Origin of the sequence: Massilia sp. Root335, assembly GCF_001425685.1 — a bacterium.
GTDB classification, from domain to species: domain Bacteria; phylum Pseudomonadota; class Gammaproteobacteria; order Burkholderiales; family Burkholderiaceae_D; genus Telluria; species Telluria luteola.
In genome coordinates this window covers 189-56,151 of the sequence record NZ_LMCY01000019.1, presented here as the reverse complement: position 1 = coordinate 56,151, position 55,963 = coordinate 189, and the positions used below count along the sequence as shown (strand labels likewise).

54 protein-coding genes (1 of these 54 running past the window's edge) are annotated in these 55,963 nt (G+C 67.3%); 29 read left to right on the top strand and 25 right to left on the bottom strand.

From position 1 onward, the window contains the following. From ASC93_RS11950 to ASC93_RS11935, 4 genes are all read right to left on the bottom strand, one after another. On the bottom strand, nt 1-1,042 hold the 5' portion of the coding sequence (locus ASC93_RS11950) for a hypothetical protein (RefSeq protein ID WP_056441724.1). 470 nt of this gene lie to the left of the window's left edge; the window shows 1,042 of its 1,512 coding nt (coding positions 1-1,042); its start codon is at nt 1,040-1,042; the stop codon falls past the left edge of the window. An 8-nt stretch (nt 1,043-1,050) separates the two neighbouring features. Then, nucleotides 1,051-1,659 (bottom strand): toll/interleukin-1 receptor domain-containing protein, encoded by a 609-nt coding sequence (locus tag ASC93_RS11945; RefSeq protein WP_056441720.1) that lies wholly within the window; start codon nt 1,657-1,659, stop codon nt 1,051-1,053. 329 nt (nt 1,660-1,988) lie between these two features. After that, nucleotides 1,989-4,019, bottom strand: a complete 2,031-nt coding sequence (locus tag ASC93_RS11940) for an ATP-dependent DNA helicase (RefSeq protein WP_056442279.1) — start codon at nt 4,017-4,019, stop codon at nt 1,989-1,991. 53 nt (nt 4,020-4,072) lie between these two features. Then, on the bottom strand, nt 4,073-4,273 hold the full coding sequence (locus ASC93_RS11935) for a YdcH family protein (protein ID WP_056442276.1): 201 nt from the start codon (nt 4,271-4,273) through the stop codon (nt 4,073-4,075). A 176-nt stretch (nt 4,274-4,449) separates the two neighbouring features. On the opposite strand from ASC93_RS11935, the gene ASC93_RS11930 reads away from it, so the two are divergent. Next, nucleotides 4,450-5,220, top strand: coding sequence for a PP2C family serine/threonine-protein phosphatase (locus ASC93_RS11930; RefSeq protein ID WP_056441716.1), 771 nt, complete (start codon nt 4,450-4,452; stop codon nt 5,218-5,220). A gap of 192 nt (nt 5,221-5,412) precedes the next feature. On the opposite strand, the gene ASC93_RS11925 is transcribed toward ASC93_RS11930, so the two are convergent. The 6 genes from ASC93_RS11925 to ASC93_RS11900 all read right to left on the bottom strand — a co-directional run bounded on the left by ASC93_RS11925 (nt 5,413) and on the right by ASC93_RS11900 (nt 13,560). Beyond that, a complete protein-coding gene (locus ASC93_RS11925; protein ID WP_056441713.1) occupies nt 5,413-6,081 on the bottom strand; it encodes a hypothetical protein in 669 nt (222 codons plus the stop codon). 18 nt (nt 6,082-6,099) lie between these two features. Further along, nucleotides 6,100-7,197: a cell division protein ZapE gene (gene zapE / locus ASC93_RS11920; RefSeq protein ID WP_056441709.1), complete on the bottom strand. Its 1,098-nt coding sequence runs from the start codon at nt 7,195-7,197 to the stop codon at nt 6,100-6,102. Between the two features lie 122 nt (nt 7,198-7,319). Continuing rightward, nucleotides 7,320-8,753 (bottom strand): dihydrolipoyl dehydrogenase, encoded by a 1,434-nt coding sequence (gene lpdA / locus ASC93_RS11915; protein ID WP_056441707.1) that lies wholly within the window; start codon nt 8,751-8,753, stop codon nt 7,320-7,322. Nucleotides 8,754-8,955: 202 nt separating this feature from the next. Beyond that, nucleotides 8,956-9,294 carry a PspC domain-containing protein gene (locus ASC93_RS11910; RefSeq protein WP_056441704.1) on the bottom strand — a complete coding sequence of 113 codons (339 nt, stop codon included), beginning with the start codon at nt 9,292-9,294 and terminating at the stop codon, nt 8,956-8,958. Nucleotides 9,295-9,363: 69 nt separating this feature from the next. Next, nucleotides 9,364-10,620 carry a 2-oxoglutarate dehydrogenase complex dihydrolipoyllysine-residue succinyltransferase gene (gene odhB / locus ASC93_RS11905; RefSeq protein WP_056441701.1) on the bottom strand — a complete coding sequence of 419 codons (1,257 nt, stop codon included), beginning with the start codon at nt 10,618-10,620 and terminating at the stop codon, nt 9,364-9,366. Nucleotides 10,621-10,704: 84 nt separating this feature from the next. Next, nucleotides 10,705-13,560, bottom strand: a complete 2,856-nt coding sequence (locus ASC93_RS11900; protein ID WP_056441698.1) for a 2-oxoglutarate dehydrogenase E1 component — start codon at nt 13,558-13,560, stop codon at nt 10,705-10,707. Nucleotides 13,561-13,860: 300 nt separating this feature from the next. Here ASC93_RS11900 and ASC93_RS11895 point away from each other — a divergent pair, with 300 nt between their 5' ends. The 5 genes from ASC93_RS11895 to ASC93_RS11875 are packed head-to-tail and all read left to right on the top strand — an operon-like array spanning nt 13,861 to nt 18,221. Beyond that, complete coding sequence (locus tag ASC93_RS11895) at nt 13,861-14,511, top strand: PepSY-associated TM helix domain-containing protein (protein ID WP_056441693.1); 651 nt, start codon at nt 13,861-13,863, stop codon at nt 14,509-14,511. A gap of 20 nt (nt 14,512-14,531) precedes the next feature. After that, nucleotides 14,532-15,044 (top strand): DUF2271 domain-containing protein, encoded by a 513-nt coding sequence (locus ASC93_RS11890; protein ID WP_056441691.1) that lies wholly within the window; start codon nt 14,532-14,534, stop codon nt 15,042-15,044. A 10-nt stretch (nt 15,045-15,054) separates the two neighbouring features. After that, nucleotides 15,055-15,867, top strand: coding sequence for a DUF4198 domain-containing protein (locus ASC93_RS11885; protein ID WP_056441688.1), 813 nt, complete (start codon nt 15,055-15,057; stop codon nt 15,865-15,867). 6 nt (nt 15,868-15,873) lie between these two features. Beyond that, nucleotides 15,874-16,875: an FAD:protein FMN transferase gene (locus tag ASC93_RS11880; protein ID WP_056441685.1), complete on the top strand. Its 1,002-nt coding sequence runs from the start codon at nt 15,874-15,876 to the stop codon at nt 16,873-16,875. Next, nucleotides 16,872-18,221 carry a sulfite reductase subunit alpha gene (locus ASC93_RS11875; protein ID WP_056441682.1) on the top strand — a complete coding sequence of 450 codons (1,350 nt, stop codon included), beginning with the start codon at nt 16,872-16,874 and terminating at the stop codon, nt 18,219-18,221. The genes ASC93_RS11880 and ASC93_RS11875 overlap by 4 nt, the downstream gene beginning before the upstream one ends. A gap of 190 nt (nt 18,222-18,411) precedes the next feature. Here the strand turns inward: ASC93_RS11875 and ASC93_RS11870 are convergent, their stop codons facing one another. Further along, nucleotides 18,412-19,788 carry a carboxylesterase/lipase family protein gene (locus ASC93_RS11870; protein WP_200958318.1) on the bottom strand — a complete coding sequence of 459 codons (1,377 nt, stop codon included), beginning with the start codon at nt 19,786-19,788 and terminating at the stop codon, nt 18,412-18,414. A 449-nt stretch (nt 19,789-20,237) separates the two neighbouring features. On the opposite strand from ASC93_RS11870, the gene ASC93_RS11865 reads away from it, so the two are divergent. Continuing rightward, nucleotides 20,238-21,650 carry an OmpP1/FadL family transporter gene (locus ASC93_RS11865; protein WP_056441676.1) on the top strand — a complete coding sequence of 471 codons (1,413 nt, stop codon included), beginning with the start codon at nt 20,238-20,240 and terminating at the stop codon, nt 21,648-21,650. A 108-nt stretch (nt 21,651-21,758) separates the two neighbouring features. Here the strand turns inward: ASC93_RS11865 and ASC93_RS11860 are convergent, their stop codons facing one another. Then, nucleotides 21,759-23,198, bottom strand: coding sequence for a methyl-accepting chemotaxis protein (locus ASC93_RS11860; protein ID WP_157201875.1), 1,440 nt, complete (start codon nt 23,196-23,198; stop codon nt 21,759-21,761). Between the two features lie 200 nt (nt 23,199-23,398). On the opposite strand from ASC93_RS11860, the gene ASC93_RS11855 reads away from it, so the two are divergent. The 4 genes from ASC93_RS11855 to ASC93_RS11840 all read left to right on the top strand — a co-directional run bounded on the left by ASC93_RS11855 (nt 23,399) and on the right by ASC93_RS11840 (nt 26,502). Continuing rightward, nucleotides 23,399-24,955: an ATP-binding protein gene (locus ASC93_RS11855; RefSeq protein ID WP_056441673.1), complete on the top strand. Its 1,557-nt coding sequence runs from the start codon at nt 23,399-23,401 to the stop codon at nt 24,953-24,955. Next, on the top strand, nt 24,952-25,629 hold the full coding sequence (locus ASC93_RS11850; protein ID WP_056441670.1) for a response regulator: 678 nt from the start codon (nt 24,952-24,954) through the stop codon (nt 25,627-25,629). Before ASC93_RS11855 ends, ASC93_RS11850 begins: the two co-directional genes overlap by 4 nt. Nucleotides 25,630-25,717: 88 nt before the next feature. Next, complete coding sequence (locus ASC93_RS11845; protein WP_056441667.1) at nt 25,718-26,185, top strand: hypothetical protein; 468 nt, start codon at nt 25,718-25,720, stop codon at nt 26,183-26,185. Between the two features lie 128 nt (nt 26,186-26,313). Next, complete coding sequence (locus ASC93_RS11840) at nt 26,314-26,502, top strand: oxidoreductase-like domain-containing protein (protein ID WP_056441664.1); 189 nt, start codon at nt 26,314-26,316, stop codon at nt 26,500-26,502. A 233-nt stretch (nt 26,503-26,735) separates the two neighbouring features. Here the strand turns inward: ASC93_RS11840 and ASC93_RS11835 are convergent, their stop codons facing one another. Next, a complete protein-coding gene (locus tag ASC93_RS11835; RefSeq protein WP_056441661.1) occupies nt 26,736-27,668 on the bottom strand; it encodes a LysR family transcriptional regulator in 933 nt (310 codons plus the stop codon). Between the two features lie 82 nt (nt 27,669-27,750). On the opposite strand from ASC93_RS11835, the gene ASC93_RS11830 reads away from it, so the two are divergent. The 4 genes from ASC93_RS11830 to ASC93_RS11815 all read left to right on the top strand — a co-directional run bounded on the left by ASC93_RS11830 (nt 27,751) and on the right by ASC93_RS11815 (nt 30,467). After that, complete coding sequence (locus tag ASC93_RS11830) at nt 27,751-28,761, top strand: zinc-binding alcohol dehydrogenase family protein (protein WP_056441658.1); 1,011 nt, start codon at nt 27,751-27,753, stop codon at nt 28,759-28,761. A gap of 59 nt (nt 28,762-28,820) precedes the next feature. Further along, nucleotides 28,821-29,264, top strand: a complete 444-nt coding sequence (locus tag ASC93_RS11825) for a heme-binding protein (RefSeq protein WP_056441656.1) — start codon at nt 28,821-28,823, stop codon at nt 29,262-29,264. Beyond that, complete coding sequence (locus ASC93_RS11820) at nt 29,261-29,710, top strand: nuclear transport factor 2 family protein (protein ID WP_056441653.1); 450 nt, start codon at nt 29,261-29,263, stop codon at nt 29,708-29,710. The genes ASC93_RS11825 and ASC93_RS11820 overlap by 4 nt, the downstream gene beginning before the upstream one ends. Before the next feature lie 256 nt (nt 29,711-29,966). Continuing rightward, on the top strand, nt 29,967-30,467 hold the full coding sequence (locus ASC93_RS11815) for an arsinothricin resistance N-acetyltransferase ArsN1 family B (protein ID WP_056441650.1): 501 nt from the start codon (nt 29,967-29,969) through the stop codon (nt 30,465-30,467). Nucleotides 30,468-31,157: 690 nt separating this feature from the next. Here the strand turns inward: ASC93_RS11815 and ASC93_RS30685 are convergent. Continuing rightward, complete coding sequence (locus tag ASC93_RS30685; RefSeq protein ID WP_157201874.1) at nt 31,158-31,649, bottom strand: hypothetical protein; 492 nt, start codon at nt 31,647-31,649, stop codon at nt 31,158-31,160. Nucleotides 31,650-32,415: 766 nt separating this feature from the next. On the opposite strand from ASC93_RS30685, the gene ASC93_RS11810 reads away from it, so the two are divergent. Genes ASC93_RS11810 through arsH form a run of 4 tightly spaced genes read left to right on the top strand, consistent with a single transcriptional unit; the run spans nt 32,416 to nt 35,243 of the window. Then, complete coding sequence (locus ASC93_RS11810) at nt 32,416-32,727, top strand: helix-turn-helix transcriptional regulator (RefSeq protein WP_056441646.1); 312 nt, start codon at nt 32,416-32,418, stop codon at nt 32,725-32,727. A gap of 20 nt (nt 32,728-32,747) precedes the next feature. Next, the gene (locus tag ASC93_RS11805) at nt 32,748-33,227 is read left to right on the top strand and encodes an arsenate reductase ArsC (RefSeq protein WP_056441644.1); all 480 of its coding nucleotides are present in this window, start codon (nt 32,748-32,750) and stop codon (nt 33,225-33,227) included. Next, on the top strand, nt 33,227-34,507 hold the full coding sequence (locus ASC93_RS11800; protein WP_056441641.1) for an arsenic transporter: 1,281 nt from the start codon (nt 33,227-33,229) through the stop codon (nt 34,505-34,507). Before ASC93_RS11805 ends, ASC93_RS11800 begins: the two co-directional genes overlap by 1 nt. Before the next feature lie 19 nt (nt 34,508-34,526). Then, nucleotides 34,527-35,243 carry an arsenical resistance protein ArsH gene (arsH, locus tag ASC93_RS11795; RefSeq protein WP_056441638.1) on the top strand — a complete coding sequence of 239 codons (717 nt, stop codon included), beginning with the start codon at nt 34,527-34,529 and terminating at the stop codon, nt 35,241-35,243. 10 nt (nt 35,244-35,253) lie between these two features. Here the strand turns inward: arsH and ASC93_RS11790 are convergent, their stop codons facing one another. Next, the gene (locus ASC93_RS11790) at nt 35,254-36,225 is read right to left on the bottom strand and encodes a hypothetical protein (protein WP_157201873.1); all 972 of its coding nucleotides are present in this window, start codon (nt 36,223-36,225) and stop codon (nt 35,254-35,256) included. A gap of 172 nt (nt 36,226-36,397) precedes the next feature. Between ASC93_RS11790 and ASC93_RS11785 the strand changes: the two genes are divergently transcribed. Next, the gene (locus tag ASC93_RS11785; protein ID WP_056441630.1) at nt 36,398-36,991 is read left to right on the top strand and encodes a CHRD domain-containing protein; all 594 of its coding nucleotides are present in this window, start codon (nt 36,398-36,400) and stop codon (nt 36,989-36,991) included. A gap of 146 nt (nt 36,992-37,137) precedes the next feature. Here the strand turns inward: ASC93_RS11785 and gluQRS are convergent, their stop codons facing one another. Genes gluQRS through ASC93_RS11770 form a run of 3 tightly spaced genes read right to left on the bottom strand, consistent with a single transcriptional unit; the run spans nt 37,138 to nt 40,610 of the window. Next, a complete protein-coding gene (gluQRS, locus tag ASC93_RS11780) occupies nt 37,138-38,031 on the bottom strand; it encodes a tRNA glutamyl-Q(34) synthetase GluQRS (protein WP_056441627.1) in 894 nt (297 codons plus the stop codon). A gap of 12 nt (nt 38,032-38,043) precedes the next feature. Then, the gene (locus ASC93_RS11775; RefSeq protein WP_056441624.1) at nt 38,044-40,062 is read right to left on the bottom strand and encodes a bifunctional diguanylate cyclase/phosphodiesterase; all 2,019 of its coding nucleotides are present in this window, start codon (nt 40,060-40,062) and stop codon (nt 38,044-38,046) included. Then, on the bottom strand, nt 40,059-40,610 hold the full coding sequence (locus ASC93_RS11770) for a heme NO-binding domain-containing protein (RefSeq protein WP_229412693.1): 552 nt from the start codon (nt 40,608-40,610) through the stop codon (nt 40,059-40,061). Before ASC93_RS11770 ends, ASC93_RS11775 begins: the two co-directional genes overlap by 4 nt. A gap of 230 nt (nt 40,611-40,840) precedes the next feature. On the opposite strand from ASC93_RS11770, the gene ASC93_RS11765 reads away from it, so the two are divergent. The 5 genes from ASC93_RS11765 to ASC93_RS11745 are packed head-to-tail and all read left to right on the top strand — an operon-like array spanning nt 40,841 to nt 47,911. Continuing rightward, on the top strand, nt 40,841-42,691 hold the full coding sequence (locus ASC93_RS11765; protein ID WP_056441619.1) for an IucA/IucC family siderophore biosynthesis protein: 1,851 nt from the start codon (nt 40,841-40,843) through the stop codon (nt 42,689-42,691). Next, nucleotides 42,688-43,887, top strand: coding sequence for an MFS transporter (locus tag ASC93_RS11760; RefSeq protein ID WP_056441615.1), 1,200 nt, complete (start codon nt 42,688-42,690; stop codon nt 43,885-43,887). Before ASC93_RS11765 ends, ASC93_RS11760 begins: the two co-directional genes overlap by 4 nt. Beyond that, nucleotides 43,884-45,992 (top strand): TonB-dependent siderophore receptor, encoded by a 2,109-nt coding sequence (locus ASC93_RS11755; protein WP_056441611.1) that lies wholly within the window; start codon nt 43,884-43,886, stop codon nt 45,990-45,992. Before ASC93_RS11760 ends, ASC93_RS11755 begins: the two co-directional genes overlap by 4 nt. A 20-nt stretch (nt 45,993-46,012) precedes the next feature. After that, nucleotides 46,013-47,164: a PepSY domain-containing protein gene (locus ASC93_RS11750; protein ID WP_307188988.1), complete on the top strand. Its 1,152-nt coding sequence runs from the start codon at nt 46,013-46,015 to the stop codon at nt 47,162-47,164. Between the two features lie 30 nt (nt 47,165-47,194). Next, entirely contained in the window at nt 47,195-47,911 is a 717-nt protein-coding gene (locus tag ASC93_RS11745) for an SOS response-associated peptidase (protein ID WP_056441604.1), read from the top strand. Here the strand turns inward: ASC93_RS11745 and ASC93_RS11740 are convergent. After that, entirely contained in the window at nt 47,903-48,397 is a 495-nt protein-coding gene (locus ASC93_RS11740) for a nuclear transport factor 2 family protein (RefSeq protein WP_056441600.1), read from the bottom strand. The genes ASC93_RS11745 and ASC93_RS11740 overlap by 9 nt on opposite strands. Before the next feature lie 90 nt (nt 48,398-48,487). On the opposite strand from ASC93_RS11740, the gene ASC93_RS11735 reads away from it, so the two are divergent. Then, nucleotides 48,488-48,844 carry a hypothetical protein gene (locus ASC93_RS11735; protein WP_056441597.1) on the top strand — a complete coding sequence of 119 codons (357 nt, stop codon included), beginning with the start codon at nt 48,488-48,490 and terminating at the stop codon, nt 48,842-48,844. A gap of 11 nt (nt 48,845-48,855) precedes the next feature. On the opposite strand, the gene ASC93_RS11730 is transcribed toward ASC93_RS11735, so the two are convergent. Further along, nucleotides 48,856-49,419 (bottom strand): isochorismatase family protein, encoded by a 564-nt coding sequence (locus tag ASC93_RS11730; RefSeq protein ID WP_056441594.1) that lies wholly within the window; start codon nt 49,417-49,419, stop codon nt 48,856-48,858. Nucleotides 49,420-49,549: 130 nt separating this feature from the next. On the opposite strand from ASC93_RS11730, the gene ASC93_RS11725 reads away from it, so the two are divergent. Continuing rightward, entirely contained in the window at nt 49,550-50,149 is a 600-nt protein-coding gene (locus ASC93_RS11725; protein ID WP_056441591.1) for a TetR/AcrR family transcriptional regulator, read from the top strand. On the opposite strand, the gene ASC93_RS11720 is transcribed toward ASC93_RS11725, so the two are convergent. Then, entirely contained in the window at nt 50,150-51,127 is a 978-nt protein-coding gene (locus tag ASC93_RS11720; RefSeq protein ID WP_157201872.1) for a hypothetical protein, read from the bottom strand. It abuts the gene before it with no gap. 137 nt (nt 51,128-51,264) lie between these two features. Here ASC93_RS11720 and ASC93_RS11715 point away from each other — a divergent pair, with 137 nt between their 5' ends. Both ASC93_RS11715 and ASC93_RS11710 read left to right on the top strand, forming a co-directional pair. Beyond that, entirely contained in the window at nt 51,265-51,516 is a 252-nt protein-coding gene (locus ASC93_RS11715) for a DUF3297 family protein (RefSeq protein WP_056442269.1), read from the top strand. Nucleotides 51,517-51,795: 279 nt separating this feature from the next. After that, nucleotides 51,796-52,899 (top strand): S41 family peptidase, encoded by a 1,104-nt coding sequence (locus ASC93_RS11710; protein ID WP_082547958.1) that lies wholly within the window; start codon nt 51,796-51,798, stop codon nt 52,897-52,899. A 15-nt stretch (nt 52,900-52,914) separates the two neighbouring features. Here the strand turns inward: ASC93_RS11710 and ASC93_RS11705 are convergent, their stop codons facing one another. The 4 genes from ASC93_RS11705 to ASC93_RS11690 form a co-directional block, all read right to left on the bottom strand. Continuing rightward, complete coding sequence (locus ASC93_RS11705) at nt 52,915-53,475, bottom strand: TetR/AcrR family transcriptional regulator (RefSeq protein WP_056441583.1); 561 nt, start codon at nt 53,473-53,475, stop codon at nt 52,915-52,917. Next, on the bottom strand, nt 53,472-54,008 hold the full coding sequence (locus ASC93_RS11700) for a dihydrofolate reductase family protein (protein ID WP_056441580.1): 537 nt from the start codon (nt 54,006-54,008) through the stop codon (nt 53,472-53,474). Before ASC93_RS11700 ends, ASC93_RS11705 begins: the two co-directional genes overlap by 4 nt. Before the next feature lie 99 nt (nt 54,009-54,107). Further along, nucleotides 54,108-55,409 (bottom strand): citrate synthase, encoded by a 1,302-nt coding sequence (gltA, locus tag ASC93_RS11695; RefSeq protein WP_056441579.1) that lies wholly within the window; start codon nt 55,407-55,409, stop codon nt 54,108-54,110. A gap of 85 nt (nt 55,410-55,494) precedes the next feature. After that, nucleotides 55,495-55,761, bottom strand: a complete 267-nt coding sequence (locus tag ASC93_RS11690) for a succinate dehydrogenase assembly factor 2 (protein WP_047823985.1) — start codon at nt 55,759-55,761, stop codon at nt 55,495-55,497. Nucleotides 55,762-55,963: the final 202 nt, after the last annotated feature.

The window sequence follows — 55,963 nt, the reverse complement described above, 5'->3', positions numbered from 1 at the left end:
GTTCGCCCAGGGCCTCAACGGCCTGCACGAGCCGCACCTCGGGCAGCGGACGCCACGGGAAATGGCCGGGTGCCAGCCATTCGAGCAGGGTGTCGACGGCGCGTTGCGGCCCGCACCGGTCGCGCTCGCCGGCATGGATCCGGCCGCCCGCCGGCGGCATGCCGACGATGGCGGCCTGCGGCAGTTGCACTTCGTCGAGGTAGCTGTCGAGCGCGACGCTGGACAGGCCATAGCACTCGGCCAGCATCCGCTCCAGCCTGGCCTGGTAACCCGGCTGGCCGCGCTGGGCGTCGCCGAAGCGCCAGCGCAGCCGCGCATCCGCCGCGCCGTCGACGGGGCAAGGCAGCGGATAGACGAGCAGCGGACGCTGCTCGTCCTCGTGGCTGCAGCGGTAGTCGAGGGCGCGCGCGACGACGCCCTGCAGGCCGTCCAGGCTGCGCGCGTCGGGCGTGAACAGGCCGACGATCTTGTCCGGCAACAGCGCCGTGCAGACGCTGGCCGCCGCCGAGCGGCCGCTGCGGCAATCGATCAGGACGTGGGCGAAGCGCCGCGCCACATGGGCCGCGAACGTGCGGAACAGGGCCGGGCAGGCGCAGAACAGCGCGTCCCAGTCGAGGCGGTCGACGCGCTCGCCGTAACTGTCGTCGAAGCGGCCGGCGCGCATCAGGTACAGCGGACGGCTGTCGTCGACGCGCACGATGTAGTCGTCCCAGTCGAGCGTGTCGAGCACGCGCCCGGCCAGGGCGTCGGCGTCGTCGCTCGATGTGTTGCCGTGCAATTGTTCGCCGCAAGCTTCAAACAGTTCGAGCAGACCGCCGCCGCCCTGGCCCTCGTCCGCGCAGGGAAAATAGTGGTGGAGGCCTGGCGCTTCCAGGTCCCAGTCGATCATCAGCACCGGTGTCTTCGCATGCGCGCGCCCGGCGAGCAGCCAGGCGGCATGGGCCAGCGCGAGGCTGCGCACGGGTGCGCTGTCGTAGGAGTAGAACGTCGTCACCTCGCCGGCCTGCCCGGCCGGTACTGCGGTGATGCGGTTGGTTTCCATAAGGCTCCTCATTTTTTGGGGAAGGTTGGATCCGGTAACTCACGCCATGCGGGTGGGACAGCGGGAAGTACGAATTGGTTGCAGTCATGCGCCGGCGGCGTGGTCTTTTTCTGGTACTGGTAATGGGTAACGATGCGCCGGACCATCTTGTCGATGTCCGGCAGGAAATCTGGATTCGATTTGAGATCGGCCGTGGCCATCGTGAAGCGCGAGAAATCGACGTAGAACGTGGATTCGCTGATCTGCGGCGGCAGCCGGTCGGGGTGCTGGGTCATGATGACGGGAATGATCAGCTGGCTCGGCAGCGTGTACCACGTGCTGCGCTCGGCCTCGATCAGGCGCATCGCGGCGTACTCGCGGCGCGTGTAGGCGTGGGCTTCGTATTTGGGCGTGTAGATCAGCACCATGCACGCGCTTTCGCACAGCGCGCGGGCGATCTTGCGATCGAGGTCGTCGCCACCGCCCAGTTGTTCGGTGTCGACGAACAGTTCGTCTTCGTTGTCGAAATACGGTTCGAGGTAACAGCGCAGTGCATCGGCCAGCGTGGCCTTGAAGCGCTGCATCAGCTCATGCCGCCCATGGGCATAGCTGAAAAAGCAGCCGTAACGAATCGCCATTGCTCCCCCTTGTAGGTCTGCCACCGGCCGGGCCTACGAGACTCTAAACAAGTCACCCATCCTGCATGTTGTGGGAGCACAAGCGGAGGGCGCGGAGACGCGCAGCGTCTCGCGGGGCGAGCCAAAAGGTAGCGTGTAACGACGCCGAGAAGCGGAGGGGTCAGAGCCCGGTGTTGCTTTAAAAAGGGCTCTGACCCCGGTTCTCAGAGGCAGCGTCCGCGTGGGCTCGGGGAGCCCACCCTACGGCCCGGTTCTCGGAGGTAGGGTGGGCACCCCGTGCCCACGCGCATCAACCGGATTGGCAGCGTGAGCACCCGTGCCCACGCGCATCATTCCGGTTCCGGTTTCGGTTGCTTGAAGAAGTCGATGACGTCCGCCTGCACCCGCGTGCGGCGGAATGGCGGCAGGCTTTGCCAGATGCGGCGGCCGTAGGGCTTGCTGATCACGCGCGGGTCGCACAGCATCAGCACGCCGCGGTCATCGACGTCGCGGATCAGGCGGCCGGCGCCCTGCTTGAGGTTGATGATGGCTTCCGGCAGGGTGTGGTGCACGAAGCCGTTCATGCCCTTCTTTTCCATCACTTCGATGCGGGCGGCCAGCACCGGATCGTCGGGCGGGGCGAACGGCAGCTTGTCGATGATGACGAGCGACAGCGCCTCGCCGCGCACGTCGACGCCTTCCCAGAAACTCTGGCTGCCCACGAGCACGGCATTGCCGGCGTTGCGGAACGAGTCCAGCAGTTCCGTGCGGCCCCGTTCGCCCTGCACGAACAGGGGGAAGTCGAGGCCGCGCGCGGCAAAATCGGCGCGCAGGCGCTCGGCGACGCGGTTGACGGCGCGCAGCGTCGTGCACAGGAAGAAGCAGCGGCCGCCGGCGGCCTCGATCACGGGCAGCGCCATGTCGACGACGGCGTCCGTGTAGCCGAAGGTGTTCGGTTCCGGCAGCCCGGTCGGCACGTACAGGATGCCCTGTTCCTGGTAGTTGAACGGGCTGGGCCAGCTCTGCGCCGGCTCGCCCGTCATGCCGAGCTGTGCCGAGAAATGCTTGAAGTCGTTTTTTACCGCCAGGGTCGCGGAGGTGAAAATCCAGCTGCGCGGCGTGCTGGCGCGCTGGCCGGCGAAGATCGGCGCGATCGACAGCGGCGTCTTGTGCAGTTGCAGCGCCGACGAGAACGCCTCGACCCACAGCACGGCCTCGTCGCCCTCCACTTCCTTGCCCTTCTTCGGATCGGACTTCCACGCCTTGTACTGCTCGAGGATCTCGACCGCGCGCACGCGGCATTGTTCGATCGTCTCGGCGCGCTCGGCCTGGGCTTCGAGCACGTCGATCATGCCTTCCAGTTCTTCCTTCAGTTTTTCGAGTGCCGGGAAGAATTCCGAGCTCGGCGGAATCTGCGGCAGCGACAGGCGCGTGCTGCCCTCCGGGAACGTGAGGCGCAGGTCGCGCGCGGCCTTTTCGACGACGGTCACGACCTTGGCCCAGTCGACCCCGCCGCGCGCATGCGCGAGGCCTTCGGCCAGCACGTCGCGGCACAGTTCGAGCACCTGGCCCGTGGAAATGGTCGTGCCGAAGAACAGGGTCGCGACTTCCGGCAGCTGGTGCGCCTCGTCGAAGATGATGGTGTTGGCCGAGGGCAGCAGCTCGGCCATGCCGCCTTCCTTCAGCGCCACGTCGGCGAAGAACAGGTGGTGGTTGACGACGACGACGTCGGCCTGCTGCGCTTCGCGGCGCGCCTTCATCACGAAGCAGTCCTGGTAGTACTGGCACTCCTGGCCCACGCAGTTCTCGCGCGTGGACGTGACGAGGTTCCACACGGACGCCGTTTCCGGGACCTTGGTCAACTCGGCCTTGTCGCCCGACTGGCTCATCTTGATGAAGCGCGAGATTTCGCGCAGGTGGCCGACGTCGTCGCGCGACGTCAGGCGCCCGTTCGAGAGCGTGCGTTCCAGGTGGTAATGGCAGATGTAGTTCGAGCGGCCTTTCAGCAGCGCCACCGAGACCGGGGCGCGCAGCGCGGCGCGCACGGTCGGGATATCGCGCGAAAACAACTGGTCCTGCAGGTTCTTGGTGCCGGTCGAGACGATCGTCTTGCCGCCCCACAGCAGCGCGGGGACGAGGTAGGCGAACGTCTTGCCCGTGCCCGTGCCGGCCTCGGCGATGAGCGTGCCCTGCGCACTGATCGCGTGCGCGATCGCCTTCGCCATCTCGGTCTGCGACTGGCGCGGCTTGAACGTGCCGACGGCGGGCGCGAGCGGGCCGCCCGCACCGAAGATGCGGTCGACTTCGGCGTCGTACTTACCGGTGGGTTCGGGGGTCGCCGGCGCAGCGTCGGGGTCGGGGCCGGCGTCGGCGCCAGGCAGGGGAAGATGATCGGTCAAGGTGGACGGCTTCAAACGGAATACTTACGCCGGAGTCAGGCAGGAACATCGGGCACCAACTGCATCTTCAGCAGTGTGATGTGATCCTTCAACTGCAGCTTGCGCTTCTTCAGACGACGCAGCTGCAACTGATCGGAGTGGCCATCGCGGGTCAGCATTTCTATGACGGCGTCGAGGTCGCGATGTTCCACGTCGAGTTCGATGATACGGCGGTGGATCTCCTGGACGTCGATCATGTTAGGCATTTCCGAACTTTAAGCGTAAAGGGGTGGGAAGGCGCATGCCCGCTGGCTCGGGGCGGCGCTATTCGTCGTTACGGCTTGCAACTCCAGTGCAAACCGGTGCATAGTTTAAACTACACCGCCGTTGCCGCCAACAAAGTCCGGCATCACGGCATCGGAAAGCCACGTTTATGACCTCATACAAGTTAGAAGCGGGAACCGCGCAGCACATCGGTAACCGCCCGCAGCAGAACGACCGGGTCGCGCTCATGACCGGCGCCCGCGCGCCCGGCTACGTGCTGGCGGTGCTGTCCGACGGCGTCGCCGGCGCGGCCGGCGCGGACCAGGTCATGCACACCGCCAAGCAGGTATTCGACGAATTCAAGCCGGGCGACCGGCCCACCGTGGAGCGCCTGCAGCAACTGCTGCGCGACATCGTGCAGGAAACCCACCTCGTCATCAACATGAACGCGGTGACGACCCAGGTCCAGGCCCCCGCCAGCTTCGTCGGCCTCGTGCTCACGCCGCACGGGGATGCCGTCTGGACGCATGTGGGCGATTCGCGCCTGTATTACTTTCACGAAGGCAAGTGCTTGGCGCGAACGAACGATGCGGCGTACATCGAGCACCTCGTGTCGACCGACCGCGTCCCGCCCGAGGCGGCGAAGAACCACCGCAAGTCCAAGCTGCTGCTGAATTTGCTGGGCAATAATCGCAAGGAGCCGTTCATGGCGTTCGGCGAACGCAGCGGCCTGGCGGCAGGCGATACCTTCCTGCTCTGCTCGGATGGCCTGTGGCATTTCTTCACGGACGCCGAACTGGGCGGCGCGCTGGCCAAGGCCAGTCCGCGCCAGGCGTCCGAGATGCTGATCAGCAAGGCCGGCGAGCGTTCCCACGGCAAGGGCGGGAATTGCAGCATGGCGATCGTCAAGCTCGTCAAACCGGTGCTGGAGCGGCCGTAATCGGCGGATCGACCGGCACGTATCGCCGCGTGGGCGGGGCCGGCGGTATCGGATCGGCCGTAGGGTGGGCGGCCTCCGCCCACGCGTGACGCCAACGAACCGCATACGTCACGCGTGACGCCAACCAGCCGCATACGTCACACGTGGCGCCAACGACCCGCATACGTCACGCGTGGGCACGGTGTGCCCACCCTACTTCGCTTCCTTGGCTTCCTTCGCGGCCTTCTCTGCCTTGCGCTCGGCGACCTTGCGCTGGCGTTCCGCCGATTCGGCCTTGCGCGCTTCGAATTCGCGCACGTTCTGCGCGCGCTTGCCGGCATCGGCCGCTTCGGCCTGGCGCGCAGCGCGCAGGTGGGCGTCGCGCTCGGCCACGCGGCCCGGCACCGTCGGCTTGCGCGGCGGCGGCACCGGCGCCGCTGCCGGCGTGGGCGCCGCGGGTTCGGCGGCCAGGCGCGCTTCCTGTTCCTGGAAGCGGCGCTCCGCTTCGGCCAGGTTGCGGTCGCGCTCGACGACGACGGCCTCGCGCTTGAAGCGGTCGGCCTGCACTTCGATCGCGCGCTGGGCCGCGAGGGCGCTGCGGCGGCGTTCCTTGGCCTCGTCGAGGCAGCTGTTCACGAAAAACCTGTCGTAGCAGACGCGTTCGCGCTCGGCGAAACGGGCCTCGATCGCGGCACGCTCGCGCGCCACCGCGGCCAGTTGCTGGTCGGCCTGGGCAACGGAGGTCACGGGCGGCGGCGGCACCTCGCGCGGCACCACGTCCGGGCTCGCGCACGCCGCCAGCAATACGGCGGACAGCGCGGCGGACAGCGCGGCGGCGAGCGCGCGCGGGCTGCGGGTGTCTGTTACGAAATCAGCTTTCATTCGGTTCCTTTGATCGTGTCAGGCCAGCGCATCCGCCGCGCCACGGCGCTCGGCCAGCATGTATTCGCGCGACTGCATCTCAATGATACGCGACACGGTGCGGTGGAACTCGTTCGACATCGCGCCCTCCGTGTACAGCTGCTCGGGCTCGACCTCGGCCGACATGATCAGCTTGATCTTGTGGTCGTAGAACACGTCGATCAGCCACGTGAAGCGGCGCGCCTCGGACGACATCGCGGCCGACATGCGCGGCACGCCGGACAGGATCACGGTGTGGAACTGGCTCGATAATTCGAGGTAGTCGTTCTGCGAGCGCGGGCCGCCGCACAGGGTCGCGAAGTCGAACCAGATCACGCCGCCCGCGCGCCGCAGCGCCCGTATTTCGCGCTGCTCGATGTGCACGCGCGGGTCTTCGTCGGCGGTGTCGGCGACCTTCGCATAGGTCTCGCGCAACGCGTGGTCGGCGCTCGCGCCCAGCGGCGTGTAATAGGCCTGCACCTGTTCCAGCGCGCGGTGGCGGTAGTCGATGCCGGCGTCGACGTTCATCACGTCCAGCTTGTCCTTGAGGAGCGCGATCGTCGGCAGCATGCGGTCGCGGTGCAGGCCATCCGGGTACAGCCTGTCCGGATCGTAGTTCGACGTCATCACGAACGACACGCCGTGGGAGAACAGCGCGGACAGCAGGTTGTACATGATCATCGCGTCGGCGACGTCGCTGACGTGGAATTCGTCGAAGCAGATCAGGCGGTATTTCTTGGCGATGCGGCGCGCGACCTCGAGCAGCGGGTCTTCCATGCCCCTGAGCTCATCGAGCTGGCGGTGCACGGCGCGCATGAATTCGTGGAAGTGCAGGCGCGTCTTGCGTACGACCGGCACGACCGAGTAGAAGCTGTCCATGAGGAAGGACTTGCCGCGCCCCACCCCGCCCCACATGTAGACGCCTTGCGGGACGTCGGGACGGTTGATCAGGCGCTTGAACGCGGACGAGCGCTGCGACTTGTATCCGACCCAGTCGTCGTAGGCCGCCTGCAGGCGGTCGACGGCGCGCTGCTGCGCGGGATCGGACTTGAATCCGCGCTCGGTCAGCGCGTGCTGGTAATACTCTTGGACGTTCATGGAAAGCTTGCCGTGAAAACGTAGGGTGGGCACACCGTGCCCACGCGGATGCCGGCATGACGCGCACATCCGCGTGGGCACAGGGTGCCCACCCTACCGGGCCGCAGCCCGTCATACAGGTTTTAGAAGTTCAGCGAACGCTTGTCGACGGCGAGCGCGGCTTCCTTGGTCGCTTCGGACAGCGACGGGTGGGCGTGGCAGATGCGGGCGATGTCTTCCGACGAGGCGCGGAATTCCATCGCGACGACGGCTTCCGAGATCAGCTCCGACGCGACCGGGCCCACGATGTGGACGCCCAGGATTTCGTCGGTCGTCGCGTCGGCCAGGAATTTCACCATGCCCGACGTGTCGCCCAGCGCGCGCGCACGGCCGTTGGCCATGAACGGGAACGTGCCGGCTTTATAGGCGACGCCTTCCTTCTTGAGCTGCTGCTCGGTCTTGCCGACCCACGCGATTTCCGGCGAGGTGTAGATGACCCACGGGATCGTGTTGAAGTTGACGTGGCCGTGCTGGCCGGCGATGCGCTCGGCGACCGCGACGCCCTCTTCTTCCGCCTTGTGCGCCAGCATCGGGCCGCGCACGACGTCGCCCACGGCCCAGATGCCCGGGACGTTGGTGCGGCATTCGTCGTCGACGGCGACGAAGCCGCGCTCGTCCAGCTGCACGCCGACGGTCTCGATGCCGAGGCCGTTGGTGTTCGGCACGCGGCCGATCGAGACGATCAGGCGGTCGAACGTTTCGCTCTTCGCCGCGCCCGACGCATCGGCATATTCCACGGTGACGTTATTGGCGCCCTTGGTGACGCTGTTGATCTTCACGCCCAGCTGGATGTCCAGGCCCTGCTTGGTGAACAGCTTGTGCGCTTCCTTGGCGATCTGCTCGTCGACCGCGCCCAGGAACGTCGGCAGGCCTTCCAGCACGGTGACCTTGGCGCCCAGGCGGCGCCACACGGAGCCCATCTCCAGGCCGATCACGCCGGCGCCGATCACGCCCAGCTTGGCCGGGACGGCATCGACGGTCAGCGCGCCGGTGTTCGACAGGACGATTTTCTCGTCGAAGGCGGCGCCCGGCAGTTCGCGGGCGTTGGAGCCGGTGGCGATGATGACGTTCTTCGCGCTGAGCGAATCGGTCGTGGTGCCCGACACGTTGACCGTGTAGCCGTCGCCGGCCTTGCCGGCGAGCGTGCCGCGGCCGTGGAAGAAGGTGACCTTGTTTTTCTTGAACAGGTACACGATGCCGTCGTTGTTGGCCTTGACGACGCCATCCTTACGCTTGAGCATCTGGCCCAGGTTCAGCGAGAGGCCGGCGACGTCGATGCCGTGCTCGGCGAACGCGTGGCCGGCGTGCTCGAAGTGTTCCGACGATTGCAGCAGCGCCTTCGACGGGATGCAGCCGACGTTGGTGCAGGTGCCGCCCAGTGCCGGGCCGCCCTTGGCGTTCTGCCATTCGTCGATGCAGGCGGTCTTGAAGCCCAGCTGCGCAGCGCGGATCGCGGCCACATAGCCGCCAGGGCCGCCGCCGATCACGACGACGTCGAATTGTTTTTCAGTGCTCATCTAACGTTTTCCTTTTTGTTCCCGAGGTGCCGGACAACACCGGTTGCCAGGCACTCGACCTCCGTCGTCCCCGCGCAGGCGGGGACCCAATGTATGCCGAACGAAGCCGCAACTGTTTGCGGTTCCGATCACTGAACCTGGGTTCCCGCCTGCGCGGGAACGACGTTGATCCGGGTTTCGTATTCGTTCTTCGCCCGAAGACTCACTCTTCGGGTACGAAAATCCACAACAACAGGTAAATCACGAACCCGAACCCGAACGTGATGGTGAACAGCGTGAACACGAGCCGCCACACCCACGCGTCCACGCCCGACACGCGGGCGAGGCCGCCGCACACACCGCCCAGCCAGCGGTCGGTGCGCGAGCGGCGCAAGGTGTTCAGCTCGGCCGCGAAGGTGCCGTCGGCACTCGTGGTCTTGTTCAGGTTCACCGTCGACGACGACGACAACACCTTCGCCTTCGCCTGTTCGAATTCGGCGTCGCTGAGGGCGCCGGCCTGGTGCAACTCGTGCAGACGCTTGATTTCATCGGAGATCATGATCGTTCCCTTCCATCAGACTACGCACGAGCGCACCGGCCGGCGCGCCCATCCCTCGGCAAATTCGCGTGATTACAGGTCGAGCAGCAGGCGGGCCGGATCTTCCAGCGCATCCTTCATCGCGACCAGGCCCAGGACGGCTTCGCGGCCGTCGATGATGCGGTGGTCGTACGACATGGCCAGGTAGTTCATCGGACGGATGACGATCTGACCGTTCTCGACGACGGCGCGGTCCTTGGTCGCGTGCACGCCCAGGATCGCCGACTGCGGCGGGTTGATGATCGGGGTCGACAGCATCGAGCCGAACGTGCCGCCGTTCGAGATCGAGAACGTACCGCCGGTCAGGTCTTCCAGGGTCAGCTTGCCGTCCTTGGCTTTCTGGCCGAATTCGCCGATCTTCTTCTCGATGTCGGCGATCGACATCTGGTCGGCGTTGCGCAGGATCGGCACCACCAGGCCGCGCGGCGAACCGACGGCGATGCCGATGTCGAAGTAGCCGTGATAGATGATGTCGTTACCGTCGACCGATGCGTTCAGGATCGGGTACTTCTTCAGCGCGGCGACGGCGGCCTTGACGAAGAACGACATGAAGCCCAGCTTGACGCCGTGTTCCTTCTCGAACTTGTCCTTGTACTTCGCGCGCATGTCCATGACCGGGGCCATGTTGACTTCGTTGAACGTCGTCAGGATGGCGTTGGTCGACTGCGATTGCAGCAGGCGCTCGGCGATACGGGCGCGCAGGCGGCTCATCGGCACGCGCTCTTCCGGACGGTCGCCCAGGTTGACGCTCGGCGCCGCCACTTGCGGCAGGGCTGCCTTCGGTGCTTGCGCTGCCAGCGGTGCCGGCGCAGCGACTGCCGGTTTGTTGGCGACGGCGGCCAGGGCGTCGCCCTTGGTCACGCGGCCGTCACGGCCGGTGCCCGTCGCGTCGGCAGCGGTCAGGTTGTTGTCGGCCAGGATCTTGGCGGCGGCCGGCATGGCGACGTCGCCTTTCGAGCCGGATGCGGCGGCGGCCGGTGCTGCCGGGGCGGCTTCCGCGGCCGGTGCCGGGGCTGCGCTCACCTGGCCGGTGCTGGCGCCTGCCGATGCTTCGGTATCGATGATGGCGATGACTTCACCCGCGACGACGGTGCTGCCGTCGTTCTTGATGATTTGCACGATCACGCCGGCAGCCGGTGCCGGCAGTTCCAGGACCACCTTGTCGGTCTCGATGTCGATCATGTTTTCGTCGCGCGAGACGGCTTCGCCGACTTTCTTGTGCCACGACAGCAGGGTCGCCTCGGCGACCGATTCCGACAATTGGGGGACCTTGACTTCGATTTGTGCCATTTAAAAAACTCCGTTTTTGTATTCTGTGCAAAGACCCCGCGCCGCGGGCGCGGGGTCGTCTGAGCGCTGTCGTCTGAGCGCTGCTTACTTGGTGAGGACGAACCCTTTCAACTTCGAGAACGCGGTGTCCAGCAGTTCCTTCTGCTGCGCCACGTGCTTGTCGGTGTAGCCGACGGCCGGGGACGCGGAAGCCGGACGGCCGGCGTACGCCAGGCGCTGGCCGGTTTCCATGCTTTCGAACACGTTGTGCTGGATCTGGAACCACGGACCCTGGTTCTGCGGTTCGTCCTGTGCCCACACCACTTCGGTGACGTTCGGGAACTTCTTCAGCTCGGCGCTGAATGCCTTGTGCGGGAACGGGTACAGCTGCTCGATGCGGACGATGGCGGTGTCCGTCGTGCCGCGGGTCTTGCGTGCATTGACCAGGTCATAGTACACCTTGCCCGAGCACGCGATCACGCGCTTGACCTTGTTGGCGTCGATCTTGTCGTCCTGTTCGCCGATGACGGTCTGGAAGCCGCCCTTGGCCAGGTCGGTCAGCGGCGAGCCGGCGTCCTTGTTACGCAGCAGCGACTTCGGCGTGAAGATGACGAGCGGCTTGCGGAACTGGCGCACCATCTGGCGGCGCAGCAGGTGGAAGATCTGCGCGGCCGTGGTCGGCTGCACGACCTGCATGTTGTGGTCGGCGGACAGCTGCAGGAAGCGCTCGATGCGGGCCGACGAGTGCTCCGGACCCTGGCCTTCGTAGCCGTGCGGCAGCATCATGACGAGGCCCGAGGCGCGGCCCCACTTCACTTCGCCCGAGGCGATGAACTGGTCGATGACGACCTGCGCACCGTTCACGAAGTCGCCGAACTGGCCTTCCCAGATCGTCAGCGTGTTCGGCTCGGCGGTCGAATAGCCGTATTCGAAGCCCAGCACCGCTTCTTCCGACAGCACGGAGTCGATGACGGTGAAGTTGGCCTGGTTTTCCGACACGTTGGCCAGCGGCAGGTAGATGCCCTGGTCCCAGCGCTCGCGGTTCTGGTCGTGCAGCACGGCGTGGCGGTGCACGAAGGTGCCGCGGCCGGCATCCTGGCCCGACAGGCGCACGGCGTAGCCCGAGGCCAGCAGCGACGCGTAGGCCAGATGTTCGCCCATGCCCCAGTCCAGGTTCACTTCGCCCTTGCCCATGTTGGCGCGGTCGCCCAGGACTTTCTCGACGAGCGAGTGCAGCTTGAAGTTTTCCGGCACGGTCGTGATGCGCTGGGCCAGGCGTTTCAGCTCGGTCAGCGGCACGGCGGTGTCGGCGGCGTCGGTCCACTTCTTGTTCAGGAACGGGGCCCAGTCGACGGCGTACTTGTTCTTGAAGTCGGTCAGGACCGGATCGACGGTGTGCTTGCCGGCGTCCATCGCGTTGCGATAGTCGGCGACCAGCTGGTCGCCACCCTCGGCGGCGATGGTGCCCTGCGCGGAAAGCTTGTCCGCGTACATCTTGCGGGTGCCCGGGTGCTTGGCGATCTTCTTGTACATCAGCGGCTGGGTCAGGGCCGGGGTGTCCTGCTCGTTGTGGCCCAGCTTGCGGTAGCAGATGATGTCGACGACGACGTCCTTGTGGAACTCGGTGCGGTAGTCCATCGCGATCTGCGAGGCCAGCACGACGGCTTCCGGATCGTCCGCGTTCACGTGCAGGACCGGCGCCTCGATCATCTTGACGACGTCGGTGCAGTACAGCGTCGAGCGCGCGTCGCGCGGGTCGGACGTGGTGAAGCCGATCTGGTTGTTGATGACGAGGTGGACCGTGCCGCCCGTGCCGTAGCCGCGGGTCTGCGCCAGGTTCAGCGTCTCCATGACGACGCCCTGGCCGGCGAAGGCCGCGTCGCCGTGCACGAGGATCGGCAGGACTTCCTTGCCGAGGCGGTCGCCGCGGCGCTCCATGCGCGCCTTGACCGAACCCTCGACGACCGGGTTGACGATTTCCAGGTGCGACGGGTTGAACGCCAGCGACAGGTGGACCGGGCCGCCCGGGGTCGAGATGTCGCTCGAGAAGCCCTGGTGGTATTTCACGTCGCCCGACGGCAGGTCGTCGGCGTGCTTGCCTTCGAACTCCTCGAACAGCTCGGACGGTGCCTTGCCCAGCGTGTTGACCAGGACGTTCAGGCGGCCGCGGTGGGCCATGCCGATGACGATTTCCTGCACGCCGTGCTCGCCGGCGCGGCGGATCACTTCGTCCATCGAGGCGATGAACGATTCGCCGCCTTCCAGCGAGAAGCGCTTGGCGCCGACGTACTTGGTGTGGAGGTAGCGCTCCAGGCCTTCGGCCGCGGTCAGGCGCTCGAGGATGTGCTTTTTCTTTTCAGCGGTGAAGGTCGGGGTCGAACGGATCGACTCGAGCTTCTCCTGCAGCCAGCGCTTCTCGGTCGGATCGCTGACGTACATGAATTCCGCGCCGATGGAACGGCAGTAGGTGTCGCGCAACATGTTCAGCAGGTCGCGCAGCGAGGCGGTTTCCTGGCCGAAGTAGGTGTTGCTGATGTTGAACTTGGTGTCCAGGTCGGCTTCGGTGAAACCGTAGAACGACGGTTCCAGTTCCGGGATCGGCGGACGTTCCTGGCGCTGCAGCGGGTCCAGGTTGGCCCAGCGCGAGCCGAGGTAGCGGTAGGCGGCGATCAGCTGGGTCACGGCGACGCGCTTGCGGCCGAGCTCCGCGTCCGGCGAGGCGGTCACGGTGCGGATCGGGCCCTGCTTGGCGCGTTCGGCGAACGAAGCGATCACGGACGAGTGATCCACGTCCGGCTTGGCGGTACCGTCGACGGCGGGCATGTGCTGCATCGCGTCGAAATAAGCGCGCCAGTTGTCGGGCACAGAGCCCGGATTGTTCAGGTACGCTTCGTACAACTCTTCCACGTACGGCGCATTACCGCCGAACAGGTACGAGTTGGCGTTATATTGTTGCATCATTCTTGCTCACCTTTCTTCGCGCTTCGCGATTTTAGGGCGGGTTAATCTAACCTTCCGCGACACGGCCTGACCGGTTAGCGGATCGCACTTACTACATCAAGTTGTGGGGGAAGGACTCTTCAGGCAAATCAAAAACTGGCCGACCTGCCCATTTTGCGCACAGTATTGTAACGCAAGGACAGGCGTGCCGCCGACCTCGCAACGACATTTTATTCATTTCAAAATACTTTTTTTCAGCTTGTCAACAAGTTCATGAACTGCCGGGTTGACCATCTAAATGATAATCGTTATCATTTATGGATGCACCCGACCGGCTCCACCTCCCCACCGCAGACGACCGCCCGCCGCGCCCTCTTCCTGCGCCAGTTGCATCAATGGCACTGGATCAGTTCCGCGCTGTGCCTGATGGCCATGCTGCTGTTCGCCGTCACCGGCTTCACGCTGAACCACGCGTCGCAGATCGAAGCGAAACCCGTCGTCACGCGCCAGAAAGCGGTCCTGCCGCCGCCGCTGCGCGCGCAGATCGGCGAATTCGCCGCCGGCCACGCGGACGCCAGCGTGCCGCTGCCGGCGCCGCTGGCCGACTGGGCCGAGCAGACCTTCCCCGTGCAGGTCCGCGGCGTGCGCGCCGAATGGAGCGAGGAAGACGCCTACGTCGCCCTGCCCCGCCCCGGCGGCGACGCCTGGCTGCGCATCGGCGTCGACGGCAATGCCGAATACGAAAAGACGGACCGCGGCTGGATCTCGTGGCTGAACGACATGCACAAGGGCCGCAACGCCGGCGCCGCGTGGGGCTGGTTCATCGACATCTTCGCGCTCGCCTGCGTCGTCTTCTGCGTCACCGGTTTCCTGATCCTGAAATACCACGCGGCCAACCGGCCGTCGACGTGGCCCGTGATCGGCCTCGGCATCGTGCTGCCGATCGTCCTGGCCCTGCTGTTCGTCCACTAATCCATACACCGAAAACCGCCATGAAACTGTCCCACTCCCTCGCCCTGACCCTGCCGCTCGCATCCAGCTGGGCGATGGGCGCCGACCTCACCGTCAAGTTCGAACTGCCGCAACTGAACGTGGCCGAATACCACAAGCCGTATGTCGCGGTCTGGATCGAGCGCCCGGACCAGAGCGTCGCCACCACGCTGGCCGTGCTGTACGACGTCAGGAAGCGCGACAACGGCGGCACCAAGTGGGTCAAGGACCTGCGCACGTGGTGGAGAAAGGCCGGCCGCGACGTCACGCTGCCGCTGGACGGCGTGAGCGGCGCGACCCGCGCGGCCGGCGTGCAGACGCTGACCTTCCCGGCCGCGCGCGCCGGCCTGGACAAGCTCCCCGCCGGCGACTACAAGCTCGTGATCGAAGCGGCGCGCGAAGCGGGCGGCCGCGAACTCGTGCGCGTGCCGTTCCACTGGGCGCCGAAATCGAACGTGGCCGCCGCCTTCGCGGGCAAGGAAGAACTGGGCGCCGTGTCGCTCGCCATCCAGTAAGGAGACCCGCATGCACATCAAGCAAATCGCCATCGCCCTGGCCCTCGCCGGCGCCGCCTGCGCCGCGCAGGCCCACCGTCCGTGGCTGATCCCGAATACGGGTCTCATCGAATCCGACCGCGGCGAGGCGTGGGCGACCATCGACGCCGCCATCTCGGAAGGCCTGTTCGAGACCGACTTCATGCCGCAGAAGCTGGACGGCCTCACCGTCACCGACCCGGACGGCGCCACCGCCCCCGCCCCGGCGGCCACCGTCGGCAAGCACCGCGCCACGGTCGACATCCGCCTGCCGAAGGACGGCACCTACCGCATGACGCTGGCCGCCGTGAACGTCATGGGATCGTACAAGCTGAATGGCGAAATGAAGCGCTTCCGCGCCGCCGGGCAGGCCGTCGGCAACGAGATCCCGGCCGGCGCCACCGACGTGCGCCGCATGACGATGGTGCAGCGCCAGGACACGTTCGTCACGCTGAACAAGCCGACGCCGGGCGCGCTCAAGGCCACGGGAGCGGGCCTGGAAATGGTCGCGCTGACGAATCCGACGGAATTGCGCGCCGGCGAAAAGGCGACGTTCCGCTTCCAGCTGGACGGCAAGCCGCTCGCCAACTTCCCGTTCAGCCTGATCCCGGGCGGCGTGAAATACCGCGGCACCCTGAATGAGGTGCGCTTGAGCACCGGCGCCAACGGCGAAGCGAGCTTCACGCTGCCGGCGCCGAACATGTACTGGCTCAGCGCGTCGTATCCCGCCAACGCGCCGCGCGGCATGGATGGCCCGGCGAAGCGCTACAGCTACTCGGCCACGTTCGAGATCCTGCCGGAGTAAGCACGCTTGCCTGACCGCGCCGTCCTCATCCCCCTCGACCTGGAACCGGCCGCGCCGCCGCCGGGCAGCGCCGTGCACACCTTCGGCGGCGCGACCATGGGCACGACCTGGTCGGCGCGCGTCGCTGCGAACACTGTCTCCGACCCGCAGCCCGCGCTGCAGGCCGAACTGGATGCGATCGTCGCGCAGATGAGCCACTGGGACCACGACTCGCTGCTGTCCCGCTACAACCGCGCGCCGGCCGGCACGTGGGTCGACCTGCCCGCGCAGTTCTTCGACGTGATGGATTACGCGCTGTGGGCGATGGCGGCGACCGGCGGCGCCTGCGATCCGGCCCTGGGCGCCCTCGTCGGCCTGTGGGGCTTCGGCCCCGCGCGGCGCTACGACCACGCCGGCTTCTACGCGCCGGATGCGCAGGCCATCGCGCGCACGCAGGCGCAGCGCGCGGCCGCGCGCGTGGAACTCGACCGCATGCGCCGGCGCCTGTTGCAGCCGGGCGGCGCGGTGCTCGACCTGTCGTGCGTCGCCAAGGGATACGCCGTCGATCGTCTCGCGCGGTGCCTGGAAAGCCGCGGCCTGCATCACTACGTCGTCGAGGTGGGCGGCGAATTGCGCGGCGCGGGCGTCAAGCCGGACGGGCAGCCGTGGTGGGTGGAGATCGAGGCGGTTCCGGACGGCGCCGCGCCGCAGGCCGTCGTCGCGCTGCATGGATTATCGGTCGCCACGTCGGGCGACTACCGCCAGTATTTCACGCAGGGCCCGCGGCGCGTCTCGCACACGCTGGACCCGCGCACGGGCTGGCCCATCGCCAACGGCGTCGCGGCGGTGACGGTGCTGGCGCCCACCTGCATGGCGGCCGATGCGCTGTCGACGGCCCTCACCGTGCTCGGCCCCGTCGACGGCGTCGCGTTCGCCGCGCGGCACGCGCTGGCCGCGCGCTTCCTCGTCCGGCGCGTCGGCGCGCTGGACGAGATCCATACGCCGGCCTGGAAGGCGCTGCTGCAATGACGGCGCTGCTGACGACGGAACCGCTGCGCCTGGGCGGCGCGCTGCTGCTGTCCGGCGGCTGGCTCGCGCTGACCTTCAACATGTGGCGCGCGCACCGCAACGGCGCTGCCGTCGATACGCGGGACGCCGACTGGCTCGTCGTCCACGCCAGCCAGACCGGCAGTGCCGAGCATCTCGCGCGGCGCAGCGCCGAGCTGCTGGCGACGGGCGGACTCGCGGCGCGCGCCGTCTGCATCTCCGCGCTCGACCGCGCGCGGCTGGCGGCGGCCACCCGCATCCTGTTCGTCGCCAGCACCTACGGCGAAGGCGACGCGCCCGACACGGCCGCGCGCTTCGCCGGCCTGCTGGCGACGTCCGGCGTCGACCTCGCCCACCTGCACTACGCCGTGCTCGCGCTGGGCGACAAGAACTACGCCAATTACTGCGGCTTCGGCCGCGCGCTGGACGCGTGGCTCGCGCAGCAGGGCGCGACGCGGCTGTTCGGGCGCATCGACGTCGACCGCGGCGACGCGCACGCGCTGGCCGAATGGCAGCACCACGTGGGGCGCCTGGCCGGCACGATCGACGCGCCCGACTGGGACGCGCCGGCCTATGGCGACTGGCGCATCGTGGCGCGCACGCTGGAGAATCCCGGCAGCGCCGGCGCGCCGTTGTACCGGATCGCGCTGCGTCCTGCCGAGGGCCCGCTGCCCGCCTGGGAAGCGGGCGATCTCGCCCAGGTCGGCCCGCCGGACGATCCCGGCCACCCGCGCGAATACTCGATCGCATCCGTGCCGGACGAAGGCCGGCTGGAGCTGCTCGTGCGCCTGCAGCGACGCGAGGACGGCAGCCTGGGGTCGGCGTCCGGCTGGCTGTGCGCACGGGCCGGCGACACGGACCTCGTGCACCTGCGCCTGCGCGCGCACGAGCGCTTCCGCCTCGGCGCCAATGCCGGACGGCCCTTGATCGCCATCGGCAACGGCAGCGGCCTCGCCGGCCTGCGCGGCCTGCTCAAGGCGCGCATTTGCGCGGGCCGGCACGACAACTGGCTGCTGTTCGGCGAGCGCAACCAGATCCACGATTTCCTGCTGCGCGACGAATTGCAGGACTGGCGCGACAGCGGCCGGCTGGCGCACCTGGACCTCGCCTTCTCGCGCGACCAGGCCGCGCGCCGCTACGTACAGGACGTGCTGCGCGACGAAGCGGCGCGCCTGCGCGAGTGGGTGGAGCGCGGCGCCGCCATCTACGTGTGCGGCAGCCTGCAGGGCATGGCCGGCGGCGTGCACGAGGCGCTGCAGGCGATCCTCGGCGCACCGCTGCTCGACGCATTGGCGAGCGAAGGCCGCTACCGGCGCGACGTCTACTAGGCCCGCCGCGTGGGCACAGGGGTGCCCACCCTACGTATCCGACCAACGAAAGGCCAGCGGCATCAATTCTTACGTCGTTCCCGCGGAGGCGGGAACCCAAGTTTGAGAGGCCGCCCGCGCAAGTTGGGGCCCCGCCAGCAGGCAGGGTGGGCACCCCGTGCCCACGCGCGACGTGCGCGATGCGCGGGCCTCAGTGCCCGGCCGCCACCGTCGTGGCGTCGATCTCCGGCCCCCACGGATCGCGCAGCGCGACCGGCTTGCCGTCCGTCGCGAACTCCATGATGACGTCCTTGTCGCCCGCATAGCGCGGCCACGCCGGCAGCCTGCGGCCGTTCGGATCGCCCTTCTTCGCGAAGTTCACGAGGTAGGCGCTCATCGCGCGGCCCATCGCGACGTCCTTCTTCGTCGCCTGGTCGCCGTACTTGACGTCCACCGTCGCGAAGAAATACGGGATGTCGCTCGCGTGCTGCGCGCCGGGCTTGCCGATGCTGTCGGCCACGTACGAAAAGCGGTAGGCGTAGACGGGCACGCCCTGCGCGGCGAGACGCCCCGCCAGGCTGCGCGCGCCGGCCACCATGAAGCCGGTCCTGCCGCCGATGTCGGCACTGGTCGCGCCGATCATCACCGGCACCTTCGCGAAGCGGCCGGACGCGAACGCGGCGAGCGAATCGACGGCCACCTTGCCGTCCACGAACGGACCGACATACGTGGACGGATTCTGCGGCGCGCGGTTGGCCAGGTTCATGCCGTCGACGACCTGCCCGGCCGGCAGCGCGCGCAGTTTGTCGAGGGCGTGCGGATCGTCGGCCGCGATGCCCTTCGCCGCCGCGAAGTTCACGCCCGCCTGTTCGACGGCCGCGAGCCCCGGATCGGCCGACTTGCCGTCGCCGCCGGACAGCACCACGGCCTTCGCGAACAGGCCCTGCGCCAGCGGCGACGTCAGCAACGCATTGACGGACATGCCGCCGGCCGATTCGCCGATGATCGTCACGTTGGCCGCATCGCCGCCGAACGCCGCCACGTTGCGCTTGACCCACTGCAGCGCCGCCAGCTGGTCCATGTAGCCGTAATTGCCGAGCGGTTCGCCATGGTCCTGCTGCGTCAGCTGCGGATGGGCGAAGAAGCCGAAGCGGCCCAGCCGGTAATTGAAGCTGACCAGCACCACGCCCTGCTTCGCCAGCGCCGCGCCGGCATACGTCGGCGGCGACGAACCGCCGTTGACGAAGCCGCCGCCGTAGATCCACACGATCACGGGCAGTTTTTTGGCCGCCCGCGCCGCCGCGGGACGCCACACGTTCACGTACAGGCAGTCCTCGGCGGGCGGCGTGCCGAGCGGCGCGGCGTCGCTGGGGAAAGGCAGTTGCATGCAGTCGTTGCCGTATTCGGTGGCCGCGCGCACCCCGGACCACGCGGCGGCCGGCTGCGGCGCGCGCCAGCGCAGGTCGCCGACGGGCGGTGCGGCGAACGGGATGCCCTTCCAGCTGGCCACGCCGTTTGCGACGGCCCCTTGCACCTTGCCCGTGTCGGTGGCGACGACCGGACCGCCGTGCGCGCCGGCCGGCGCCATGGCGCACATCGAAGTTACCGCTAACATCAAAAGGGAAAGCGCGCTTGGACGGTGCATGGAACTGTCTCCTTGGTCTGGGTATGGAATGCGCTCCGGGGCGGGCGCGCTCCGATCCTAATGAGGGGATGATGGTTCGTCAATGAGCACATGCAATAGTTATCGTGAGGGAAACAGAACGCGAGCATCCATGCCCATCGTTCCACCGCCCCGACCATGCCCAACCGCGTATTGACTGTCCTGCTGCTCGCTGCCACGCTCACCGCGGCCGCGGCCGATTCGGACGGGCCCGCCCTAGATTTGCGCCTGCTGAATCGTTAAAAAACGACGACGTGTCTTTCACACAACACAAATAGAACGGTCGTGCGAAATAGTGTATGCTTCGGCACCCGCCGACCTCGGCCTTTCCGGTCCGAGGGGCGGGCTACGAATCAATACTTGGAGTGAGACCGATGAACCAGAAACACCTGACCCTGCTCGTCGCCCTGGCCCTGGGCACGTCGCTCGACGCGACCGCTTCCGGCTACCGCTTCGGCTCGCAGAGCGTGTCCGCCCAGGGCACGGCGGACGCCAACGGCGCCGAAGCGGCCGACGCTTCGACCATCTTCGCCAACCCGGCCGGCCTGTCGCGCCTGGAAGGCCGCCAGATCGTGGGCGGCATCACGGCCGTCGTGCCGCATTCGACCTTCCAGGACGCCGGTTCGACCCGCTTCACGCACACGTCCACGGGCGGCCCGACGTCGCAGGACGATTACGCGCCGAGCGTCGTCGCCGGCCCGTCGCTGTACTACAGCCAGAAGATCGACGGCCAGTGGACGGCCGGCCTGGGCGTGTTCGTCCCGTACGGCACCAAGCTGGATTACGACAACAACTGGTCGGGGCGCTACTCGCTCACCAACATCAAGCTGGAATCCGTGAACATCAACCCGTCGGTGGCGTTCAAGCTGTCGGAGCAGCACAGCTTCGGATTCGGCATCGATATCGAATACATGAAGGCGCGCCTGGGCCAGGCCGTCGACGTGCCGGGTTCCATCGCCGCGGCGCAGGCCGCGGGCAGCGGCGCCGCGCTGGTGCGCCAGATCGTCACCCTGGGCGGCAACCCGGCCGCGCTGGCGACCGCGGGCGACGCGCACGCGGGCGTCGAGGGCAAGGACTGGGGCTATGGCTTCAACCTGGGCTACCTGTATTCGCCGACCCCGGACACGCGCTTCGGCATCGCCTACCGCTCGTCGATCAAGCATGAACTGAAGGGCGGCGCGGTGTGGGACTTCTCGACCGTCACGAGCGACGCCGTCGTCAACAAGGTACTGCAGGGCGCGTCGCACCACGTCAATTCGGCGTCGCGCGTGGACGTGACCACGCCGGAGACGCTGTCGCTGAACGCCTTCCACCAGTTCGATCCGAAATGGGCCGGCATGGCCGACGTGACCTGGACGCGCCACTCGCGCATGGACGACATCAACATCCAGTTCGTCGGCGCCGGCGTGGGCGACCTGGTGATCCGCCAGCAGTGGAAGAACACCGTGCGCGTGGCCTTCGGCGCGAATTACCAGCTGAACGACGCGACGGTCCTGCGCGCGGGCATCGCGCACGACGACTCGCCGGTGCAAGGCGACACGCTGCGCCACGCCGCCCTGCCGGACGCCGACCGCCTGCAACTGTCGTTCGGCGCGAACTGGAAGCTGACCCCGGCCTCGTCGCTGGACCTGGCCTACAGCTGGCTGCATTTCAGTGACGCGAGCGGCAACTACACGAACAACTGCAACCCGGTGATGGCGACCTGCACCGGCAACGGCGAGACGACCCGCGGGACGTGGAAGACCCGCATGCAGTTGATTGGCCTGGCGTACAACTACAAGTTCTGATGTGCATGGTGGGCTCGGGGAGCCCACCCTACGGCAACCGGATCCTTCCGCTGGCCCGCGCATCAACCGAATCGGCAGGGTGGACACCCCGTGCCCACGCGCGCAACGTCACAACTTCGCGGAATCGAACCCCACCCGCACCGCGCCCCAGTGCCGGCCGCCGATGTCGAGCGGCATCGACAGGTCGTTGATCACCTCCCCCGTATCGCGCAGATAGGTCTGGAACAGGAACGGCTTGCGATTGGCCGCCAGCTTCGCCCCGACCGGGTCGTCGAAGATGCGCTTGTTGCGGCAGTAGACGAGGTCATGCTCGCGGCGCCCCGTCGGCGCCTGCGAGAACTTGCCGTTGTGGGCCGGCGCATAGCCGCGCGTGTCGACCGCCAGCGCGTACGCGCAGCCCGGCAGGCCGGCCAGCACGCGGTCGTACAGCGCCTGCAGGTCGGCTTCCACGGTACGGTCGTACCCTGTCGTGAAGCGCGGCGGGTCGGAACCTTCGATCGGCCGGTACGCCTGGTCGAAGATGTCGACGCCGCGCGCCAGATGGCCCGCGAGGCAGCGGCCGACGGCGTCGCGCAGCTGCGTCGTGGCCTCGACGAGGCCGTCGAACGGCGTGCCGCCCGTGCGGAACTCGGCCAGCGCGCCCTGCATCTCCTCGGTGGTCGCGCGCACCTCGTCGACGCGGCGCGACGCGTCGGCCATCGCCTTGCCCGTCTCGGACGCATTCGTCGCCATGTCGCCCACCTGGCGGCCGATCGACTGGCTCACGCTGTCCAGCGACTGCATCGCCACGGCCATCTCGTTGACGGTGCCCGTCATGCGCTCAAAGTCGGCGACAAAGGTCTTGAAGTGGCCGGCCGCCAGCCCGACCTCGCGTGCGGACACGTTCACGCCGTCCAGGATGTCCTGCGTGGCGCCGGTGGTCGATTCGACCAGCGTGCGCATCTCGCTGTTGACGCCCGCGATCTTGGACGTCTCCTCGTTGACCAGCTGCGACAGGCGCCGCACCTCGGCCGCCACGACGGCGAAGCCGCGGCCGGCCTCCCCCGCGCGCGCCGCCTCGATCGCGGCGTTGATGGCCAGCAGGTTGGTCTGGTTGGCGATGCGCTGGATGATGCCGCCGAATTCGCTGATCGAGCGCGCGTGGCGATCGAGCTCGCCGACCGTGCGCGCGAAGCCGTCCACCTTGTCCTCGATGGCGCGCATGCGCGCCTCCAGGTGCATCAGTTCATCCATCGACGCGCGCGCCACGGCCAGGTTGCGGTCCGCGGTGCCGGCGATGTCGTCGGTGCCGGCCTTGACGCTGGCCGACAGCGCCGTCACGTCGCGCGCCGACGCCGCCAGCGCGCGCGCGGCCGCGTACTGCTGGCGCGCCTTGTCGAGCGACTGGTCGACCTCCTTGCGCAGGCGCGCCGCGTTGATCGCGGTGCGGATGCTGCCGTCGCGCGCATTCAGCACGAGGCTGCGCACGCGCGCCGTCATGCCGGACCGTCCGGCCGGCGCGAACGCCGACGCGGACGGCACCAGCGTCGTCTTCAACCAATTCAACATACCTGTCTCCCGGTGGTCGGCTCATTAGTTCGGCGGCCGATTTTATTTGAGGAAAATATAACTGCATTCTGGATACATGTCATCATTCGGCAAAAATCAATACCCTGTCTAGCCAAATCGGGTAGGCACCGGCAACACGTCGTATTTACCACACGAATTATCCTAGAATGGCCCGTCGCCACTTTCCACGTGCTCCCGCCTTGAAGTTCTCGATCGGCCACCGCCTGTTCGTATCCGTCCTGCTGGCGATCCTCGCCGTGGCGGCTGCCGCCGTGTTCCTGTTGCGCCAGAACGTACTGGCCGGCTTCGGCGACTACGCCGTCGGCATCGAACTGGACCGCCTGGAAGAACTGTCGACCGCGCTCACGCGCCAGTACCGGGCCGGCGGCGGCTGGGATTTCATTCCCGCCGAGGCCCGCCAGGACTGGATCGCGCAGGAGCTCGCGCGCCTGCAGCGCGCGCGCGAGGTTGGCGCGCCGGCCATGCCGGCGGAGCCCGCGGCACCCGTTGCGGCGGAGGCGCCCGTGCCGCCCGTGCCGCCCGTGCCGCCTATGCCGCCGGCACCGCCGCTGCCGCCGCTGCCCGGCCCGGATGTGCCGGACGGTCCCGCCGCGCCCGCAGCGCCGGCAGGGCCAGTGCCCGACCCAAACCCCGGCCCGCTGCCGCTGGCACGCCGCATCACCCTGCTCGACGCGCACGGCGCCTGGCTCGCGGGCCGCCGCCCGGGTGCCGCGACCGCGCTGGCCCGGCGCGCGCTCGAGGTCGACGGCCGCACGGTCGGCTACCTGGCCGTCGCCCGCGGCGCCCGGCCTAGCGACGCGCTGGCCTACGCCTTCCTGCAGCAGCTCACCAGCAGCCTGTGGCAGATCGTGGCGCTCGCCGTCCTGCTGAGCGCCGTCGCGGCCGTGCTGCTGGCGCGCCACTTCCGCCGCCCGATCCGGCAACTGGCCGCGGGCAGCCGGGCGCTGTCCGACGGCCATTTCGACCTGCGCCTGGACGCGCGCCGCAGCGACGAACTGGGCGACCTGGCGCGCCATTTCAACGCGCTCGCGGCCCGGCTGGCCGGCGCGGAAGCCGCGCGCCGCCAATGGGTCGCGGACACGTCGCACGAACTGCGCACGCCGCTGGCCGTGCTGCGCGCCCAGCTCGAAGCGCTGCAGGACGGCGTGCGCAGCGCCACGCCGGACACGTGGGACGCCATGCTGCGCCAGGTTCTCGCGCTGAATAAGCTGATCGACGAGTTGTACGCGTTGGCGCGCGCCGACGTCGGCGCGCTCGATTGCAAGCCGGTAGCGCTCGACCTGTGGGCGCTCGCCCGCGACCAGGCGCGCGGCTTCGAGACGCGGCTCGCGCTGGCCGGTCTCGCGCTGGAACTGGGCCCCGAGCCGGCGACGGCAACCGTGTGCGCGGACCCAGACCGCATGCGCCAGGTGCTCGACAACCTGTTCGAGAACAGCCTGCGCTACACGGCGCCGGGCGGCCGCGTCCATCTGCACGCGCACGCGGACGGCGGCCGCATCCGCCTGCACCTGGACGACAGCGCGCCGGGCGTGCCGGACGACGCGCTCGCGCGCCTGTCCGAACGTTTTTATCGCGTCGACGCGTCGCGCAGCCGCGCCCACGGCGGCGCCGGCATCGGGCTCGCGCTGTGCCGGCGCCTGGTCGACGCCCAGGGCGGCACGCTCGCCTTCGCGCATGCGCCGCTCGGCGGCCTGCGCGCCACCATCACCTTGCCGCTCGCGGGAGACGCCGCATGACCGCACGCATCGCCATCGTCGAGGACGAGCCGGAACTGGCGGCACTGGTCGCCGACTACGCGCGCGCGGCCGGCTACACGGCCGCCGTATTCGCCGACGGCGCCGTCGCGCTGGACGCCATCCGGGACGATCCGCCCGCACTGCTCGTGCTCGACCTGATGCTGCCCGGCCTCGACGGCCTGTCCCTGTGCCGCGCGCTGCGCGCCGACGCGGACCCGGTGCTGGCCGCGCTGCCCGTCGTGATGGTGACGGCGCGCGTGGAAGAAATCGACCGCCTGCTGGGCCTCGACGCCGGCGCCGACGACTACCTGTGCAAGCCCTTCAGCCCGCGCGAACTCGTCGCGCGCATCAAGGCGATCCTGCGCCGCGCGGGACAACCGATCCCCGTCATCGCGATCGACACGGCCGCGCGCCGCATCGCCGTCCACGGCAAGACGCTCGACCTGACGCCGACCGAATACGGCATCCTGGCCGCGCTGGCGCGCCGTCCCGGCCAGGTGTTTTCGCGCGCCCAGCTGCTCGATGTGGCGCGCGAAGGCAACGCGAGCCTCGACGTGACGGACCGCGCCATCGACAGCCACGTCAAGAATCTCAGGAAAAAACTGGACGCCGTGCTGCCCGGCGTGGACGCCATCCATTCGATCTACGGGCTCGGTTACCGTTTCGATCCCTGATCCGCAATCTTCATTTTTTCTCCACAATCCGGATGCACGATGCACACATGGCCCGCCGCGCCGCGCGGGCCGCGACAAGGAGAACATGATGAACGCTGCCACCCTCGCCCTCCCCCTCCTGCTGGGCGCCGCCACGCTGCCCGCGCCGGCGCAGACGACGACGGACGAGCATGACCAGGATGCCCATGTGTACGTGAGCATCCACTGCAAGACCGACACCGGCAAGTGCAAGGCGCCGCCCGCACCCCCTGCTCCGCCGGTCCCGCCCGCGCCGCCGGCGCCTCCCGTGCCGCCTTCGCCCGACGCGCCCGCGGCCGGCGCCCCGCCCGCCCTGCCCGCCATCCCGGCCGTGCCCGCGGTGCCGCCCGTCCCGGCGCCGCCGCCGCCGCCCAGGCTACCGCCGGTCCCGGCCGGGGCCCACGCGGCCTGCGCGGCCAGGCCCACCGGCAGCACGCTCACGTGGGACCTGGGCGGCGGCGAAATCATGCAGGGCGTCTGCGCCAGGCGGCACGGCAAGATGGTGTTCGTGCTGCGCAGTTACGAGCTGAACGGCTGACGCCGGGGCGGCCGCGCCTCGACTTTCGCGGCACGATTGGGTATGCTGCGCCGCATGTCCCTCTCGTGCCACCCAGGCCCACTGCCGCGCGAGAAAATCCTGGCCATCATCGACACCGACAACACACCGTGAGCATCCCCGATCCCGACCCGCGCCCGCAGCCGCCCATCGAACCCGCGCTGGAGGATTGCTGCGGCTCGGGCTGTCCGAACTGTATCTTCGACGTGTACCAGATGCTGCTCGCGAACTACAAGGAGGCGCTGGCGGCATGGGAGGTGCGGCATCCGGAGGCGGTGGAGAAGCCGGGACAGGAATGACGGGCGCCTCGTTGGCGCCCATTCGACCGTTGACTCCTGCCAAATCGCCATAAACCGGGCTCTGTCAACATGCCTCGTTAGTCAACGACGGCGGCATCATGGCAATCGACGCATACCTGCAAATCGACGGCGTCAAGGGCGAGTCCACTGACGACAAACACAAGGGCTCGCCTGCCAGTTCTTTGTCGATGTCCACACTTCAATAAGCGCTGGCGCGGTGCCGGGCGCCTTCTTCAGCGCTCCGTGTTTGACAGCCGGCGTTCAGCAAAGCGGCCAGCGATGAAGTCCACCAGCGCGCGAACGCGATTGGGGACGAAGCGTCCGCTAGGCAGGATTGCGTGCAAGGGATACGGATCTGTCCCCCATTCGGCCAGCAGCCGCACCAGGGCGCCGCTTTGCAGATCACGCCGCTGTTCGATCTCGGTCATGAAGATGATTCCGGCTCCCGCAACGGCCCATTGGCGTGCCATCGAGGCGTCATCCACGACCCGGTCGCCGCTGACCCTGACCGTGGTCCACTGGTCGTTCTGACCGAAGCGCCATGAGTTGAACGTGCGCCCGGCGCGCATGAATGCGATGCAGTTGTGGTCCACCAGGTCTGTAGGTGTAAGTGGCGTGCCGTGACGACGCAAGTAGTCGGGGGAAGCGCTGAGAACGGGGTGCGCCAGCGACAATTGACGGGCCACGAGGCGAGAGTCGCTCAACTCCCCGTACCGAATCGCGAAGTCTATCTCGTCTCGCAGCACGTCGAGCAAGCGGTCGCCAACATTGAGCGTCAGCTTCACCCCGGGGTGAAGGTGCAGGAATTCATCAAACATCGGCATCAGTACGGTCCGGGCGAGGTCCGACGGTGCCGAAACACGTACCGTGCCCACCAGCGCGCCGCGTTCGGCATCGAGCTGGGACTCCCCCTCCGCCAACAGCTCGAACGCGCGCTGGGCATACTCCAGCAGGATTTGACCTGGCGGCGTGAGCCGCATTGCACGCGTCGAGCGCTCGAAGAGCCGCGTCCCCAACTGAGTCTCAAGTCGCTTCAGCGTTGCGCTGGCCGCCGCCGGCGTGATGCCGAGTGCCCGCGCAGCCGCGGTCAACGACCCGCCGCTGACCGTGTACAGCAACACCTGGAGGTCGCCTATATTTTCAATCCTGGTTTGAAAGTGATGCATTAGAAGGGCCTCTTATCAAGCGCAGCTATTTTACCTATATTACCTTCCATCGACATCACTTAAGCCAGGAAAGGAAAGTGCCATGAAAGCTGTTGCTTATCAAAAGAACTTGCCCATCAATGCGCCGAAGGCGCTCGAGGACGTGGAACTGCCCGCTCCGGTGCCCGGTGCGCGTGACCTGCTGGTGCGCGTGCACGCGGTCTCGGTCAATCCGGTCGACACCAAGGTGCGCGCCGCCAGCGCGCCGGCCGCCGGCGAACGCAAGGTGCTCGGCTGGGACGCCGTCGGCGTCGTCGAGGCCGTCGGCGCGCAGGCCACCGGCTTCGCGGTCGGTGACCGCGTCTGGTACGCCGGTTCGATCAGGCGCCCGGGCGCCAACAGCGAGCGGCATGCGGTGGACGCGCGCATCGTCTCCAGGGCGCCCAAGTCGCTTTCGGATGCGCAAGCCGCGGCGTTGCCGCTGACGGCCATCACCGCGTGGGAGCTGCTGTTCGACCGGCTGCGCATTGCCCAGGGCGGTGGCGAAGGCCAGACGCTGCTGGTCGTGGGCGGCGCCGGCGGCGTGGGCTCGATCCTGATCCAGCTGGCCCGGCAGCTGACCAAGCTGCGCGTGATTGCCACGGCGTCGCGTCCGGAGTCGCGTGAATGGTGCCTGGAGCTGGGTGCGCACGCGGTCATCGATCACGCCACGCCGCTGTCGCAGGCGCTGCGCTCGGCCGGCATCGAGCAAGTGGACTACGTGGCCTCGCTCACGCAGACCTGCACGCACTACCAGGAGATCATCCAGAGCCTGAAGCCGCAAGGCGCGCTGGCCGTCATCGATGACATGGAAGGGTTGGACCCGATCGCGCTCAAGAACAAGTCGTTGTCGCTGCACTGGGAGCTGATGTTCACGCGCTCGATGTTCGAGACGCCTGACATGCACGAGCAAGGCATTCTGCTGGGGCGCGTGGCTGAGCTCGTCGACGCCGGCCGCGTCAGGACGACCGCCAACGCCGTCTTCGGCCGCATCAACGCCGAAAACCTGACCCGTGCCCATGCGCTGATCGAAAGCGGCAAGGCCGTGGGCAAGATCGTGCTTGAAGGCTTTTGATTTCGGACGCACCGCATACCAGCACTCAAACGCATAACTTCATTTCAAAGGAACTCATCATGTCTCAACACCACGCTCCCCAAGTCCAGACCAAGGCTTCCATCACGCGCGACAGCGCGCTGGCGCTGGCCGTCGCCGCGCGCGACGCGGCCACCAAGACCGGCCTGAATCTGGCCATTGCGATCACCGACGAAGGCGGCCACCTGATCGCCTTCGAGCGTGCCGACGCGACGCCGTTCCTGGCCGCCGAAGTGGCCGTCAACAAGGCTTGGACTGCCGCCTCCTTCGGTCTGGACACAATGATCTGGAACCAGGTCGTCGCTCAGCCGGCCACGGCGCCGCTGGCCAACCATCCGCGTGTCATGCCGGTGGGCGGCGGCGTTCCCATCGTGGTGGGCGGTCGTGTGGTCGGTGGCATCGGCATCTCTGGCGGCAATGCCCAGCAAGACCACGACGTGGCTGTCGCTGCGCTCACGGCCGCTGGCTTCGAGGTGGCCAAATGAGCGCAACCATCGCGCGGCGCGCCGCCGGCGTCGTGCTGACCGCGGCGGCACTGGCGGCCTCGACGGCGGGCAGGGCGGCCACTCATCTCGATGTTGCTTCCGCCACCGTCGACTTATATGCGCGCATGACTGCGCGGGACCTGGCTGGCGTCCTGCGCTACATCCCTGCGGCCGGATTCACCGAGATCGACCCGTCGGCACCTTCGGTTCACGTCCTGAAGCCCGCGGCGTTCGAGGCGCTGTTCAATTCGGATGCGGTCATCAAGCTACGCGCCGAAGACGTGAACGTGCAACGCTTCGGAAGCACTGCGGTCGTAACGGGCGTACGTCTTGGCTCGGTAGGCCCGAAGGACAAGCCGTCCAATGAGCTGCGGGCGCCGTTCACGATGGTTTGGACCAGCGACAACGGTAGCTGGCACCTGCGACACATCCAGCTGTCTTACTGAGACCGTGGGCGAGGTGGCAACACAGTGCCAAGCAGTCGCCCAATTTTTGCCGTCAAAGGTGAATTGACCATATGGCAGGGGTTGGGCGATGAAGCGCTTGGAACGGCAGATGAGGTCGAGGTGCATTTGAACGATGTCGCGCAGTGGAGGCAACGCTGGAACAGGCCTGGCCTGGCCGGAATCAAGACACACCGCGATCTTGACAGTCGCCCAACTTCGCCCCACCATCGTCGACGCCACCTCTTCGCCGACTCCCATGCCGACCACCCACATCCGCCCCGCCACGCCCCTTGATGCCGCACGCATCTGCGCCATCTACAACCACTACGTCACGACGACGACCATCAGCTTCGAGGAAGAGCCGGTCGCCGAACCGGACATGGCGCAGCGCATCGCCGATGTCGGCGCCGCCGGCCTGCCGTGGCTCGTGCTGGAAGTCGACGGCGCGCTGGCCGGCTATGCCTATGCCACCAAATGGCGCGTGCGGCCCGCGTACCGGCACGCCGTCGAGAGCACGGTCTATCTCGACGGCGCCTGGGCCGGGCGCGGTTTCGGGCGCATGCTGTACGGCGCCCTGCTCGATGCCTTGCGCACACGCGACCTGCACGTCGTCATCGGCGGCATCGCGCTGCCCAACGATGCCAGCGCCGGGCTGCACGAGGCGCTCGGCTTTCGCAAGGTCGCGCACTTCTCGGAAGTCGGCAAGAAGTTCGGGAGATGGGTCGACGTGGGTTACTGGGAACGCAAGCTCGCCTGACAGTCCTTCGAACCAGAACTGTCGGATGACGCAGTAAGTGAAAAGTCGGGTACTAATTGCAAAGGCCTTTTTCACTATCTCTGTCATCTCGGGCATAGCGAGGTGACGAACAAATTGAAAATTTCCGGCTGATGCGCGTTAAATACTGAAAAATTCCGATGGCCTGGCGGGACGTATCGACAGGCTTCCAACGACCGGACGTAGCCGTTGTCGTCAAACGGTTTTGACTTCAAAAACCCGCACACGCAATCGGCGGCGTATCAACGCGATCCAGCGTCATCGGCGCTTGTGATGGCGTCAGATTTACTCGTTCAATGCATGTGTACGGCAACAAGTTTTGCCGTGTTTTTACGCATGTGATGGCCGGAGCTGAGCTGTGTGGATCACATGCGAAGCCATTGCTTTCAAGTTTTCCGATCGCTAACGACATCTCCATGCGAGGTTGTACGAGGGCGCGCACATCGTTTGAAAATCGCTCGTTGTTGACGGTATAGCAGCCGGAGAGAAACAGTAGGGATCCACCTATTAAAGCTAGTCTCTTCATATTTTCCCAGTCATAGATCGCTCAGGCCAAAGGCCGGTTGTGACCGAACTCGGCCGTTCAGCTCAGCATAGCAGGTTGCTGAAGCGAAAAAGTCACGAACGGTCACGACCGGCCGGAACCGACCCAAAGCGGACTCTTCGAGCCGCTTACTTGGTGAAAGACATTTGCCAAGTAGGCTCGCTGCAGGAAACAACATCAACGATGTGATTGAGACAAAACACGCCCCAATGGGTCATTGGGCCGGGATAGCTGTCACTCGCAAACGTTGCTTGCTCGACGAAATCCAAGTAACGCGATTTCGTGTACTTAACGAAATTTCTTCCCTCAAAAACCTCATACTCATCTGTAGTCACGTAGCTTTCGTTTCGTATCGAATAGGCTACATAATCCGGCCACTCCACAGTGAAAATCCTGCAGCCGGCAACGTGCCTAATCGGGCTCCCCAAAGGCAGACCGCGCTCTAGGGATTCCTTGAGTGGACGTGCTTCGGCCTCAGGATCATGCAGCGTTGCCGCTTCCAATATTTCGAGACGCAACGAATTTTCTTCAGGTTCGCCGATGCTGTTTAGAAAAAGCCATTTACAGGAACTGATTTCGCTTACGAAATTCGACATAGTGGTCAGTAGAGGAGCTTTCATTGATAGTGGAAATGGCTAATGTCTGCTTGTGGCCGAAATCAGTCCATCACTGACCGGCAGGAATCGACCCGAAGCGGACTGTCGCAATGTTGAGATGCAGAACCTACGAGACCCACTCCAGCTGCTCTGCCGGAGCTTTTGCGCCATCAGCAAAGTGTCTTGCAAGTTTCTTACTAAGACAAATACAGGCGGTCTCTTCCTCCCAATTCAGCAGCTCGGGGTTCGGAACAGATTCTAAAATTCTGTGCTCGAAAGATTGAAGATCAAATTCAACAGTCCCCCACTGGGATTTAGCAATCGAGTCAGTGGTGAACCGATAGCGGGCACTTGTTGAGGACGATTCGATAAGTCGAGCGTAAAAATGACGGACACTCAATTAATTTCCTTTAGCTATCTGTGAGAACTAACCTGCAGCGCCGCCTCTATCCGTCTGCTTCTGGCCCAGGCTGAGCAAAAACGCAAACTGAAAGGTGCGCCGCGAAGACCCGACTCTGAAAACGCGCGCTACGGCGTCTTCTCGAGGTCGGGAATGGTAACGAGACCCCTGAAAACATGCCGATTCCACGTTTTTACACAGCCTCGGCCGGAAGCGGCCTTTCGTCGAGTGTACGCAGGCATTGCACTTGTCGCAACAAAACCTCTCACCAAGCCGATTTTTCACTAACTTCGTCAGCAGTTTTTCACTAACTTGGCACATTTTTCACTTTTCGTGTCACCCGACAGAACACGCTTGTTTGCGCACCAACATTTCGACTATACTGGAAATATGGAAAACAAAGATGCCATCACGGCGCTCGCTGCGCTCGCCCAGGAATCTCGGCTGGCCACCTACCGCCTGCTCGTGCAGGCCGGCCCGGACGGACTCGCCGCAAGCAGGATCGCGGAAGCGCTCGGCCTGCCCGCCTCCTCGCTGTCGTTCCACCTCAAGGAGCTGACGCACGCGAACCTCGTCGTGCCGCGCCAGGAAGGCCGCTTCGTCATCTACGCCGCGCGTTTCGACACGATGAACGACCTGGTCGGTTTCCTCACCGAGAACTGCTGCGGCGGCCAACCCTGCGGCTCCGCGTGCGGCGCCTGAACCATTCTTTCACCCCACTCATGAACGTACTCTTTCTCTGCACCGGCAACTCCTGCCGCTCCCTGATCAGCGAAGCCGTCTTCAACCACCTGGCGCCCGCCGGCTGGCATGCCATCAGCGCCGGCAGCCAGCCCACCGGCAAGCTGAACGAACGTGCGCTCGCGCTGCTGGCCGCCAAGGGCGTGCCGACCGGTGGCTATTTCAGCAAGTCCTGGGATGGCCTGCCCGTCACGCCCGACGTCGTCGTCACCGTATGCGCCAGCGCCGCCGGCGAGACGTGCCCGGCCTACCTCGGCCCCGTGCTGCGCACGCACTGGGGCGTCGACGATCCGAGCCACGTGACCGGCACCGAACAAGAAATCGACGCCGCGTTCGAGCGGGCCTACGCGATCCTGCGCGCGCGCATCGACGCCTTCCTGGCGCTGCCGCTCGACCGCCTCGCAGCGGACCGCGCCGCGTTCAAGGCGGCGCTCGACCGCATCGGCGGCATCGACGCGTGATGCTGGCGGCCCTCCTCATCTTCCTCGGCACGCTGGTCCTCGTGATCTGGCAGCCGCGCGGCCTCGGCATCGGCTGGAGCGCCGCGGCCGGCGCCGCCGTCGCCCTGCTCGCGGGCGTGATCCATGCCACCGACATTCCCGTCGTCTGGCACATCGTCTGGAACGCCACCGGCGCGTTCGTCGCCATCATCGTCATCAGCCTGCTGCTCGACCGCGCCGGCTTCTTCGAGTGGGCCGCGCTGCACGTCGCGCGCTGGGGCGGCGGCAACGGCCGGCGCCTGTTCGTGCTGCTGGTGCTGCTCGGCGCGGCCGTCGCGGCGCTGTTCGCGAACGACGGCGCGGCCCTGATCCTGACGCCGATCGTGATCGCGATGCTGGCCGCGCTGCGCTTCCCGCCGCGCGCCACGCTCGCCTGCGTGATGGCGGCCGGCTTCATCGCCGACACGTCCAGCCTGCCGCTGGTGGTGTCGAACCTCGTCAACATCGTGTCCGCCGATTATTTCGGCATCGGCTTCGCGCGCTATGCGGCCGTGATGGTGCCGGTGGACCTCGTCGCGGTGGCGGCGACGCTCGCCGCGCTCGTCGCGTTCTACGGCCGCGACCTGCCGGCGACCTACGATCTCGCCCAGCTCAAACGCCCGCGGGACGCCATCCGCGACCGCGCGACGTTCATCGCCGGCTGGTACGTGCTGGCGCTGCTGCTGGCCGGTTTCTTCTGGCTCGAACGCGCGGGCGTGCCGATCAGCGCGGTCGCCGCGATGGGCGCCGTCGTGCTGCTGGCCGTCGCGGCGCGCGGCCACGTCATTTCCACGCGCGCCGTGCTGAAGGGCGCGCCGTGGCAGGTCGTCGTGTTCTCGCTCGGGATGTACCTCGTGGTCTACGGCTTGCGCAACGCCGGCCTCACCGACTACCTGACGGCGCTGCTGGCGCGCAGCGCGGCGCACGGCACCTGGGGCGCGGCGCTGGGCACGGGGTTCACGACCGCGCTGCTGTCGTCGGTCATGAACAACATGCCGACGGTGCTGGTCGGCGCGCTCGCGATCGACGCCGTCCCGGCCAGCGGCGCCGTGCACGAGGCGATGGTGTACGCCAACGTGATCGGCTGCGACCTCGGTCCCAAGATCACGCCGATCGGCAGCCTCGCTACCCTTCTGTGGCTGCACGTGCTGGCGGACAAGGGCATCCGCATCTCCTGGGGCCAGTACTTCCGCACCGGCGTCGTGCTGACCCTGCCGATCCTGTTCCTGACCCTGGCCGCGCTGGCGCTGCGGCTGGCCTGACGCATTCAACGAGACGACCATGAACAAGCTCCCCGACCTGCCCAACATCGATCCCGAACGCCTCGACCTACCGACCGCCGCCAAGCTGGAACCGGTCGGCGACCTCGATCATCCGCCGCGCATCCTGATGCTGTACGGCTCGCTGCGCGAACGCTCGTTCAGCCGCTTCCTGACCTTCGAGGCGGCGCGCATCCTCGAACACTTCGGCGCCGAGGTGAAGATCTTCGATCCGGCCGAACTGCCGATGGCCGGCAGCGTGCCCGAGACGCATCCGAAAGTGGTCGAGCTGCGCGCGCTGTCCCTGTGGTCCGAGGGCCAGGTGTGGTGCAGTCCGGAGCGCCACGGCGCGGTCACGGCCGTCATGAAGAACCAGATCGACTGGATCCCGCTGGACCAGGGCGGCGTGCGCCCCAGCCAGGGCCGCACGCTCGCGGTGATGCAGGTCTGCGGCGGCTCGCAGTCGTTCAACGTGGTCAACACGCTGCGCCTGCTGGGGCGCTGGATGCGCATGTTCACGATCCCGAACCAGTCGTCGGTGCCGATGGCGTACAAGGAATTCGACGACGCCGGCCGCATGCGCCCGTCCGCGTACTACGACCGCGTCGTCGACGTGATGGAAGAATTATTCAAGTTCACGCTGCTCACGCGCGGCCGCACGGATTACCTGATCGACCGTTACAGCGAACGCAGCGAACGCGCGCGCAAGGCGATCGACCGGCAGATCGTCAAGCTGTAGCGCGCGCCGCTCAGAACACGACGCCGGCGCCGAGCAGGAACACGTCCGAGTCGCGGTGGTAGTCGGTGATCACCCGGTTCCACGTCAGTTGCGCGCGCCAGGTGTCGCTGATGCGGTAGCGCATGCCGATCGACGCCAGCCCGGTCAGGCGCGTGACGCGCTCGGCTTCGGCGTCGGTGCGGTCGAGCTGGTCGCGCACGCCGTAGGCGCCGAAGCCCATCTCCAGCACGGTGCGTTCCGTGAACGGGCGCAGCAGCCAGATCTGGCTCGAGACCCCGATGCGCTCGGCCACGCCCACCTTGCCCTCGTCCATCAGGATGACGCTCCATTCGACGTTCGGGTTGACCGTGCGGCGGTACTCGACGGCGGCCGCCGTCGCCTTTTCCGATTTAAAGCTGTTCACGATGGAGCGGCCGCCCAGCAGCATGATCGTCTCGTCGCCCTTGTCGGCGTTTTCCTTGCGCTCCCAGTTCGGCACGGTGCCCAGCTCGTAGCCCATGCCGACCATCAGCTGGGTGGTGTCGCGGTCGGGGATGCCGTGGGTATGCGACAGCCGCGCCTCCACGTACGCATGCGAATGCAGGTGGTAGATCGCATCCACGCTCATCAGCTCACCCCAGCCGTGCTCGTTGCGGTAATCGCTCAGCGAGCCGTTGCCCGTCGTCGTGTCGAAATAATAGTAGGGGCCGAAGCCGGCGCCGAACGACCAGCCGCGCTGCGGCACGCGGGTGTGCAGCCACGCCTGGGCGCCGAGGCCGTCGCGGTGGTGCAGCCTGGGATGGCCTTCGTTCAGGTAGTCGGCGCTCAGCGCAAAGTATGGCGTCAGGCGCTGGGTGTAGCCGACGTTGACGGCGAACGAGGCGTCGCCGTGGTCCTTGTCGACACGCATCGCGCCGGCCAGCAAGGAGGCGTCCTGCGCCTGGGACGCGCCGGCGGCGGCCAGCAGCAAGGCGGAACAGAGGAGTCGCTTGGGGAGTCGCATGGTCGTGTCGGGTTGTTTTTTTGCGATTGTGCCAAGGTTTCCGATTTTCAGTCGCTCGAAAGCACTATCTCAGCCGTACCGTGTGCGAAGACGCAAGCCAGCGGTGCTAGGTTTTGGACAGCACCCCAGGACGGGGTGCGCCGCAGGACCCTTGTTCAACAGGAGGTAATCCATGAAACGTGTTCTGTCCGTCCTCGCACTGGCGGCGGCATCGGCCGCCATCGCCCTGCCCGCCGGCGCCGCGCCGAACGACCCGACCTACCGGGCCGTCGCCAGCGGGGCGCTGGAAAGTCCGCCCAACGCCTCGCCCGGCTCCAGCCTCGTGACGATCGACCTGAACGGCAAGCAAATGCTCGTCGACATGCCGTTCCGCGACCTGGACGGCACCACCACCGCGGCGCACGTCCATTGCTGCACCAGCTCGGCCTTCACGGGCACGGCGCCGGTGGCGGTGCCGTTCCAGGACTTTCCCCTGGGCGTCACCGCAGGCACCTACAGCAATGCCATCGCGCTCGGTGACGAAGCGTTCTACGATCCCGCCTTCGTGAAGGCGCACGGAGGCACGGTCCAGGGCGCCGCATCGGCCCTCGTCGACGGCATCGACGCCAACGAAGCCTACGTCAACATCCACACGAGCGCGTATCCGAACGGGGAGATCCGCGGCTGGCTGGTGGCCGCGCCCGTGCCGGAGACGGCCGAGTGGGCGATGCTGGCGGTGGGCCTGGCCGGGTTGATGTGGATGAGCCGGAGGCGGCCGGCGGTGTGACCGGCCGCCCGCGTTTTCGTAGGGTGGGCGGTCCTCCGCCCACGCGGTGATACCTGACGGTTTCGTGTTCGTGCACGGACCGGCTGGCGCCAGCTAGCGCCGCGTGGGCACGTTTCATTTGAGGCCCCCGGCCTCAAATGCCCACCCTACAAATTCAATGCGGCCCAGGCCGGAACGGCGATTCGCCAGAATGCCGCCAACGATTCCACGTTCCCCACATCCAGCCCGAGAAACCCCGCCGCCTGCCGCAGCGCCGCCACCGCGGCACCTTCATCGCCCGGCCGCACGGCCAGCGCGCCCGTCTGCTTGGACAGCTTGTCGCCATCGGCATTGCGCACGACCGGCACGTGCAGATAGCGCGGCGTGGGCACGTTCAACAGCCGCTGCAAGAAGATCTGGCGCGGCGTGGAATCGAGCAGGTCGGCGCCGCGCACGACGTCCGTCACGCCCTGCTCGGCATCGTCGACGACGACGGCCAGCTGGTACGCCCAGTAACCGTCGGCCCGCTTCAGCACGAAATCGCCCGACTCGCTGGCCAGATGCTGGCTGACGACGCCCGCGAGGCGGTCCTGGAAGGTGATGACGTCCGCGCCCGCCTCCGGCACGCGCAGGCGCAGGCTGCGCGGGCTGCGTCCCGGCGCGAGGCCGTGGCGGCACGTGCCCGGGTAGAGGGCGGCGCCGTCGGGCGCGAAGCCGAGGCGCGAATCGGCGATCTCGCGCCGGTTGCAGCCGCACGGGTAGACGTGGCCGGCGAGGCGGTCGTAGGCGGCCTGGTACAGGTGCTTGCGGCGGCTCTGCCACACGACCTCGCGGTCGGATTCCATGCCCAGGCGCCGCAGCAGGCCGAGGATCTCCTCGGCGGCGCCGGGCACGCTGCGGCCTTCGTCGATGTCTTCGATGCGGATGAGCCACGTGCCGCGATGGGCGCGCGCGTCGAGATAACTGGCCAGCGCGGCGACCAGCGAGCCCGCGTGCAGCGGCCCCGTGGGCGATGGGGCGAAGCGGCCGACGTAGGCGTCGGTGGGTGTCGTTGCGTTCATGGAGGCGCAACCTTAGCACATCGCGGCGGCCCCCTGTGCGGCCAATACCCGCGCGGCATCGTCCGGCGCGAGCGGACGGTGGTAGTAATAGCCCTGCACGAGATCGCTCCCCATCTCGCGCAGCAGCGTCAGCTCGGCCTCGGTCTCGACGCCTTCCGCCACCACGTCCAGGCCCAGCGCGCGCGCCAGCATCAGCACCACCTCGACGATCTGGCGCTTGTCGTCAAAACAGTCGAGCTTGCTGACGAAGGAGCGGTCGATCTTCAACGTGTCGATCGGCAGCCGGCGCAGATAGCTGAGCGAGGAATAGCCGGTGCCGAAATCGTCCAGGCTCACGAGCACGCCCAACACCTTCAACCGGGCGAACACGGCGATCGCATGCTCGGCGTCGGCCATGACGGCGCTTTCGGTCAGCTCGAGCTTCAGGCTGGCGGGCGCGATCCCGGTCTCGGCCAGCGCGCGCGCCACGACCTCGACCAGGTCGCCGCCCGTGAACTGCACGGCCGACACGTTCACGCTCATCGAGAGCCGGGGGTCATGGTCGCGCTGCCAGTCGCGCAACTGGCGGCAGGCTTCGCCCAGGACCCAGGCGCCGATCGGCTCGATCAGGCCGATTTCCTCGAGGACGGAGATGAATTCGCCCGGCGGCACGAGGCCGCGTACCGGGTGGCGCCAGCGCAGCAGGGCCTCGAAGCCGCGCACGCGGCCGCCGCGCGGGTCGACGATCGGCTGGAAGTGCAGGAAGAACTGCTGCTGCGCCATCGCGTCGCGCAGGTCCGCTTCCAGCTGCAGGCGGCGCACGGCGGCCAGCTGCATGGTCTGGTCGAACATCACCCAGCGCGCCCGCCCGCCCTGCTTGGCGTGGTACATCGCGATGTCGGCGTCGCGCAGGATGTCTTCCACGTCGGCGTAGCCGCTGGCGCTGAGGGCGATGCCCACGCTGGCCGTCACGAACACGCGCTGGCCGGCCACCTCGAACGGCTCGGCCAACACGCCCATGATGCGTTCGGCGACCACGATCGCGCTTTCGGCACTGGCCACCTGGTCGAGCAGGATCACGAATTCGTCGCCGCCGAAGCGCGCGAGCAGGGGCTCGTGCGCGAACGCGCGGTCGCGCGCCACCAGGTCGGTCTGGCGCAGGCAGAGCGACAGGCGCTTGGCCGTCGCGACGATCAGCTGGTCGCCGGACTGGTGCCCGAGCCCGTCGTTGACGGATTTGAAACGGTCCAGGTCCACGAACAGCACCGCGAAATGATTGTCCGGCTTGCGCTGCGCGCGCTGCAGCAAATGTTCGAGCCGGTCCGCGAACAGCTTGCGGTTGCCTAACCGGGTCAGCGGATCGTGCAGGGCGTCGTGTATCAATTTGTCGTGGGCGCGGCGGCGCTCGAACACGCGGCCGAGCTGGGTGCCGATCTGGGCCAGCAGCCGCAGCAGCGATTCCTCCGGCGCCTGGCGTACGCGGCTGAAAAACTCCAGCACCGCGACCACCTCGCTGGCGATCATCACCGGGAAGGCAAACATCGAGGCGAAGCCGGCGTCCACGATCAGCGACAGGCGGGGGGTTTCCGCGCTGCCGGCCGCATCGGTATCGATCCACGCGGGCTGTCCGCTGCGCGCGACCTGGCCCGGCAGGCCGACGCCGGCCGCGAACACGCTGGCTTCGGTGTAGGCGCGCAGTGCCCGGACCGGACCGCCGCCGTCGCGCGCGGCCTCGTCGTACCAGATGCTGGTCGGGTCGAGCCGTTCCCCGCCCGCATGTCCGGACACCAGCCACAGGTGGCCGAGTGGCCAGCTCCCATAACGGCACATGGCGTGCAGTGCGCGTTCCATCGCGTCGTTGACGCCCTCCGCCTCGTTGGCGGCCACCGCCATGCTCTCGAGCAGGGCGATTTCCTGCTGGCGCTGGAACAAGGCACGCAGGCCCCGCTCGGCAATCGCTTCGGCTTCCAGACGAGCCGCCACTTCGCGCCGCACGCGCCGCTCGAGACGGGCGATCTCGGCTTCCGGAGCCACGTTGTCGCCCCCGTTCATTGCTGGTCGAAACGGACGTGGAAGACACACCTGGCATCGCCGCGGTGCATGCACTCGTCCTGCTCGAACTCGATCCGCTCGCCGAAATGCGTGGCGGCACCGTGCATGAACCCATCGGCCAGCGCACACAGGCGGCGTGGCGAGTTGTAACCGATCTTGAGCACGCCGGCGACGCTCGTGTCGAAATCGAAGACGGGCGGGTGCGCGCCCGGATACAACTTGCGCACTTCGGGGTGGATGATGCTGTTCAGGCTCAGCAGGAAGCTGCGCACGTTCGCATGGCTGTCGAAGAACGCCGGATAGCGCCGCGCCAGCAGCGGCATGGCCCGGCGGCCGAACCAGCGCAGCACGGTGTCTTCCGGTATCTCCAGAGCCTGCGACGCCGTGCGCACCAGGGTGGCGATCTCGGCGTCGTCATAACTTCCCAGCGATGTATAGGCACCTTGCAGTCCGGCCACATCGAGTAATCGGTCCCAGGCGGCCTCGCCGTACGCGTTGCTGACGGCTTCTTCCAACAAATTAAAAACAATACCTTTCACTGCGGACACCCTTCACGTTTCATCAAATCGGCATCCGCGCGACCCGTCGATACGGGCATCACGCTGGATGGGTTATGAGTATTGCATTAAGACAATAATTTAATCAAATTAATTTGAACTCAGGTCCGCATGTTTGAGACAGCACAAGGAAAAAACCGCCGTATTTTATTATTGAGAATGGTATTGAGAATGATTCGCGTTTACGTTATCCTGCGCTTCCGTTATTGAGAAGGCAAGCCATGAACGCGATACCGACCCCGCTCAAACCCACCGATCACCTGCTCGACGCCGTCGCCACGGAACTGGCCTGGTCCGAGGCGCGCAAGCGCAGCCTGCAGCGGACGTTGCAAGCGCTGTTCCGCGAACACCTCCTGAACCGGGACCAATTGATCACGGAAGGTGCCGGGTCCTGGCTCCCCCTCTGGTCGCAGCAAGGCGTCTTGCGATTCGAGGGCCTGAGCCTCGGCCGCATCGGCGACTGCCGGCTGACGGGAAGCGTGTCGTACTACCCCACGGGCGAGCGGCCGCAGCCGGTGACGCATGCGGCCGCCTTGCTGGCCTGCGTGGCACCGTCGCTGCCGGGCCGGGGCGAGGACCTGCAGCGGCTCGTTCACGAACTCGACAACAGCCTCGCCAACGACGTCCTGTGCCTCGCTTACCGCCGGACGTGGGCCCAGTCGCTGCGCGCCGAACTGGGTGGCGCGGACGCGTACTTCATCGCCGCGCTGCGGCGCGCCGGGCACGCCAATCCCGCGCTGCTGCTGGAACAATGGGGCACGCTGGGCCACCCGTGGCATCCGACCTTCAAGACCAAGCTCGGCCTGTCCGCGGACGAGGTGCTGGCCCTGTCGCCGGAATTCCAGCCGACCTTGCGGGTGCCGCTGGCCGCGATCCGCGCGGACAAGGCCCGGACCACGTTCGCGGCCGGCGACGGCGACTACGCCGCCTGGTTCGCGCATCACTTCCCGGCGAGCGCGCAACGCTGGGAAGCCGCTTTGGCAAGGCTGGGCGAGCGCGCCGCCGACTGGCTGCCCCTGCCCCTCCATCCATTCCAGGCCCGCAAGGTGATCCCGCGGAAGTTCGCGGCCGAGATCGCGCACGGCGACCTGCTGCTGCTCGACGGCGTGGGCCTCGACGCGACGCCGACCATGTCGTTCCGCACCGTCGTCCCGGCCGGCTCGCCGGCGCTGCCGCACCTGAAGCTGCCCGTGTCGCTGCGCCTGACCAGCGTCCAGCGCACGGTCTCGCCCAAGTCCACCGTGATGGGACCGCGCATCACGCGCCTGCTCGCGGCGATCCTCGAACGCGAACACGGTTTTGGCGGCACGCTCGACATCGTGCGCGAAGACGTGGGCCTGCACTACATCGACCCGCAGGACGACGATGACCGCGCGCGCCACCTGGCGATCCTGTACCGCGCCAATCCGATGGCCAAGGCCGACCGCGGGCGCTTCCCGGTCCCGGTCGGCGCCCTGTTCGCGGAGTCGCCGTTCAGCGGCCGTCCGCTCGCGACGGAGCTCGTGGCGCTGGCCCACGGCGACCATGCCGCGGGCGCCGTCGCCTACTTCGGGCGCCACGCGCGCACCGTGCTGACGGCGCTGCTGTCCGCTTACCTCGTGTACGGCATCGCGTTCGAAGCGCACCAGCAGAACAGCTTCATCATGCTCGACGACGGGTACGCTCCCGTCCAGCTGCTCGCGCGCGACTTCGGCGACCTGCGCATCCACGGCCCCACGCTGCGCCGTGCCGGCCTGGCGCTCGACGCCTATCGCGCCGGCTTCACGGTGTACGACGACGACGAACCGGTGCGCGACAAGCTGCTGCACGCCGTCCTGCTGTGCCACCTGTCCGAACTGGCGCTGCTGCTGGCGCACGCCTACGGCCATCCCGAGCACCACTTCTGGGACGTCCTGCGGCGCACGATGGACGACGTGTTCGCGGACCTGCGCGCGCGCGTCCACGAGCGCCGCTGGCAGGCCGAACGCGAGGCGCTGCTGGCCCATGACTGGCCGGCCAAATCGTTCCTGCGCATGCGCCTGCTCGACACGTCGGACGACGTGCACGGCACGATGCCCAATCCGCTCGCATGACCACCGCGCGCTGGCTGTTCGCGCTGCAGCTCGTGGCGATGGGCGCCATGGAGATGAGCGGCCCGTTCTGGCCCCTGCACCTGCGCCGCCTGGGCGGCCTGGCGCCCGCGGCGCTGGCCTGGGTCAGCGCGGCCGCCTATGCCGGCCCGATGGCCATGGCGATGTGCACGACGCCGTGGTGGGGGCGCCTCGGCGACCGGGTCGGCCACAAGCCGATGCTGCTGCGCGCGCTGCTCGCGCTGGCGGCCACGCAGTGGTGGATCGCCGCGACCGACAGCGTGGCCGTCATCCTCGCCGTGCGCCTGCTGCAAGGCGCCCTTGCCGGCTACATCGCGGCGGCGCAGGCCTACGGTGCGCGGCTCGTGACGCGCGACGCGCGCGGCGCGCTGATGGCGCAGCTGCAGGCGGCGACGGCGATCGGCTCCGTGGCCGGCCCCGTCCTCGGCGGCTGGCTGTTCGATGCATGGGGCTTCCGCAGCGTGAACGTATGGGCCGGCGCCGCGTGCCTGCTGTGCGCGGCGGTGGCCGCCGCCGTCCTGCCGCCCACGGCCCCGCTGCCGGCCGCGCCGGCGTCCGGCGCGCGCCCGCGGCCGGCCGGACTGCGGCAAACGATGTACGGCCTGCTGCTCGGCATCGTGCTGGTGCAGGCCGGGAAGATGATGCCGCAGACTTTCTTCGGCCTGTACGCAAGCGAGGTGCTGCACGTGTCCAGCCGCGTGACGGGACTGTGCTACGCGGGCACGGCCCTCGGCCTGTGCGCGGCCGCGCCGTTCTGGGCGCGGCGCTTCGCGCGCATGGCGCATGCGCAGGTGCTCGCCCAGGTCGAATGGATTCTGTGGGCCTGCGTGGCCATCGTCGCGGTGCAGGCGGCGGCGTCGGACATCGGCCTGTTCCTGCTGGCGCGCGTGCTGTGGGGCGCGTGTCTCGCCGCCCTGCTGCCCGTGTTCTACGGCCTGCTCGCCCGCGCCGCCGCGGACGACGAACAGGGCCGCGTGCTCGGCGCCGGCAACGGTGCCGCCAAGGCCGGCGCCCTGCTGGGTGCCGGCGCGGGCGGCCTGGCCCTGGCCTGGGTGCCGCTGTCCGCCATGTTCTGGACCGTCGCGCTGCTGTATGCCGTCGCCGCCGCCGGCATGCGCGCCATCCGGCTCCAATCCAACCATTTCCAACACCTTCACACACCAACAGGGATTTCATGAATCACGCACTTCGTCCTTTACCGTACCTCGTCGCCATCGCGTGCAGCCTGTGCGCGCAAGCCCATGCCGAAGAACCCGCGATGCCGGAGGTGATCGTCAAGGACAGGAAAATCGATGCCGGCTCGTACGACACCCCCGACGCGACGACGGCGACGAAGATCAGCGTGCCGCTGCGCGACGTTCCGCAGACCGTCAACGTGGTGCCGGCCGTCGTGCTGCACGACCAGAACGCCTTGTCCCTGCAGGACGCGCTGCAGAACGTGCCGGGCCTGTCCTTTTCGGTCGGCGACGGCCAGCGCGACCAGGTGACGATCCGCGGCTTCTCCGCCATCAGCGACCAGTTCGTGGACGGCGTGCGCGACGATGCCTTGTACTTCCGCGACCTGTCGAACATCGAGCGCGTGGAGGTGCTCAAGGGACCGGCCTCCGTGCTGTACGGGCGCGGGTCGGCCGGTGGCCTCGTCAACCGCGTGACGAAGAAGCCGCTCGCCGATCCGCAGGCCGAGGCGGGCGTCATGCTCGGTTCGCGCGGGCAGCGCCGCGGCGAGTTCGACGTCGGCGCGGCGGGCGCCGGCAAGGACGCCCTGTTCCGCCTGACGGGCGCCGTCGAGGATTCGACCGGCTTCCGCGACCGCTACTTCCTGCGCCGCCAGGCGCTCGCGCCGTCGGCCACGTTCAGGCTCCAGCCAGGGACCACGCTGACCCTGCAGGCCGACTACCTGCACGACAAGCGCCTGGCCGACCAGGGCGTGCCGAGCTACCACGGCCGCCCCGTCGACGTGCCGGTCGAGACCTATTTCGGCGCCGCCAACGGCACCGCGCGCGCCTTCGTGCAGAGCGACGTCAAGAGCGCGACCGCGACGCTCGACCACGTGTTCGCGCCCGGCCTCGAGCTGCACACGGTGCTGCGCGCCTACGACTACGCCCTCGACCGCAATTACACGTCGATCGGCGCCATCGAGGACGGCGCCGCACCGACCGTCGCCATCGGCCAGAGCCACCGCCTGCGCGACGAGGACGGGCGCTACCTGCAGAACGAACTGTCGCAACAACTGGACTGGGGCGCGACGAACCACCAGCTGCTGTACGGCGTGGAGGTCGGCCGCCAGAACAAGGCCGAGGTGCTGCGCTCGCGCGGCAACGTCGCGACCTACAGCCTGTTCCACCCCGTGCTCGTGGACCTGCCGGTGCTGCCGGACACCGTCGCAGCCAGCGCCGACAACCGCAACCGCGTCGACATCGCCGGCCTGTATGTGCAGGACCTCGTGGCGCTGTCGCCGGCGTGGAAAATCCTGGCGGGCGTCCGCTACGATCGTCTGAAGCAGGACCGCGACGACCGCACGGTCAAAAACCTCGACCTGCACCGCGTCGACGACACCTTCTCGCCGCGCCTCGGCGCGGTCTACCAGCCCACCAGCCGGGTCGCGCTGTACGCGTCGTGGAACCGCTCGTTCCAGCCGATCTCCGATTCGTTCTCGTTCCGCGCCAACAGCGACACCTTGAAGCCGACGCAGACCGTCAACAAGGAAGCGGGCGTGAAGCTCGACGTGTCGGCGCGTTCGAGCCTGACGGCCGCGCTGTTCGACATGACGCAGACGAATATCCAGGTGGCCGATCCGGCCAACACGAATTTTTCGCTGCCCGTGGGCCGCCAGCGCACGCGCGGACTCGAACTGAGTTTCAGCGGCGAGCTGGCGCCCGGCTGGGATGCGATCGCCGGCTATGCGAACATGCGCGGCACGATCGAGGACTCGACGGAACTCACGACGGCACGCACGCCATTCGAAGGCAACACGGCGGCACTCACGCCGCGCCACACGTTCAATGCCTGGATCAAGCACCGCCTGGACGACCGGTTCTGGGTCGCCGCCGGCGGCCGCGCCGAATCCGCGCGCTACGCCTCGCCCGACGACCTGACGACCCTGCCCGGCTACGGCGTCCTGCAGCTGGGCGCCGGCTACGACGGCAGGAAGGTCGACGTGACGGTCACCGTGAAGAACCTCGCGAACCGACGCTATTTCGTGTCGGCGCACAGCGGCGCGAACGACTACAACATGCCGGGCGAGCCGCGCTCGGTGCTGGTCAGCGCGCGCTACCGCTTCTGACATGACGACAGGACGACATGATGCGCGCCACACTCCGTACCTGGTTCCGGCGCCTGCACCTGGCCGTGGCGCTCGTCTTCGGCTGCGTGTTCGGGCTGTCCGGGCTCACCGGCTGCGCCCTCGCGTGGATGCATGAACTCGACGCCATGCTCAATCCGGCGCTGTTCCATGCGGCGCCGGCGCCCGGGCCGCTCGCACCCGCGGCCGTCAAGCGCATCGTCGACCGGCTGGCGGCCGACCCGGCGTACGGCCGCCCCAGCCAGCTGATGCTGCCGGCGCGCGGCGGCGAGGTGGCGGTCGCGTGGTATCGCCTGCCGCCGGCCGCTGGACGCGGTCCGTTCACGCTGGACCGGTCGCGCCAGGTGATGGTCGACCCGGCCAGCCTGGCCGTCACGGGCGAACGCGTGTGGGGCCAGGCCGGCCTGTCGCGGCCCCTGCTGATGCCGACCTTGTTCCACCTGCACCGCTACCTGCTGGCCGGCGACGCCGGCAAGACAGTCGTCGCCGTCTCCGGCCTCGCGCTGCTGTTCACGTCCGTGGCCGGTTTCGTGCTGTGGTGGCCCAGGGCGCGCCTGGCGGCGTGGCGCAAGGCGTTCAGCGTCGCGTACCGGGGCTCGTGGCCGCGCCTGAATTACAGCTTCCACCGCGCGGCCGGCGCGGTCGTCGCGCCGGTGCTGGCGATGCTCGGCTTTTCCGGCTGCCTGTTCAACCAGCCGCAGTGGATCACGCCCGTGGTGGCCAGCGTGGCGGCCGTGTCGGCGCAGGACAAGCCGAAGCGCGGCGCGGCGGGCGACGTCGGCGTAGCGCGGGCGGCGCAAGCGGCCAGCGCTCTGTTCCCGGCCGCGCGCGTGGCGCGCATCGGACTGCCCGCGACGCCGGGCCTGCCGTACGAGATCCGCCTGCGCCAGCCCGGCGAGGTCCGCCGGGGCGACGGCAACACGCGCGTCACGGTCGATGCGGCGACGGGGCGCGTGCTGCGCGTGCGCGATCCGCTGCACGCGCCCGCGGGCGATGCCTTCATCGACTGGCAGTTCCCGCTGCATACGGGCGAAGCGTTCGGCACGTTCGGACGGGTTGTCATCAGCATCGCCGGGCTGGCGCCGCTCGCGTTCCTGGTGACGGGCCTGGCGATCTGGCGGCAGCGGCGCAAGGCGCGCGCGGCGGCGTGGTGACGGGCGCGTTTTTGTGTCAAACTTGGCGCCATGTGCGTCAACTACCGCCCTCCGCTGCCCGAACAACTCGACATGGTGCTCGGCACCCTGGTCGACCTGTACCGCGACTGGGACTGGCCCAGCGAGACCTGGAAGGATGAGGTCTGGAAAGACTACATCGCCCCGATCGTGCGCGCGGGCGCCGGCGGCGAACGCAAGCTGCAGCTGGCAAGCTACGGCATGGTGCCGCGCCGGCACATCCCGCCGGGCGTCAAACCGTTCGACACGATGAACGCGCGCGCCGAATCGCTGGGCGAAAAGCGCTCGTTCGCCCCCGCCTGGCGCCGCGCCCAGCTGTGCGCCGTGCCGATGACCTGCTTTTATGAACCGTGCTACGAAAGCGGCCGCGCCGAGCGCTTCGGCATCGGCATGGCCGACGACAGCGTGTTCTTCGTCGCGGGCCTGTGGCGCGAGTGGTCCGAGGCCGACGGATCGATCGCGGCGGCGTTCACGCAGATCACGATCAACGCCGACGACCACCCGCTGATGCGGCGCTTCCACAAGCCGGACGACGAAAAGCGCGCGCTCGTCGTGCTGCCGCCGAACGACGTCGACGCCTGGCTGCACTGCCGCGACCCGGAACTGGCGCGCAGCTTCCTGCGGGCGTATCCGGCGCAGGCGATGAAGGCATGGGTCGCGCCCAGGGCGCCCGCCGCGAAGGCTGCCGTGCAGACGCCGCCGGGACAGCAGAACCTCGAATTATTTTGACGCGGGCGCCGCCTCGGCCGCCTTCACGACCTCGATCACCTGCTTCGCCACCCCGTTCGGCACCGCCAGCGACAGCTGGTAATGCACGATCTCGAATCCCGCTTGCGTCCTGCGAATGACGCCGCTGGCCATGCAATGTCCCATGTTTTCCGTGTCGAGCAGCTCGTCGAACCAGATCAGCCCACCGTCCGGTGTCGCATACACGTTGCGCCGCGTGGGGTGGAACACCCAGGCGGCCTGCTTGCCCTCGAAATACTTGCGCCCCCATTCGCGGAAGGCGTCGCGCTGCCACAGCTCGCCGCGGTCGGTGCCGATGTAGACGCCGTCCGGCGCCATCTTGTCGAAGTAGCGCATGCGCGCGTGGGCGGCGTCGTCATGCCAGCCGTCGACGAAGGCATTCACCTGCTGCGCGAGGGCCGGGTCGATGCCGGCGGCATGGGCGAGCGACGCGACGAACAGGCAGCATGCGAGGATCAGCGATTTCATGGTCGGGGTCCTTTCCAGGGCGAGAAAGGGATTGTGTAACGAAATGTGCCGGTTCAACAACTCCGCTCGGACGGGTGTACATTTATTAACATGAGAACCTTCGTCCTCGCCGCCCTGCTGGCGGCCATTTCCTCCGCTGCCTGCGCCTCGGACCAGGCGCAGCCGCCGGCGTCCATCCACCTGCGCCTGGACGAGGATGCCATCCGCAAGGCCGTGCGCGAGACGCTCGCGGAGATGCCGGCGCCGGCGCGGGACCGCGGCCCCGTGCTGAGCGGCGATCCGGCCCACGAGAAGTTCAAGCGCCAGTTCGACGACGCCCGCGTGCCGGGATGCTGGGGCCCCGACGCGCTGAAGCACCAGCCGGCGCAGATCGGGCCGATCGGCCTGGGCGGCATCCTGGCGCTGCCGTTCTGGGGCGCGGCCATCGCCGCCGGCAAGTGCCGGTAGGCGCAGCGTCGTCAGGCCGGCAGCGCGGCCAGCAACTGGTCCGTGCTGCGCACCCGGCCCATCGTCGGGAACATCTGCTCGAACGCGAAACGGTGCATGTCGGCGGTGAGCGTCGACGTGGCGTCTTCGGCGAACACGATGTCGTAGCCGAGGTCGTGCGCCGCGCGCGCCGTCGTTTCGACGCCGATATTGGTCGCCACGCCGCCCAGGATGATCGTGCGGATGCCGCGCCGGCGCAGGATCTGGTCCAGTTCCGTCGCATGGAACGCCCCCCACTGGCGCTTGGTGACGAGGAAATCGCCCTCGCGCATGCCGGCCTCGGGAAGGATGTCGCAGGCGTTGGCCGGGAAGCTGTCGGGACGGGCGCGCGGCCGGTCGACCACGTGCGTATGGATGTCGCCCAGCGCGACGCGCACGTACACGACGGTGGCGCCGGCCGCGCGCCAGGCGGCGGTCAGGCGGGCGGCGTTGGCGACGACGTGCGCGGCCGGATGCGGCGCCAGTTCGCGCGCCAGGATGCCGTGCTGGAGGTCGATGAGGACGACGGCCGTGGATCGGGGTTGGAGATCGGTCATGGGAATCCAAAAAGTGAGTTATGCGAGGACATCCTCGCAAAATATAGTAGAGGATGCCCTCGCATAAGTCAAACGTGAGGCCGTGTCATGACGTCGCTATAATGCAAGCCTCATCCAGGACGACCTATCCATGACAGCATCGCCACCCGAGGCGGCCCGCGGCGCCGCGCCCAAGCGCCAGCGCGGCCACGAGCGCGTCGCCGCCATCCTCGAGGCCGCCGGCAGCCTCTTCCTCGACAAGGGCTACGACGCGGTCACGATGACCGAGATCGCCGCCAGTTCCGGCACCGCGATCGGTTCGCTGTACCGCTTCTTCCCGTCCAAGGACGCCGTGGCCGACGCGCTGCTGGGCACCTATGTCGAACAGCTCGGCGCGGGCTTGGCCGCGCTGCGCGCGCGCGCGGACGCGCTCTCGCCCGCCGACCTGGCGGATGCCCTCGTGGATGTCATGCAGGAGTTGCGCGCCCGGCGCGGGGTGGCGCTGGCGCTGGTCGACGCGCGCGGCCTGGAAGCGAGCCGGCATCAGGTGCGCGAGACGATGCTGGCCAGTCTGCGCGGCCTGATGGACGCGGTGCTGCCCGCCTTGCCGCCCGGGCGTGCCGACCCGATGGCGCTGGCACTGCTGCACGTCCTGAAGGGCGTGGGCCAGGTACCGCAAGGGGAGCCGCACGAACGGGCGCTGCTCGACGAATACCGGCGCCTGTTGCGTGCGTATCTGCTGATGGGCTGATCAGGCGCGCCGCGACGTGGGCGGCGGACGCACGTCTGGCACCGCCGCGTCCCGGCGCGGCAGGCCCAGCGACACGGCGAACGGGATCAGGAAGGGATACAGGGCCCATACGATGCGCCCTTCGACGCGCACGCTCAGCGCCGCGTACAGCGGTGGCAAGGCCATCAGCACGAGCAGGCCGCGCAAGGGCGCGATGCGCGGCGGCGCGCGCCAGATGCCGACGATGGCGAGCGGCAGGACGAGGCCCGCGCAACCGGCGAGCGACAACAGGCCGCGCGTGTCGTCCAGCAGCGCGCGCACGGTGCCGAGGTTGGGCACCCAGGCGTAATGCGGCAGGCCCGGAATCAGCCACCAGCGCACCGCGACGAGCCACCCGGCCGCGGCGGCCAGCGCCGCGAGCCCTTGCGGCACGGCCACCTGGCGCATCACGAGCAGCCAGCCGAGCAGCAGGATGTTTTCTTCGCGGATCGCGGTCGCCGCGAGGCCGGCCGCCAGCGCGAGGCGCGGCTGCCCCGTCAGCACGGCGAATACGAACAGCATGCGCATGCACACGGAACCCGGATCGACGAGCAGGTAAGGCGCATACCAGAACGTCGGCAGCGACAGCACGACGAGCAGCCCCGCCGCCAGCGCCCGCAGGGTGCCGAAGCCCATGCGCCGCACGGTCGCCGTCGCCAGGCAGGCCGTCGCGGTGACGAAGATCCAGTTCAGCGCGGCGAACGTGTTGTGCAGGTCGCCGGGCAGGAAGGCCGCGAGGGCCGGGACGGCCAGGCGGTACGGAAACGGCGCACGCAACGCCTGCAGCGGAATTTCGCCGCGCACCCAGCGGGCGGTGTCGAAATAGGCCAGCGAGTCCTCGACCGTGCCGCCCCAGCGCCACAACATGATCGCGAGGGAAAGAAAAGCGAAACCGCCGATCACGAACGGCCAATTGAAACGTCGGGGGGTCCGGTAGACGTCGCCTGAATTTTGTGCCATGGTGCTGACTGTCGGGTTAACAATCTTGCGAGCATAGCGAAATGTCGCCGACGCGTCTACATCAAGTGTTCAATAAGGCAATGATTCCGGTGATGCGACGCTCGCGCGCGCGCCGGGAATCGTGGATAATTCCGGCCATGAACGACACTACCCAACTCCCACCCCTGCCCGACCGCCTGTCCATCGACCCGAAGAGCCCGCACCACAATGCGGAAGTCTTCAAGCACCCGGTCGGCATCCGATTCAACGGCAAGGAACGCACCGACGTCGAGGAATACTGCCTGAGCGAAGGCTGGATCAAGGTCGCCGCCGGCAAGACCCTGGACCGCAAGGGCCGTCCGATGCTGATCAAGCTGAAAGGCGAGGTCGAGGCGTATTACGCTGTCTGACCTTGAATCGATAACGCGTTGATGCGACGGCCGCCGGAGTGATCCGGCGGCCTTTTTATTAGCTGTTTCCCGGCAGCGAAGCGGGTACTACAGCAGGTCCGTGGTACCGCAGAGAAGAGAATTCAGCATGTACCAACCTCTGATTCCCTACTCGAATACGTAAAGATCGGTATAGCAGCCCGAAAAACGGCCTGTCTCAGAAAAATCTCCCCTGCATTTCTTTACGAAAATATACTTTATTGCTAGAGTCTTGCATAAATATCACTAACGGGAGGCAGGATGCTTGCAAGCCGTATCTGGAAAAGGCTATCCGATCCATATACCTTGGCGAAAGGCATCTTGATTTCGGCTGCGGCATATCTGACGTTCGTGATCATCCTGCCAAGTACGTTGTCGACCTGGCGAGATGTGCACACGGTGAGCACGCTAAACGTCACGCCGACAACGCGCGCCCAACTGGTCGACACGCTGGCCGACAAGGTCGCCCGGCGCTACCTCGACGAAAAAAAAGGCGCGCAGGTCGCGGCCGCGTTGCGCCAGGCCGAACGTCATGGCGAATACGATGGCATCAGCTCTCCCGGTCAGTTTGCGCGCCTGATGACATCGGAATTGGTCCGGTTCAGCGATGACCAGCACATGGCGGTCGGGTTCGTGCCCGGCGACGTACCGGTTTCCCCGGAGCGCAACTTTCCCCGTCCACCCAACGATGACCTGTCCCTGCCCGCATGGCTCGTAGACCGTCTCGGCCGCTACATGGCACGTTTCGGTGTCGAAGAGGTGACGCAATCGGATGCCGGCATCGGTTACCTGCGGCTCGACTGCTTTTTCCGCCCTTATCTGTCAGCCGAAAAATTTGCCGCGGCAATGGATCGCCTTGCCGGCTCCAGGGCATTGATCATCGATTTGCGCAACAACGGCGGTGGCAACAGGGACAGCGTCGCACTGCTGGCCAGCTATTTTTTCGACCGGCCGACCCACCTCAGCGATGTCGTCGCGCCGCGTACCGGAGAGCGCTTGTCCATGTGGACGAGCGGGAACGTCGAGGGTCGCCACTACGGCGTCTCCCGGCCCGTCTACATCCTGACCAGCCGGGCCACGTTTTCGGCCGCGGAGGATTTTGCTTATGCCATGCAAACGCGGAAGCGGGCCACCATCGTCGGCGAAGTCACCCGGGGCGGTGCCCATCCCGTCGCACCGTTTCGCCTGAGCTCGCACTTCATCGTAGTTCTGCCTGTCGCGGAGAGCATCAGTCCCGTCACGCACACGAACTGGGAAGGCGTCGGCGTGCGGCCGGATGTCGCCGTGCCTGCCGAACAAGCACTTGGCGTTGCGACGTCCCTTGCGACCGGGACGGGCGCCGTGCGCCACAACGGGATCCGGTAATCCGGCGGCTCCGATCTATGCCCTGAAAAAGGGCGCCAGCAAGCAGTCCAGCGCCGCGCGATACGCGGTCCGCAACACCTCCACGCGCGCCGCGTCGCCGCGGGCCGCGACGAGCGCGAGCCCGCTGCCGTGCGCGTGGTCGACGAGGATGTCGCGCCACATCAGGTGCGCCGGCGTGAGCGCCGCGAGCAGTGCTTCCAGGCGGTCCGTGATCTCCCGGCTCGCACCGGCAAAGGCCGCCGGCTCGGCAAAGATCGCGAGCGTCAGTTGCGGGTGAGCAACGACGGCGTCGTGATAGCGCGTCAACAGCATCCGGATCCCATCGGCGGGCCCGCCGAGCGCGTCGTCGCCTTGCAGCACGGTGCCGTACAACCGGTCCGACAAGGCCTGCAGCAGGCCGGCGCGGTCGGTCACGTGGTGGTACAGGCTCATCGGCGTCACGCCCAGCCGCGCCGCAAGGACCCGCATCGTCAACCCGGCGTCGCCGTCCTCGTCCAGCAAGGCCAGGGCCGCATCCAGGATCGCGTCGCGCGTGACGCCCTGCCCGCGCGCGGGGCGGCCGCGGGGGCGCGTCACGACGGCAGCCGGTACGTGGATTGCACGAGGCCGGACGGGAAGCTGCGGCTGGCGACGAGGGCCAGGTCGCAGTCGGCGCGGAGGTCCCCGAACAGGGGACGGCCGGCGGCGATCAGCACAGGCACCGTCGTGACGACCATGTCCGCGATCAGGCCCGCGCGCAAAAATGCCTGCACGACCTGGCCGCCGTCCACGTAGACGCGGCGGGCGCCATCCAGCTCGAGCTCGCGCATGACGACGGCCGGCGCGAGGTCGGCGAAACGCACTTTGCCGCGCAGCCGGTCGGGAACGGGCGTTCCCGCGAGCCGGCGCGAGAGCACCACCACCGGGAGGGAGTACGGCCACGGCTCGAACGTCGCGATCTTTTCGTAGCTGCCGCGGCCCATCACGATGGCGTCCTTGTCGGCGATGAAGGCGTCGTAGCCGTGATCTTCGCGCGGGTCGTCGCGGGCGAGCAGCCAATCGATGTCGCCGTCGGGGCGCGCGATGTAGCCGTCGAGGCTGGTTGCGATGAATACGTGTCCGGTAATCATAAGTCCCCTTATTTATACGCTGTATATTTTATGCGGAGACGGAAAAAAAAGCGAGCCCGCAGGCTCGCTTTCCGATGACGACAGGCGCGGATTAGCGGATTAACGCTTGTCCATCGCCGGCACGTCGCGGCGCTGCGAACCGACGAACAGCTGGCGCGGACGGCCGATCTTCTGTTCCGGGTCGGCGATCATCTCGTTCCACTGGGCGATCCAGCCGATGGTACGGGCCATCGCGAAGATACCGGTGAACAGCGAGACCGGGATGCCCAGGGCCGACTGCACGATGCCCGAGTAGAAGTCGACGTTCGGGTACAGCTTGCGCGACACGAAGTAGTCGTCGTTCAGGGCGATCTTTTCCAGTTCCATCGCCAGCTTGAACAGCTGGTCGTCCTGCAGGCCCAGTTCGTTCAGCACCTCATAGCAGGTTTCGCGCATCAGCTTGGCGCGCGGGTCGAAGTTCTTGTACACGCGGTGACCGAAGCCCATCAGCTTCACACCCGAGTTCTTGTCCTTGACCTTCTCGATGAAGGCCGGGATGTTCTCGACGCTGCCGATTTCCTTCAGCATGTTCAGTGCGGCTTCGTTCGCGCCGCCGTGGGCCGGGCCCCACAGGCAGGCGATACCGGCTGCGATACAGGCGAACGGGTTGGCGCCCGACGAACCGGCCAGACGGACGGTCGAGGTCGATGCGTTCTGCTCGTGATCGGCGTGCAGGATCAGGATGCGGTCCAGGGCGCGGACGAGGACGTCGTTGACCTTGTACTCTTCGCACGGGTTGCCGAACATCATGCGCATGAAGTTCGCGCTGTACGACAGGTCGTTGCGCGGGTACACGAACGGCTGGCCGACCGAGTATTTATAAGCCATCGCGACCAGGGTCGGCAGCTTGGCGATCAGGCGGATGGCCGAGATTTCGCGCTGGTTCGCGTCGTTGATGTCCAGCGAGTCGTGGTAGAACGACGCCAGCGCGCCGACCGTACCCACCAGCACCGACATCGGGTGCGCGTCGCGGCGGAAGCCGCGGAAGAAGAATTGCATCTGCTCGTGGACCATCGTGTGCTTGGTCACGGTGGTGACGAACTTTTCCTTCTGCGCGGCGTTCGGAAGTTCGCCGTTCAGCAGCAGGTAGCAGCTCTCCAGGAAGTCGCAATTGACGGCCAGCTGTTCGATCGGGTAGCCGCGGTACAGCAGCTCGCCCTTGTCGCCATCGATGTACGTGATGGCCGACTGGCAGGCGGCCGTCGACATGAAGCCAGGGTCATAGGTGAACTTGCCGGTCTGGCCGTACAGCTTGCGGATGTCGATGACGTCCGGGCCGATCGTGCCCTTGTAGATCGGCATGTCTACCGATGGGCTGCCGTCCGAGAACGACAGAGTGGCTTTGGTATCAGAGATGTTCATGGCACTTCCTTCTTTGGGAGGTGGGTACAAGATAAAAACGAAATCTTCCGGTTTCGTTACCGGCGTCCGTGACAGCGTGGACGCCTCAGGCTTGCCGCAGGCGCGCCACCAGGGCACGCACGTGCGGCAGGTCGACCTCGCCTTCGGGCTCGGCGCGGCCCAGCAGCAGGTCCATCAGCGGGTTGTCCGCCAGGTCCAGCAAACGGGTCAGCGCATCGACTTCCTCGTCCGTCAGTTCTTCTTCATGCGCGTCGAGGAAGCGCGTGAGGATCAGGTCGTTCTCGAGCAGGCCGCGACGGGCACGCCAGCGCAGGCGGGCACGGTTGGCGGGATCGGATTGATGCGTTTTCACACTAGAGTCCGTTGTTGGGTCAACACTATACTCCGGCTGCAGGCAGTCGACAGTACGGTAGTTTTACTATATTTAAGCAATATTAATTGCGTTACGCCGGCATTTGGTGGGCACGGGGTGCCCACCCTACGTTTGGTACGCATGCATCACCAAACCGTAGGGTGGGCGGCCTCCGCCCACCAAACGCATGCATCACCAAACG

Bases quoted from the DNA above. Each gene is read 5' to 3' on its own strand.
- ASC93_RS11945 (WP_056441720.1), bottom strand. From the start codon at position 1,659: ATGGCGATTCGTTACGGCTGCTTTTTCAGCTATGCCCATGGGCGGCAT.
- ASC93_RS11935 (WP_056442276.1), bottom strand. From the start codon at position 4,273: ATGATCGACGTCCAGGAGATCCACCGCCGTATCATCGAACTCGACGTG.
- ASC93_RS11930 (WP_056441716.1), top strand. From the start codon at position 4,450: ATGACCTCATACAAGTTAGAAGCGGGAACCGCGCAGCACATCGGTAAC.
- ASC93_RS11925 (WP_056441713.1), bottom strand. From the start codon at position 6,081: ATGAAAGCTGATTTCGTAACAGACACCCGCAGCCCGCGCGCGCTCGCC.
- zapE (WP_056441709.1), bottom strand. From the start codon at position 7,197: ATGAACGTCCAAGAGTATTACCAGCACGCGCTGACCGAGCGCGGATTC.
- lpdA (WP_056441707.1), bottom strand. From the start codon at position 8,753: ATGAGCACTGAAAAACAATTCGACGTCGTCGTGATCGGCGGCGGCCCT.
- odhB (WP_056441701.1), bottom strand. From the start codon at position 10,620: ATGGCACAAATCGAAGTCAAGGTCCCCCAATTGTCGGAATCGGTCGCC.
- ASC93_RS11900 (WP_056441698.1), bottom strand. From the start codon at position 13,560: ATGATGCAACAATATAACGCCAACTCGTACCTGTTCGGCGGTAATGCG.
- ASC93_RS11895 (WP_056441693.1), top strand. From the start codon at position 13,861: ATGCACCCGACCGGCTCCACCTCCCCACCGCAGACGACCGCCCGCCGC.
- ASC93_RS11890 (WP_056441691.1), top strand. From the start codon at position 14,532: ATGAAACTGTCCCACTCCCTCGCCCTGACCCTGCCGCTCGCATCCAGC.
- ASC93_RS11885 (WP_056441688.1), top strand. From the start codon at position 15,055: ATGCACATCAAGCAAATCGCCATCGCCCTGGCCCTCGCCGGCGCCGCC.
- ASC93_RS11875 (WP_056441682.1), top strand. From the start codon at position 16,872: ATGACGGCGCTGCTGACGACGGAACCGCTGCGCCTGGGCGGCGCGCTG.
- ASC93_RS11870 (WP_200958318.1), bottom strand. From the start codon at position 19,788: ATGGCGCCGGCCGGCGCGCACGGCGGTCCGGTCGTCGCCACCGACACG.
- ASC93_RS11865 (WP_056441676.1), top strand. From the start codon at position 20,238: ATGAACCAGAAACACCTGACCCTGCTCGTCGCCCTGGCCCTGGGCACG.
- ASC93_RS11860 (WP_157201875.1), bottom strand. From the start codon at position 23,198: ATGTTGAATTGGTTGAAGACGACGCTGGTGCCGTCCGCGTCGGCGTTC.
- ASC93_RS11850 (WP_056441670.1), top strand. From the start codon at position 24,952: ATGACCGCACGCATCGCCATCGTCGAGGACGAGCCGGAACTGGCGGCA.
- ASC93_RS11845 (WP_056441667.1), top strand. From the start codon at position 25,718: ATGAACGCTGCCACCCTCGCCCTCCCCCTCCTGCTGGGCGCCGCCACG.
- ASC93_RS11835 (WP_056441661.1), bottom strand. From the start codon at position 27,668: ATGCATCACTTTCAAACCAGGATTGAAAATATAGGCGACCTCCAGGTG.
- ASC93_RS11830 (WP_056441658.1), top strand. From the start codon at position 27,751: ATGAAAGCTGTTGCTTATCAAAAGAACTTGCCCATCAATGCGCCGAAG.
- ASC93_RS11825 (WP_056441656.1), top strand. From the start codon at position 28,821: ATGTCTCAACACCACGCTCCCCAAGTCCAGACCAAGGCTTCCATCACG.
- ASC93_RS11820 (WP_056441653.1), top strand. From the start codon at position 29,261: ATGAGCGCAACCATCGCGCGGCGCGCCGCCGGCGTCGTGCTGACCGCG.
- ASC93_RS11815 (WP_056441650.1), top strand. From the start codon at position 29,967: ATGCCGACCACCCACATCCGCCCCGCCACGCCCCTTGATGCCGCACGC.
- ASC93_RS30685 (WP_157201874.1), bottom strand. From the start codon at position 31,649: ATGAAAGCTCCTCTACTGACCACTATGTCGAATTTCGTAAGCGAAATC.
- ASC93_RS11810 (WP_056441646.1), top strand. From the start codon at position 32,416: ATGGAAAACAAAGATGCCATCACGGCGCTCGCTGCGCTCGCCCAGGAA.
- ASC93_RS11805 (WP_056441644.1), top strand. From the start codon at position 32,748: ATGAACGTACTCTTTCTCTGCACCGGCAACTCCTGCCGCTCCCTGATC.
- ASC93_RS11800 (WP_056441641.1), top strand. From the start codon at position 33,227: ATGCTGGCGGCCCTCCTCATCTTCCTCGGCACGCTGGTCCTCGTGATC.
- arsH (WP_056441638.1), top strand. From the start codon at position 34,527: ATGAACAAGCTCCCCGACCTGCCCAACATCGATCCCGAACGCCTCGAC.
- ASC93_RS11790 (WP_157201873.1), bottom strand. From the start codon at position 36,225: ATGCGACTCCCCAAGCGACTCCTCTGTTCCGCCTTGCTGCTGGCCGCC.
- ASC93_RS11785 (WP_056441630.1), top strand. From the start codon at position 36,398: ATGAAACGTGTTCTGTCCGTCCTCGCACTGGCGGCGGCATCGGCCGCC.
- gluQRS (WP_056441627.1), bottom strand. From the start codon at position 38,031: ATGAACGCAACGACACCCACCGACGCCTACGTCGGCCGCTTCGCCCCA.
- ASC93_RS11775 (WP_056441624.1), bottom strand. From the start codon at position 40,062: ATGAACGGGGGCGACAACGTGGCTCCGGAAGCCGAGATCGCCCGTCTC.
- ASC93_RS11765 (WP_056441619.1), top strand. From the start codon at position 40,841: ATGAACGCGATACCGACCCCGCTCAAACCCACCGATCACCTGCTCGAC.
- ASC93_RS11760 (WP_056441615.1), top strand. From the start codon at position 42,688: ATGACCACCGCGCGCTGGCTGTTCGCGCTGCAGCTCGTGGCGATGGGC.
- ASC93_RS11755 (WP_056441611.1), top strand. From the start codon at position 43,884: ATGAATCACGCACTTCGTCCTTTACCGTACCTCGTCGCCATCGCGTGC.
- ASC93_RS11750 (WP_307188988.1), top strand. From the start codon at position 46,013: ATGCGCGCCACACTCCGTACCTGGTTCCGGCGCCTGCACCTGGCCGTG.
- ASC93_RS11745 (WP_056441604.1), top strand. From the start codon at position 47,195: ATGTGCGTCAACTACCGCCCTCCGCTGCCCGAACAACTCGACATGGTG.
- ASC93_RS11740 (WP_056441600.1), bottom strand. From the start codon at position 48,397: ATGAAATCGCTGATCCTCGCATGCTGCCTGTTCGTCGCGTCGCTCGCC.
- ASC93_RS11735 (WP_056441597.1), top strand. From the start codon at position 48,488: ATGAGAACCTTCGTCCTCGCCGCCCTGCTGGCGGCCATTTCCTCCGCT.
- ASC93_RS11730 (WP_056441594.1), bottom strand. From the start codon at position 49,419: ATGACCGATCTCCAACCCCGATCCACGGCCGTCGTCCTCATCGACCTC.
- ASC93_RS11725 (WP_056441591.1), top strand. From the start codon at position 49,550: ATGACAGCATCGCCACCCGAGGCGGCCCGCGGCGCCGCGCCCAAGCGC.
- ASC93_RS11720 (WP_157201872.1), bottom strand. From the start codon at position 51,127: ATGGCACAAAATTCAGGCGACGTCTACCGGACCCCCCGACGTTTCAAT.
- ASC93_RS11715 (WP_056442269.1), top strand. From the start codon at position 51,265: ATGAACGACACTACCCAACTCCCACCCCTGCCCGACCGCCTGTCCATC.
- ASC93_RS11710 (WP_082547958.1), top strand. From the start codon at position 51,796: ATGCTTGCAAGCCGTATCTGGAAAAGGCTATCCGATCCATATACCTTG.
- ASC93_RS11700 (WP_056441580.1), bottom strand. From the start codon at position 54,008: ATGATTACCGGACACGTATTCATCGCAACCAGCCTCGACGGCTACATC.
- gltA (WP_056441579.1), bottom strand. From the start codon at position 55,409: ATGAACATCTCTGATACCAAAGCCACTCTGTCGTTCTCGGACGGCAGC.